Source organism: Priestia sp. TRM10 (assembly GCF_057808375.1).
Genome location: NZ_JBJZOT010000014.1, coordinates 1 through 46,632, shown reverse-complemented (window position 1 = coordinate 46,632; position 46,632 = coordinate 1). Strand labels below are relative to the sequence as shown.

The window sequence follows — 46,632 nt, the reverse complement described above, 5'->3', positions numbered from 1 at the left end:
CAAGCTTTTCAAATCTCCGCTCGACTTGCATGTATTAGGCACGCCGCCAGCGTTCGTCCTGAGCCAGGATCAAACTCTCCATAGAAAGTTTGGTTTCATCTTTCGATGTCCATAGCTTTTTGTTTCTAATAAGAAACGTTGTTTTAAAAATAAAATAGAATTAACGTTGACGTATTTTGTTCAGTTTTCAAAGGTCAATCTTTCTTGTGTCGTTGTTAGCGACTCTTACTATGTTATCACCATTAAAACTTGGTGTCAACAACTTTTTTTATTTCTTTTTTAAAGTTACTGTTTATTTTGCAGCAACGTTTAATAATATACCACGAGTAATTTTAATGGTCAATACCTTTTCTCATATTTTTCTACTATAAAATCATCCCCTTCCCTTTTCCTTGCATTCACAAAACTTTTAGATACAAAAAAGCCTTCTTTTAATAAAGAAGGCTCCCTCGACATGACTGTTCTATTCAAGAAAAATAAAGTATAGAAGGAAGATAACAAACAATCCGTACATCACTGGATGCACTTCTTTTCCTCTTCCTTTAAACAACATTGTAATAGGATAAAAGATAAAGCCAATCGCAATCCCTGTTGCAATACTATACGTTAACGGCATCATAATTAACGTAAAGAAGGCTGGTACAGCTGTTTCAAATTCATCCCACTTAATAAGACGAAGGCTTGCTACCATAAGAACTCCTACAACAATTAATGCAGGTGCTGTTACAGCTGAAGTAACAACAGTTAGTAAAGGTGAGAAAAATAATGCTACTAGGAAGAATAGCCCTGTTACTACTGAAGTAAATCCACTTCGTCCTCCTGCTGCAACTCCTGCTGTTGATTCGATGTAAGCTGTTGTTGTTGATGTTCCGAATAAAGCTCCAGCAGCTGCTGCTGTTGAATCTGCTAACAATGCTTTGCCTGCTCTTGGAAGCTTATTATCTTTCATAAGTCCCGCTTGCGTTGCTACTGCAACAAGTGTACCTGTTGTATCAAAGAAAGCAACGAATAAAAACGTTAAAATTACAACAAGCATATCTAAGTTAAAAACATCACCAAAGTGAGAAATTGCTACGCCAAATGTTGGCTCAATGCTTGGAATCGGAGCAATTATACTTGTTGGGGTATTAATCAATCCTGTAAGCATCCCAACAATAGCAGTAACGATCATCCCGATAAAAATTCCACCATTAACTCTCAATACTAATAGAATAATCGTAACAATTAGTCCAAATACAGCTAAAAGCGTTGATCCTTTTGATAAATCTCCTAGAGCAACAAATGTACTTTCACTTGCTACAATGATTTCCGAATTTTTCATCCCGATAAACGTAATATAGAGTCCAATTCCTGCTCCAACTGCATATTTTAGCTCAATTGGAATTGCATTAATTATCTTTTCTCGTATTCCACCAACAGTTAAGCAAATAAAGATAAGCCCTGAAGCAAAAACACCTGCAAGAGCTGTCTCCCATGGAACACCCATTCCAAGAACAACTGAATAAGCAAAGAATGCGTTAAGCCCCATCCCTGGTGCTAATGCAATTGGATATTTTGCTAAAATCCCCATCATAATCGAACCAAATGCAGCAGCTAAAGCTGTTGCTGTAAAGATTGCTCCCTGATCCATATGCATTGAATCCGGAAGTCCTTCTGTATCTGCTAATGATAAAATACTTGGGTTTACAAATAAAATATAAGCCATGGATAAGAACGTCGTAAAACCCGCCAATGTTTCTGTTCGAAACGTAGTTTGAAGCTTATCAAACTCAAAATACTTCTTCATTGTATATTTTCCTCCTAGATATAGCGTCTTAAAAAAACAAAAAAGCACTTCCTATACCGAAAGTACTTAAAGCTGACGCAAAGAACAACAAAGTTGACAGAGGTTATCCCCTTGTTTTGTTGTACCTCGTAGTCAAGCCATTTACGGTAGCTCGGTAGAAACTTTTGGGCCATATTCCCCAAATTATACGATGGAAAGAGAACTTTATTTTATTATCCTTAGTTAGTTTAGCAGGGTTTTAAATAAAGCGCAATAAAAAAACGAACATTCTTATGAAGAATGTTCGTTTTCGTTCGCCTTTACATTTTTTGATCTTATTCCCACTCAATTGTTGCAGGTGGCTTACTTGTAATATCGTACACAACGCGGTTAATGTGCGATACTTCATTAACAATACGCGTTGAGATTTTCTCAAGTACATCCCATGGAATACGAGCCCAGTCAGATGTCATACCATCAATAGATGTTACCGCACGAATACCAATTGTATAGTCATACGTACGTGCATCTCCCATAACTCCTACGCTACGGATATCAGGAAGAACTGTGAAGTATTGCCAGATATCACGTTCTAATCCAGCATTACTTACTTCTTCACGTAAGATTGCATCTGATTCACGAACAATTTCTAGTTTCTCTTCAGTAATTGCTCCAAGTACACGGATTCCTAGACCAGGACCTGGAAATGGTTGACGCCAAACGATGTCGTCTGGAATACCAAGCTCAGTACCAAGTGCACGTACTTCGTCTTTGAATAACGCGTTTAATGGTTCAATAAGCGTAAACTGCATGTCTTCTGGAAGACCACCTACGTTATGATGTGATTTAATTGTTTGAGCAGTTGCTGTACCACTCTCAATAATATCTGTATAAAGAGTTCCTTGAGCAAGGAAATCCATACCTTCTAGTTTAGCTGCTTCATCATCGAAAACATAAATGAACTCGTTACCGATAATTTTACGCTTTTTCTCTGGATCTGAAACGCCTTCTAGTTTGCTCATAAAGCGCTCTTTTGCATCAATCTTAATAACATTCATATTGAAACCTTCGCTGAATGTTTTCATAACGCCTTCTGCTTCACCTTTACGAAGAAGACCATGATCAACAAAGATACATGTAAGCTGATCACCAATTGCTTTATGAATAAGAACAGCAACAACAGAAGAATCTACGCCACCGCTAAGTGCACAAAGAACTTTGCGATCGCCGACTTGTTTACGAATTTTTTCGAGTTCAATCTCGATAAAATTCTCCATTGACCAGTTATCTTCACAGTGACAAATTTCAAACACGAAGTTCTTTAATAGTTCATTTCCGTATACAGAATGACGCACTTCTGGATGGAATTGTACTGCATAAAGATTTTTATTTTTGTTGCTAATAGAAGCAATTGGGCAAGCTGGGCTAATTGCATCAATATCAAATCCTGGAGGAGTTTCAACAACAAGGTCGCTGTGGCTCATCCAAACGATTTGCTCATCTGGTAAGTCTTTAAATAAAAGAGACTCATTTTGAGTTTGGATAGATGCTTTTCCATACTCACGATGTTTTGCTCCTTCTACTTTTCCACCATAATGATGAGTCATAAGTTGCATACCATAGCAAATACCTAGCACTGGAATGCCTAATTCAAAAATTTCTGGATCGCAGCGGAATGAGTTTTCTCCATACACACTGTTTGGTCCACCTGATAAAATGATTCCTTTTGGATTCATTTCTCTAATTTCCTCAGGAGTAATTGTATGAGGATGAAGCTCACTATACACACCAAACTCGCGAATTCGACGAGTAATTAGCTGATTGTATTGGCTCCCAAAGTCTAAAACAAGAATCATGCCTTCCACAACGTTCACCTCTTCAGTAAATTTGTCACACAGTTGTACCTAACATAAAAACAGAATAAAAATAAAAAGCTAGAACTCTTACCTTCATAAAAAATAAAGGCAGAATTCTAGCTTGAGAAAACCTCAATCTAAATCTTCTGCCTTCATAGTCAGAACGTTTAAGGTGTTCCGGTAGAGACTCTCGATCCATATTATCGAGTATATATGAAGGACAACCGTTCTTTTCAAACGATGCAACAGAGCAAAGCGGAACATGTTCGTCTATACGTTAAGCTTGTCTACTGTATCAATTGACATTATTCTATCAATGTGCGATAAGACGGTCAAGAACTTGCCTTTTTAATTAAATTTTCCCACAATTCAATTATTGCTGTTGAATCTTCTCTTTTATACTGTTCCCTATAAACCATTTCTTCATAATAAAACGTTAGTTTGCTCATCTCTTTTGTTCCAATTCTTTCATCAACTTCTGCAGCAAACTGACGAAGAGTTTGTCCTTTTTCTCTTGCTACCCCTTTACGCTGCCACTGTTTTAAAAGAGATTTGTACGCTTTATTGAAAGATGCTTTATCGGCTTTTGGACGGTACATTCTAATTAAAAATGTTGGCATCCATTTCTGTCTTGTTACATAAAGGAGAACTCCAATTAGAGCAATCAAGAAAAGAAGGATTACCCAAATTTTATCTATACTAACAGATGATAACAAGCTTTTCCCACTCTCTTTCGCTTCCTTTTCAGTACTTTTTTCTTCTTCTTGAACTGGTTGTGCAGCTGCTGGAGTTGCTCTTGTATCATCACTTTCTTCTACTGCTGCATTTTCATTTTCTTCTAGGTCATATGTGAAGTCATACGGATTACTAAAACTTTTTGTTGGCTCAAATGGAACCCAACCAAGCGTTGGAAAATAAACTTCAACCCATGAGTGAGCATTGTTCTCTGTCACCTCATAAATATCTTTGTCTCCCTTTGTCTCCACATAAGACCCTTGTGTATATCCTTTCACCCAACGAGCTGGAATATCAACAGAGCGAAGTAACACAACCATTGAGGTAGAGAAATTGTCACAGTATCCTCTTTTCGTTTCAAACAGAAACTGATCAACATAATCTTCATTTTCCCTCGGTACCGCAATATCTTCTGTATCATACACATACGGGTTTTCTGAAAAGTAGTATTCAATAGCTTTTGCTTTATCATAACGATTAGTTTGATCACCTGTAATCTCAACAGCTAAGTCTCGCACACGCTGTGGTACGTTTTCAGGCAACTGTGTATATGTTTGCTGAAATAAAGGATTATCTTCTTTTTCATCCTTCTCACTTCCAAGACCTCGTAATATTTCTACTTTATACTCAGGATAATCATACGTATATTGAAGAGAATTCACTTCTCCTTGTTCTGAAATAATACGCTCCTTTTCAACTGATTGAACTAAAAAGTCGCTCTCAGGATTACTGCTAATTGTATTAAAAGAAGCTGGATACATAATTAATGAAGAAGGATTAGCAAATGTAAGCTCTGCTTCTGCTTTTTCATTTGGCACCGTTTCTTTATTGTACTGAAAAATGCCTTTTAAATTATCAAGCTCATATTTATTCGTCTCATCTTCCCTAGCAACCCACCCTTTTCCTGTATAGGTGTTCTTTGTTTCGATTTTCCAGTAGTTATCTTGAGTTGTAGCTGCTGTAAAGACAAGCGTATCATCTCCTGAAAACCCTCCCCCTAATTCAGAATCATCTTCCCCAAATCCAACTTTCTTTTGGTCGCTCCCTGAGTCACCATTGTATACCCCTTCTGCATATCCTTGGAGATATGGTACAGGATCAGGCCACTGTGGAGAAGGTTTTGGTGCAATATATGCTACGGTCATAGAAATCATAATAATGATTAGTGATAACACCGTCATCTTTCGACTTATTCTTCTATTCTCTGTGATTTCTTTTAAGCGTTCAAAATGCAAAAAACTCAGTAAAAACAGACCAATAAATACGATGCGAATGATTGGCACAAATGCCTCATACGGTGAAAAAGTATCAAGAATTGTAACGTATATAAGCGTTAAGAGTAAGAAAAAGAAGATGTTTTTTTGTAAAATTACCCAATAGTAGATAACGTAACACATTACCCATAGTATGAGAAAAAACAGAACTGTTCTTGATAAGGTTGTTAAGCTATAAACATCCATCCATGAAGAACTCGCAAAATCTTTTGAAAGATTTTCAATCAAGATAGAAAGCAATGAAAAGTCAGCAATTTCTCCTTCTCCAAACATTTGATAAAGGCTCCAATACATATAAACAAGTTTGACTGTCCACTTAATAAGAAGAGACGGCACAAAGATCGCTAGCAGAAAGTTCAAGATAATGAAGGCTAAAAAGTAATGAATGCCTCCTGTATTTGTAACGGTTTCGAGTGGTTTTAACCATTCCCATAAGAGAAAAAACGAGCCCAAATATAAAAGAAGCTGTGTAAAAACATTCATTTTGTTACGCGCTGTTACCCCACTGTCGATTCACCTCAATTATTCCATTTTCAAAAGCATCCATATTTACTTCATGCAAAACAAACGAAGAGGACTTCAGGGCACTATGCTGCACTCCCTCGTTCGGAATAATCATATGGAGTTTTGCTGCTGGTGCTTTTTCCAACATTGCAGCTTCTCTTATTCCTTGTTCACTTGGAAAAACGAGTAATTCTCTCATTCGACTCCACCTCTGAAGTTCATGTGGAGCTCGCTCCCAAAATGGGTAGTCTTCTTCGCTTTTGACAGTTGCTAAATAATAGAGAACCTGCTTCATCTCAGCAAGACTTTCCACTTTGCCACTGTATCCCTTTCGTCCAATAAGGAGGATTTGAAATTTTTGATCATTTGTAGCCATCCAATACATAAAGGAAGCTGCAAGCGACATTCGCTGTTCAAAGTAGTTGTCATTTCGTAAATCTACTAAAAGCCCAATCCCTTCATCTTCCTCTATTCTTGGTTCAAATTCTTTTGAAACAAGCCCTTGAACACGAGCGGAGGCTTTCCAGTGGATTTGTGAAAACTTATCCCCTGCAATGTAATTTCGCACTCCTGAAACAATATTTGACTGATTTCCTTTGTGGAGACTTAGCTTTTCCCCTTCTTGTTCTTTATAGCTTTGAATAAACGGCTGAACATCTAGAACATTTGGCAACACAATAAAAGAATCTTCAGTTTTAATTCTTCCTTTTTTAAAAACAAGACCAAACAAATCACTTGCTTTAATCGTAAGCTCTGTTAACTTATGTTCCCCTCTTCTAGCACTCGGGATTTCATAGTGAAATGTGATATGACGCTTAAAAAATGGCGAATAGATCTTTCGTAGCTTATTTGTTTCTCCCTCTAATTCTTTTGGGCATTTCTCTTCAACAATGAGAAATGCGATTGGAAAGAATCTCTTGAGCTCAATTTCTATGGAGAACTTTACTGTTTCTCCGTAAAAATAGGAGGATTTTTCAAGACTTCTCTTCACTTTTACTCTCTTTACGGGATACAAAAGCAAAAGAAAGCTATAAAGCAGAATAGGAGAAAAGCTATAAAGTAAAAACCAACTTACAAACCCACCTTGAAACATAGCATACGAAAAAAGAAACCCTACCATAAAAACTACTGTGAAAAGCTGAGTTATATAATGTTCACGAATTGTTTTTAAAATCTTCAAAGCACACCTCTCCTATCCAATCACAGGTACAGATGTCTCATGCAGAAGTTCTTGAAGAACGTCTGCAGCATCTTTACGTTCAAAGCTTCCTTGTGCATTAACAGTAATTCGGTGAGACAAAATGGATGGAACAAGAAGTTGGACATCATCTGGAATGACATAATCCCTTCCTTGAAGCAGCGCAAATGCTTGAGCGGCTTTTAAAAGAGCAATAGAACCACGAGGACTTACACCTAATTGAATGAGCGGATGGTTTCTTGTTTTATTTACAATGCTGACAATATATCTTTTCACTAAATCACTTGCATGAACAAACTGAACTTCCTTTTGAAGTTTTTTTAGTTCATCCATTGTAATAACAGAAGGTAAATTAATGCTTGTATGGGATGTTAGCGATGTTTTTAAAATATTCATTTCTTGCTCTGGCGTTGGATACCCCATCTTAATTTTAAGTAGAAATCGATCAAGCTGAGCTTCAGGAAGACGATACGTTCCTTCAAAATCAACAGGGTTTTGGGTTGCCATTACAAAGAAAGGTTCTGGCAAAGGACGCGTTACTCCATCAACTGTAATAAACCCTTCTTCCATTGCTTCTAAAAGAGCCGATTGGGTTTTTGGAGATGTTCTATTGATCTCGTCAGCTAGCACAAACTGAGCCATAATCGGCCCTTGTCTATATTCAAATTCGTTCTCACGTTGATTGTAAATGGATGCACCTAAAACGTCTGATGGAAGAAGGTCTGGAGTAAATTGAATTCTTTTGAAATCTGCTCCAATTGACGCTGCTAATGCTTTCATCATTTTTGTTTTTCCAACCCCTGGAACATCTTCAAGAAGAACATGACCTTTAGAAAGAAGAGCAACCAAACTAAGCATTACAACATCTCTTTTTCCAACTAGAATCGTTTCAATACTATTTATAATTTCTTCCGCTTTTCTTTGAACAAACTGCGCTTGTATCATCACCTAACCTCCAAATATTTACCTATTTACTAGTCTATCATGTTCATTTCTTTCTTTTTTAATTTTTTGCTATTTTTTACATATAATTATCAATGCAATATTTTCATTTTTAAATTTTCTAAACTTACTTTATTTTCTATCATCTTATATTATTTACGCTTATTTTACTATTTAAACGTCCAACACCACTCTAGTTTTCCTACTTTTTATTAGAACCTTGTAATGAAAAAGACTCCTTCCATCATGAGAAAGAGTCTTTTAACGTTAACTATAATCTTGTTCTTCTGCTAATACTTCTTTTAAATGAGCCAAATCGTGTTCAAGGTGCTGTACCATTGAGGCAGAAGCCCCTTCCTTGTCCCGATTTTTCATTTTCTCAAAAATATCGTAGTGCTGACTTAAAATAATGCTTGTTCGTTTTTCTCCTCGAAAGTTTAAAATACGACAAAAGTGGACGAGAGAATTAAGCTCATCAATCTGTTTCTTTAAACGAGCATTTTTTGTATATTCAACAATCATATAATGAAAAGATTCATTAAGGTGAATCAGCTCATCTTGACAATTCTCTTTTACGGCTGCTTCTTCTGTCTCCTTTAAGATGTGTTCTAATTGAGAGATTTCTTCCTCACTTGCTTTTTCAGTTGCTAACTTTGTCGCAAATGATTCAAGAGCCATACGACAAAAATAAATCTCTTCTACATCCCGTACTGTTGGGTTGTAGACCATAACTCTCGATTTTTCATCAACATGCACAAGCCCTTCTTTTTCTAAAAGACGAATCGCTTCCCGAATCGGACTTTTACTTACATTAAACTCTTTTGCAAGCTGAGTTTCTATAATACGCTGTCCTGGTTTAAATTTCCCTGCAAAAATCATTTTTTTTATTTGATTATAAAATTGCTCATAATATGGTAATGGCTTTTGAATTTTAAAGTCACTCACTTTATCCCTCTTTTCTTTTTCTCTTCTTGTATAAATAAGATTCGTTTTGTAAAATGATTATTGGTCGACAAGATTCAGTCGACTATAAAAGTATAAGAGGAACGGTCAGGAATTATCAACTTTACTTTTTTCCTCCTCTGTTCTTTTAATTATTTCATTAGGAGGATATACAACATGCTTATTATTCTTACCATGCTCGTGCTTGGAGCTCTCCTTGGCTTCATTGGAGCTGGAGGTGCTGGGTTCGTAATTGCTCTTTTAACCGTTGTATTTAGTATTGATATTCATACAGCACTTGGTACTTCTCTTGCTGCAATGTCTTTTACTAGCCTATCAGGAGCTTATAGTCATTTTCAAGAGAAAAATATTCATTTGAAAATCGGGCTTATTGTTGGGATTTTTGCTGCAATCGGGTCCTTTATTGGAGCTAAGTTTGCTGCCCTCATCCCTGCAGAGTTTCTACACTACCTTACTGCTAGTATGCTTTTCTTATCTGCTATTCTCATTTTAGTAAAACTGTTTTTATTAAAAGATACAGCAAACCAAAAATTAATGGGAAATGCTGAACTTTGGATAAAGAGTATTATTCTTGGAATTATAACAGGCATTATGTCTGGAACCTTTGGAATTGGCTCAGCCCCATTTATTCAGCTTGGTCTTCTTATGTTATTAAATTTATCTGTTCGTCAATCAGTTGGAACAACAATGCTCGTCATTATTCCAATTTCACTTGGCGGCGGTCTTGGCTATATTACAGAAGGATATGTTGATTTTTTTCTCCTTCTAAAAGTGCTAATTGGTACAATGTCTGGTGCCTATATTGGAGCCAAATTCACAAATCTAGCTCCAAAATCTCTTTTAAAAACCGCAATTTTTGCTACACCTGCTGCTGCCGGTTTGATTCTTCTGTTCTAGAATAAAATAACTTTAAAACCATTTACTTATACAAAAATTAGCAGTAATATTAATAATCGTAGTTACGAAGAAGGTGATATTTACGCCTTCTTTTTTCTATACTGTAAGGAGAATAAAGGAGGATTCTTTTTGAAAAAACATTATTTGCTTTGTGTTGTTTTGATGCTTAGCTTTTTTGTAGCTTTAACTGGCTGCGGTACATCATCTGATTCGATGTCAACTCCTTCAACTACTACAGAAGAAAGCAGTTCAAACGATTCATCTTCATCAAGAGCTGATATAAATCCGGAAAAGAAAGATGAAAACACGGAAAAAGAATCGGAAACCGCTTCTTCTCGTCTTCAAGCAACTGTTACGCGCGTAGTTGATGGAGATACGTTAAGAGCAACCGTGAATGGAAAAGAAGAAAAAGTTCGCCTAATTCTTGTTGATACACCAGAAATAGTTCACCCTTCCAAACCAGTTCAACCTGTAGGACCTGAAGCATCCTCTTTTACAAAAAAGATGCTTTCAAATAAAAAAATTGAAATTGAACCTGGTGTTCAAGAACGTGACCAGTATGGTCGCCTTTTAGCGTATATCTATGTAGACGGAAAAATGTTCAATAAAACGCTTATTGAAAAAGGCTTAGCTCGTGTGGCCGTTTTCCCACCAAACACCCGCTATCTAGATGAGTTTAAAGCGCTTGAACAAAAAGCAAAAGCCGCTAAACTAGGCATCTGGCAATATGAAAACTATGTAACAGATAAGGGGTATAATGATACTGTTGTTGGAAGTACATATTCTTCTGATCAATCTTCATCTCAATCATCAGAAAAGACATCTGCCAACACTACCTCTTCAACGCAAAATACGCCAGAACTTGCAAAAGAAACAGGTTCTTGTACTATTAAAGGAAATATTTCAAGCTCTGGAGAAAAGATTTATCATATGCCAGGCGGTGCTTATTACGACCAAACAATTGCAGAAAAAATGTTTTGCTCAACAAGCGAAGCAAAGAATCATGGATATCGTGCTTCACAAAGATAATCAACTAAAAAAGCCCCATTCCTTTTTAAGGAACAGGGGTTTTTTTAGTTCGAACTATATTCCTTCTCTATGTTACTAATTTTATCAATTCGTACTTTATGTCTTCCACCTTCAAAAGGTGTTTCTAACCAGATTTTCACAATATCACGTGCAAGTCCTGGACCAATAACTCGTTCTCCCATTGCAAGCACGTTTGAATCATTATGCTCTCTTGTTGCTCTTGCACTAAATGTATCATGAACAAGAGCACAGCGGATTCCTTCTACTTTGTTGGCTGCAATACTCATTCCAATACCTGTCCCACAAATTAATATCCCTCTGTCTGCTTCTCCAGTTGACACCTTTTCTGCAACTGGAAGAGCATAATCTGGATAATCAACAGATGTATCACATGAGCATCCCATATCTTCATATTCTACGTTCATTTCTTCAAGCAAAGAAATGATTTCTTTGCGAATGTTTATTCCTCCGTGATCAGAGGCAATGATGATTTTCATGATTTTCACTCCTACTTGTACAGGGCTTTATCTGTTTTAATAATTTAATTATCCCTTTAACTTATACACTAATAATAAAGGTAACCCTTCTGATTTGTAAACCTTTTCAAAGAATAACAAACAACTAGTTATGATTTTCTTCACCCTGTTTTAAGATACGTTCTACACTCTCATACTGTATAAAGATAACGAGCTTTTTCGTTCTCTAGATGATCAATAACTGTATTACAAGTATGATAAATCAAAGTTACCATTTTCTCTCCTCCTCACTCATTCGTACACTTACTTACTATGTAAATAAATAACAAGCTTCATTTTCACACTAGCCAACTTCATATAAATATTAAGTATGAATCTCAGCAAATTTGTTACAGTAAAAGCAAGCTAATAGATTCTTAAAATAGAGAATTTTTTGCCCTTCAAAACAGAAAAGTATATAATAAAACTACGTTTTAGTAACGATGAATTTATAGTGAGAGAAGTGATTTTTATCAGTTTTAATCCTGTATCAAACAAGAAATTATACATTCAAATTTATGACCAAATTCTTTCACAAATTGAACTCGGTACATTCAAAATTGGAGATAAACTCCCTTCTGAACGAGAGCTGTGCGCGAACTTCGGTGTTAGTCGTGCACCTGTAAGACAAGCATTAAGTGCACTTGAAATGAACGGAATTATTTATTCAAGACAAGGTGAAGGAGTTTTCGTAAAAAACACAAAAATTACAACGGGAACTTCTCAGTCTTCTTCTCTTTTAGAAAATGTATCGCCTGAAGATATTGTGGAAGCAAGAATGACAATTGAACCTCTTATTGTTAAGCTTGCAGCAATGAGAGCTACTGCTGAAGATATCGCAGACTTAAGAAAAACTATTGATATGATGGAAGAAGAAACAAAACAGGGAATTTATGTGCCTGAAACAGATGAGAAACTACATAAAGGCATTGCAAAGGCTTCTCATAATGATTTATTTATTACTTTCATGGCGGATATTAGCAACGCAATGAAAAAACAAGAAATGTGGCAGTTTATTCGCGACCGTACAGTAACTCGTCCAGATTATCGAGAAGTGAATTTTAAAGAGCATAAAATGCTTATTGAGGCAATTGAAAATCATGATGAGAAGAAAGCAGTTGAAGTAATGACTTCTCATATGAAAAACCTTTTTGACCGATACTGGAAAGTGTAAACCGTTCCACGAAGAAATGATTGCAGATCTGTGCTTGTTCTTTGAGTTAACAAAAAGGATGCACCTTATGTGCATCCTTTTTGTATAAAAAGCATTACATCGTTTTATAAAATAAGCCAACAAAGATTCTTAATGATCATGTATTAATAGAGTTCTTTAACTCAGATTGTTCATTATCTTCCTCCACTTTATGACTAACTGCCTTACCTGATTGCTTTACTAAAAATAGAATAATCGCCGCTCCAATCACTAAACTAACTCCTAGAAAAATCATACTTGTATTAAAAGAACCTGTAACATCTTTAATATACCCAACGATATAAGGACCAAAGAAACCACCAAGATTTCCAACACTGTTAATGAGCGCAATTGCTCCTCCTGCAGCTGCCCCTGTTAGAAATGAAGGAGGAATAGCCCAAAATGGAGAGTATGCTCCAAATGCTCCACATAAAGCAATGGTTAAAAAGATAAATGATAAGACAATGCTTGTACTTGCTACATAGCTACTCGCAATCATAGCCACTGCACTAGTTGTTAAACAAACCGCCACATGCCAACGCCTTTCATTCTTTTTATCAGAGTGGTTACCAACCATAATCATTACGACCATGGCAATCGTATACATCAATCCTAGTACCCACCCCATACCTTGTGTGCTTAGTGATGTTTCTTCTGCCAGACCTTGAGAAATGGTAGGGAGAAACATATTAATACCGTAATAGCCAACCATCCAACAGAAGTATCCAATTGATAAGATCAATACATCCCGATCTTTTAAAGCTTGCGCAAAAGTATAATGCTTCACTTCTTCCTTTTCCTGTCTTTCTTTTGCAATTACACTCATTAGCCATTCCTTTTCACCACGATTTAACCAGTTTACATCTTCAAGCCTGTCATCAAGATAGAAGTAACAGATAATACCTAGAATGAGTGCTGGAATAGCCTCTAAAATAAATAGCCATTGCCACCCTGCTAAACCCAACCAGTCAATTCCTAATAGAAATGTAGAAAGAGGCGAACCTATAGCATTTGCTCCTGGAATAGCAAGCATAAATCCTGCAATAGCTTTAGCATGGTGTTTTGTTTGGAAGAAACCGCTCAAATAATAAACCATACAAGGATAGAAACTAGCTTCCGCCACTCCTAAAAGAAAACGAGCAATATAAAACTGTGTAGGAGTTTGGACAAATGCCATAAAGATGGCGATAATCGCCCATGTTACCATAATGCGGCTAATCCATTTTCTTGCCCCAATCTTTGTCATCATAGCGCTTCCCGGAACTTCTAGCAAAAAATAACCAATAAAGAAAATTCCTGCTCCTAATCCAAAGACAGCATTGGAGAACCCAAGATCTTCGTTCATTTGTAACGCCGCAAATCCGATATTTACTCTATCTAGTATTGCGATAATAAAACATAAGAATAGAAACGGAATTAGTCGAAGTGTTACTTTCCTTGTTGTAGAACGTTCTAGTTCAAGCTGATTCAAGATAAATCCCCCTTTTAGGCTTTTTTGGCCTTTTCTTTTAACCTTGCTTCCTTATCCCTCTGATATCAACCATCCTAAATTAAGCGCTTTCAATTAAACTAAACATTCTCTTCTCCCCTGCCTTTATTATTTAATTGTGTTTGTATTACTACAGCATTTCTTTTGTTGTTTTGATGCTATTATCGACTGTAATGCTGATAATAAACTTCCTTTCCAATCTACTCTGCCATTCGATGTAAATTAAATATTTTGTAAGTGCTTACAAAAGGAGTTTTACTTGTTGCAAGTCCTACTGCAATTTCAGCCTCTTTTTGTTCTGCAATTCTTATATTGAATATTTTTTTAAAAACTAACCTGTATACTTGTAATACAACTAACTTACAATACAAGTATACAGGCAATCATTTTTATTGTCTATATTTTTTTAAAAAGTCTGTTAATTACAGAACTCATATAAAAAGAAGGGTGTTTCTCTAACAGAGAAACACCCTTCTTTCATCTTTATCTCTTTATTTATAAACATAATTTACACTAATTACTTCTCTCGTTCAGCAGCCTCTGCTTCTTTTTTCGTTCGATGCACCGTACCAAACGGATGCTCAGGGGGTGCATAAATAGAGTAAATCTTCAATGGTCTATTCCCTATATTTGTGACATTATGCCATGTCCCCGCAGGTACCATAATGGCATCATCATCAGAAACTCTTTTCCGAAAGGATAAGTTATTTTTTGTTTTTCCCATTTGAACAAGTCCTTGCCCTTCTTCCACCCTTAAAAATTGATCTGTTTTCGGATGAATTTCAAGCCCAATGTCTTCTCCTTTTTTAATACTCATCAATGTAACCTGCAGATGATGTCCTGTCCATACGGCTGTACGGAATGTTTTATTTTGCTTAGTGGCTTCATTAATATTCACCACAAACGGCTGTCTTCCGTAATCTTTTAACTCAATTTTTTCTCTGCTGTACCAATAGGAATAAGCTTCATATGGATTAGACCTGTACACTGCTTGAAACGCTGGATACTGTACGTAATAAGGATAGGAATACATATAAGGAGAATAATACATTTCTCTTCATTCCTTTCACATGCTTATAAAATATCCTATACGCCATCTTAACAGCATATTCCGTTTTCCATTCTCCTTATGAAGTGCATCTTTAGTTCATCGTTAAGCCACTATCAACTACAATATTTTGTCCTGTAATTCCTTTAGCTCTGTCAGACCCTAAGAATACCACTGTGTCAGCTACATCTTTTGGGGTGGTAACACGATTTAAAGCAGAACTACTTGCAACAATGTTGAACACTTCCTCTGTTGTAAGGGCACTAGCATCTGTTGTTTGTAAAAGACCACCTGATACCATATTGACCGTAATACCATATTGTCCAAGCTCTTTTGCCATGTTTCTTGTAAATCCAACTAGAGCTGCTTTTCCTGTTGTATATTGATGATAAGGAACAATAGGATTCTGAAATAAATTTGTACCAATATTCACGACTCTCGCATTATCTGTTTCTTTCAAATATGGTAAAGCTGCTTGAATAGTATTCAATGCTCCATGAACAGATCCTTCAAACTGTTCTACATATTTCCCCCAGCTTAACTCATGGACAGGCTCTTGTGCATTTGGATCAAATTTAAAATTTATAAGAGCATTATTGATAATAATATTAATACATCCATAATGCTTAATCGTTTGGTTCACTAACTTTTCAACATCATGTTTATTTGTAATATCAGCATAAAGTGCGATTGCGTTTTCTTTCCCTAACTCATCTACTAATATTTCGGCGCTTTCCTTGTTTTGATAATAATTCACAACAACACCGTATCCACTTTCTACGAACGTTCTTGCAATCTCAGCTCCTAATCCTCTACTTGCTCCTGTTATTAATGCAATTCCTTTGAAGTTTTTCATCGAACAAATTCCTTTCAATTTCGTATTTACAATAAACTTGAAAGAGAGAGTGAATACAAAAAGCCCTTTCACTCGTCAAAAGTAAAAGGGCTGAACATTCTTCATGTACAAACTGTATACTTTTACTCCCTACGCGAGTATTAACGCTCAGGTTCAAAGGGTCGGGTTTTCACCTTCTCAACTCGTATGAGTTCCCCTGTAAAATATTTATTGTCAATATTATTATATTTTAGCTTCTAACGTTTGTACAATTTTAAAAGCATCACACTCCCCTAAAGGGTGCATGATGCTTTTTCATTATTCCTTCGTCATTAACTTCAATGGTGCTGCAATATTCTTTTCAACTTTCTTGCCTTTTAAAACATCACTTGCCGCTTTAACAGCTAGCTCACCAATTAATTCTGGTTGCTGTGCCACAGTTGCCGCTAACTTCCCTTCTTTTACAGCATTAATAGCATCTTCATTTCCGTCAAATCCAACAACAAGAACATCTCGACCTGAGCTGTTAATGGCTTGGATAGCTCCTAATGCCATTTCATCATTATGAGCGAATACTGCTTTAATATCTGAGTTTCCTTGCAGTAAGTTCTCCATTACATTCAAACCTTTTGTACGATCAAAATCTGCAGACTGTTTTGCCGCAACATCAAGTTTTTGGTCTGCTACATTATGAAATCCTTTGCCTCGTTCACGTGTTGCAGATGCTCCTGGAGTTCCTTCAAGTTCAGCTACTTTAGCTCCTTCACCTAACTTTTCAACAATGTAATCAGCTGCCATTTCGCCACCCTTTACATTGTCAGAAGCAACTAACGTTTCGACCTTTCCTTTATCTGCTGAACGATCTAATGTAACAACAGGAATGCCAATATTGTTAGCTGATTGAACAGCTGTTGAAATAGCTGCTGAATCTGTTGGGTTAATTAGTAAAACATCAACCCCTTGTTGTAGTAAATCTTCAACATCGTTAACTTGCTTAGCTGAATCGTTCTGTGCGTCAACAATCACAACGTCCATTCCTTGCTTTTTCGCTTCTTTTACAACTCCATTTTTTAATGAAACAAAGAACGGGTTATTTAACGTAGAAACCGATAAGCCAATTTTAATATCTTCTAAATTTCCTTTTTTCTTTGGTTTTGCCCATTCTGGAGGCTCTAATGAACAAGCCGCTAGAATAAGAAGTGAAAACGACATGAGTACAAGTAAGACCTTTTTCAATGAGAACCCCTCCTATGCTGATTTTTTTCGATCAATTAACACCGCAATCAAGATAACAACACCTTTTACAACCATCTGGAAGAATGATGATACACCTAATAAGTTCAAACCATTGTTTAACGTTCCAATAATTAAAGCACCAATCAATGTTCCAACAATTAAACCACGGCCACCAGATAAACTTGTTCCACCTAATACAACAGCTGCAATCGCATCTAACTCATAAGAAGTTCCTGCTGTTGGTTGCGCTGAGTTTAAACGAGATGTTAAAATCGCTCCTGCTAAAGCCGATAAAAGTCCTGCTAGCGCATAAATCATCACTTTTACTCGTGGTACTTTAATGCCTGAAATAAGAGCTGCTTTTTCATTTCCACCAATGGCATATGTTTTACGGCCAAATGATGTTTTGTGTAAAATCACCCACAGCACTGCAAATGCAATAATCATCGTAATTGCAGGAACTGGAATACCTAAGAAATAACCACGTCCAAATAGTTGGAAGGCATAGTTTTCACCAAGACCTGTAATCGGGTTTCCATCTGTATAGACAAGCGTTAAACCACGAAAAATTGTCATTGTTGCAAGTGTTGCGATAAATGGTGCCATTTTTCCTTTTGTAATAAGAAGACCGTTAATCGCTCCCATTACTGCACCTAAGATACATCCAATTAAAATAGCTAAAATCGGGTCAATACCTGATACAATCATTCCAGCAATTAGCGCGCTAGATAGAGCCAAAATTGACCCTACTGACAAATCAATCCCACCCGTCAAAATAACAAATGTCATTCCAAAGGCAATAAGCGCATTAATCGCAACTTGACGCAGTAAATTTAATAGATTCAGTGGTTCTAAAAAGCTTGGATTTAAAATTGATACGATAGCAACTAAAATAATAAATCCGAGTAATGGTCCAAGCTTTTGCAGTAAATTATCAACATGATTTACTTTGTTTATAGCTGGTTTCATGTTACTTCCCTCCTGTTGCAAATGTCATGATTTTTTCTTGTGTTGCTTCTTCTTTCATTAATTCCCCTGTAATTCTACCTTCATGAACAACGAGGATCCGATCGCTCATTCCAAGCACTTCAGGAAGCTCAGACGAGACCATAATAATGGCAACTCCTCTGTCTGTTAGTTCATTCATTAACTGGTAAATTTCACGTTTCGCCCCAACATCGACTCCTCGCGTTGGTTCATCTAGAATTAACACTTTTGGACCAATGCCAACCCATTTGGCAATAACTACTTTTTGCTGGTTTCCACCAGAAAGGTTTTTCGCACTTGTTTTTCCTGATTCTGTTTTGATTTGTAAGCGCTTAATTAATAGATCAACAAATTCACTCTCTGTCTTATCATCAATAAGCCCTTTTTTAGAAAAGCTTTTTAAGTTCGGCAACGCCATGTTATCACGAATCGAAAAATCTAAAATAAGTCCTTCTGTTTTACGGTCTTCGGTAATAAATCCAATGCCTAGTTTGACGGCTTCATATGGATTTTTAATCGATACTTTCTGACCATTCACCAATATCTCGCCATCGTCTAATTTATCTAATCCAAACAAGGCTCGCATAATCTCGGTTCGGCCTGCTCCCATTAATCCTGAAACTCCAACGATTTCGCCTGCTTTCACAGAGAAACTTACCTTTTGAAAAGCTCCATTTCTCGTAGCATTGCGAACTTCTAACACCTTTTCACCAAGTATTGGTGCTCGTTCTGGAAAACGATCGGTTAATTCGCGTCCAACCATCTTACGGACAACCTCATCAAAGTTCGTTTCCCGAATTGCCTTCGTATCAACGGTTTTACCATCTCGCATTACTGTAATGCGATCACAAATGGTGAAAATCTCTTCCATCCGGTGCGAAATATAGACAATGGACACGCCTTCTTTTCTAAGAGCATTGATTACTTCAAAAAGCTTCTGAATTTCACGTTCTGTTAATGCAGCAGTTGGCTCATCCATGATAATGACTTTTGCATTTGTCATCAGAGCTTTAGCAATTTCAATCATTTGCTGCTGACCAACTGAACAAAGCCCTGCTTCTTGCTCAAGTGGAATTGTAACCGAAAGTTTTTCAAACTGCTTTTTTGATAGCGATTTCATTTCTTTCGTCTTTAAAAAGCCAAGCGGTGTTTTCAGCTCTTTTCCAATAAACAAGTTATCGAGTACAGTCATATCCGGCCAAACGTTTAACTCTTGATGAATAAACGCAATACCATACTGCTCTGCTTCTTTTGGGCTCTTAAAATATGTTTCTTTTCCATCAATGAAAATGGTTCCTTGATCACGTTTATGAAGACCAGTTAAGATGTTCATCATCGTCGATTTTCCGGCTCCGTTCTCACCCATCAAAGCGTGAACTTCACCTTCTTTTAATTCGAAATCTACTCCTGACAACACTTGATTTGTTCCAAATGCTTTATGAATACCGTTCATTTTAATATGCATAACGCTCACCTCTTTCTAGAAGATTACACCTGCCTGTAAAATACAGTTAGCATATGGAGTAACTTCACCTGTTCGGATAACGGCTTTGACGTTGTTTGTTAAATGTTTGAACTCTTCATGAGAGACTTCTTGAATATCCGTGTTAGTGAATCTCTCTTGCATATACTGCATAACATCCCGGTTTTGAGTACTCATCTCACTTGCAATCGTCACTTTTTCAACGACCATATCATCCGTAATCGCATTCACCACATCTCTGTAGCTTGGAACACCTAATGTAAGAGCTAGATCAATACGCTGTACATGATTTGGGATAGGAAGACCTGCATCGGCAATAGCAATGAGGTCTGTATGTCCTAGATCCGCGAGCACTTTTGAGATATGGCTATTTAATATTCCTTTTCGTTTCATAGCGCTTCCTCCACTTCTTCTCGTGTTGGCATACCACCTTGTGCTCCAAACTTTGTAACAGATAAGGACGCAGCGCGGTTGGCAAATTGTAAACTTTCTTCAATGCTTTTTCCTTCTCCTAAGGCTACAGCTAGTGCTGCATTGAATGTATCTCCTGCTCCTGTCGTATCAACAGCTTCTACAGTATAGGATGGAACAAGGATTTCTTTCTCTCCGTCATAGTAACGAGCCCCTTGCTTTCCTTCTGTAATAAATAATTTGTTTGGATATTTTTTTAATGCTTCGTCTATACTTAAATTGTTAAATAACACTGCTGCTTCATGTTCATTTGGCGTAATATATGTGGCGCGGTTAATCACGTCTTGAGAAAGCGGGCGAGCTGGCGCTGGATTAAGGAGAAGCGGTATATTATACTCCTCACAAATTTCACTCACATATTCTACTGTTTCTTCTGGAATTTCTTGTTGAATGAGAACAATTTTAGCTTTCTTAATGTCATCAATCACGCTCTTCACATATTCAGGGGTAATATAATCATTAGCCCCCTTGACAAAAACAATGCTATTATCACCTTCTGCTAATACAATATGAGCCGTTCCACTTCTCACATCTGTAACCGGTTTCACATCGGTTACATTAACATGATTTTCTTTGAAGTTAGCTAGGATTTCTTCTCCGTAGTGGTCATCTCCTACACAGCCAATCATCTTTACTTTTGCTCCTAATCGAGCAGCCGCAACCGCTTGGTTTGCACCTTTTCCCCCTGGTACTGTTTTAAATGATTCTCCAAGAACAGTCTCTCCAGCCCCTGGCCGTATTGCAGATGTTACAACTAAGTCCATTGATGAACTTCCAATAACTACAATTTCACTCATTTCCCTCAACCTCTCTTGTCGTTTCTCGTTCTATAAATGTTACAGGCATTTCAACATGATTTTGCTCAACGTATTCTTTTCTCATTAACTTGATTAAGAGACGAGCAGCTTCTTTCCCCATTTCATAGGCAGGCTGTCTCATTGTTGATAGAGACGGAAAAAGCAGGCTGCTCTGCGGAATATCATCAAACCCAATGATTTGAACCTCTTTCGGAATAGACTTCCCAAGACGAAGGGCTTCATGTAAAACTGCTGTTGCCACAATATCATTACTTGCAAGGACTCCGTCTGTATCTGGATATGTTTCAAACAATTCTTTTGCCCATTTTTTAGCCTCTTCAAAAGCAAAAGATGTTGTTCCCATCACATAAAAATCAACATTTGATTCACTCAAGTATTCCAAAGCCCCTTGAAATCGATCTTGAGCAGGTTGGATATGAGCTGGGCCTTTTAGTAGCGTTATTCGTCTGCTCCCTCGTTTCACCATTTCCCTTGCTGCTGTTCTACCGCCTTCTCTTCCATCTCCATAAACTGAGGGATAGTCTTTCGACGTTTGATCTAGAAACACAACTGGAATCGATAAATCTTTATAATTTGTATCACTTCTATCATTGGTAGCTGAAATAATGCCAACTACGTTATTTTGAACAAATGTATGAATATAATCGAGTTCTTTTTCAGGCTGTTCATCACTATTTCCAAACAATAAGCGAAACCCTTCTTTTTGCATCTCATCTTCCACCCCTCGTGCTAGTTGGGGAAAAAATGGGTTTGTAATGTCTGGCAGCAATAAGCCAATCAGCTTTGACTTCTTTTTATAAAGGGAGCGGGCTACTTCATTTGGGCTATAATTGAGCTCTTCCATGGCAGCTGCTACTCGTTTTCTTGTATCTTCGTGAACGTAGCCATTCTCATTCAGAACACGAGATACGGTTGCAACTGATACGCCTGCTTCTTTCGCTACATCTCGAATTGTTGCCATTTGCTCCCCTCCTTTACGTTTATGTAACCGTTTACACAAGTAGGATACCACGAACTTATGAATTATACAAGAATAAAATTTATTTGTTTTATCAGGATAATAGAAAAAGGGTTCTCCAAAGCTCCTTGAACCTTGAAAAACCCTTCCTCATTCAGTTAAATTATACTTTTTCGTCCACTTAATTTACATCTAATAATGGACGATCAGCAAAGTCAACCCATACAGATCCGTTTTCTGCTGAGCGTACACAATTTTCAAGCCAGCGAATTCCGTCAATTCCAGCATCGATATCAGGATACACTAAATTTCTTAGTGTTTCTTCATCATTACGATTTTTCGCATCAATTGCGATTGCAAATTTCAAATATATATTTGCCCATGATTCGGATAATCCTTCTGTATGAAGAGCACCCAGACGCTCATCAGCATTGCACTGTTCATCAAGGTATGGCATAGCACGAATTAAAGTTTGAACTGGCTCTCCCTGTACTTCATAGCGCAATTCTCCTGGCTTACTATCCCACCATTCTAGACTAGCTTTTGAACCGACAATTCGAATCCGATGCCCATCCATGCACCCTGCATTAACTGAAGAGGTCCAAAGTCGACCAACCGCTCCATTTTCATAGTGCATTGAAACAAATGCATTGTCTTCTAATGGCTCTCTGCTATGAATAAAGCTTTGTCGATCACAAAGCAACTTTTTAACTTTCATATTCGGCATGATTAACTGAGACATATAATAAGTGTGTGTCGATAGGTCACCTAATACAAATGTTGGTCCTGCTATCTTAGGATCTACTCTCCACTTTTGGGCATCGCTAAATTTATCTGCATCTTCTGTTGAACTGAAACCGTGTGTATACTGAAGATCTACAATTCGGATATCACCGATTTTTCCTTGCTCAATCATAGCACGCATTTGAAGTAGCATTTGATTTCCAGAGAATCCATAAGTCACACCAACAATCTTCCCTTTTTGTTCAGCGAGACGTTTAATTTCTTCTCCTTCTTCTGATGTAAAGAATAATGGCTTCTCACAAATAACATGAAGGCCAGCTTCTAGTGCTGCTTTTGTAATCTCATAATGAGTGCCGTTTGGTGTAGCAATTGATACAACTTCTACACCATCTTCCAGTTTAGCTTCCTCAGCAAACATAGCTTGGTAGTTTGGATAACAGCGGGAATCTTCAACTCCAATATTTATCCCAAAATCTTTTCCACGTTCAGGATCAATATCAAAAGCTCCTGCCTTTAATGTAAAAGCGGTATTGTCACGCAAAGCCCCAAGACGATGTTTATATCCAACTTGCCCAAGTCTTCCTCCACCTACCATTCCCCAGCGTAAAGGTCTTGAAATCTTTCTTTCACCATTTAACATATTAAAAACTCCTCTCATTGTTGAGTTATTGAATGAAATAAGCAAAACTGTCTATGTGCAACTCTAATTATAAGAATAATCTGATATTTTTCTTTAGATTATGAAGTCCATTTTTTGTCTTTTAAGGTCATTTTTTAGACTCTCTCTTTTAACATAGCCCAATATCTAGACTTGATTTCTCCTTCTATATTCAGCAGGAGTGATGCTTGTCTCTTGTAAAAATACCCGGCAAAAATAATGGACAGAAGTAAATCCACACTCATCTGCAATAGATTGTATAGAGCGACTTGTTGAACGAATTTTCTTTGTTGCTTCTCTAATCCTTTCATGTCGTACATAGTAAGTGTAGGGAATCCCTAAGGTCTCACTAAATAAGCGTGACAAGTGGCGTGGAGAAACATGAAAGAAGCATGCTACATCATTTAGTGAAAGAGGCTGGTCCAAATTATCTTTGATAAATCTTTGAGCTTCTTCTACAATCTTTCTTCCTTTATCGTAAGAAGGCTTAGGGAGTTGATCATCTTCTGTTCCACAAAATAGAGATTGCAAAGACAATATAAGCGATACACCTAGAGTGTTTAAAATATCAGCCGAAGATGTTTGCTCAGCATGCTGCATTAACGACTTCCACAGCAAAACGGTTGCATTATCCTCGCTATTTGGAATATAGATACTATCTTCAATGGCTAATTTCTCAAAGAGAAGCTGCTGTTTTTCCGAGGTATTTTCCTTCTCTATTTCAAAGGCAACCCAAAAGAGAAATAAGTTATTTCCTTTATGAATTCTATGAAGTTGATGAGGACGTGAAAGAAAGAATGTTCCTTTCTCAAGAAGAAAATCCTCATTATTCTCAGAATAAAGCCCAGTGCCATCTACAACATAGCAGATCTCAAAGAATGAATGCTTATGGATTGGAGTACCGGGATGTTTCCTGTCAGCTCCCCAATAATGTACACGGATAGAAAGGTCCCGTCCGACACAACAACTGGCTCCACGTTGTAAGGTTCGAATAGTAGTTGCTAAACTCATTAAGCATCCTCCTTTAGTAAATCCATTTCTATTTTAAAGCACCTATGAAAATAGAATTAAAGAACTTCTTCAGACGCCTCTTTTTGACTATATTTGTCTCCATGAGAACGAAATTGAGACTCCAGCTCTTCTAGCGTTTTACCTTTTGTTTCGGGTAAGAAGCCTTTTACAAATACGATGGCTATTACTCCTAAAGCTGTGAAAACAAAAAAGGTTGTTGATAAGCCGATTTTCTCAAGAAGTAGCGGGAATGTTAAGCCTATAAAGAAATTAGCGATCCACAAGCAGAAAACACTAATTCCCATTCCTAACCCTCTTATACGCAAAGGAAAAATCTCAGCAAGCATAAGCCATGTTACCGGTGCAACAGCACCTTGCATAAAGGCAAGGAATGTTACTGTTAGTGATAGAACCACATAAGGAAGCATATCACTTCCAGCAAGTACATTAGAGAATATGCCAATAAGTAAAAGGGAAGTAGTAGTTCCAACAAGACCAACTAAAAGCATTGGTCTGCGTCGTACTTTGCCAAGCAACCAAATCCCGATACATACCGCAATAACAGAAATTAAACCATTTGCGATATTGGCAATTAAAGCCGCTTCTGTTTCGAAGCCTGAATCCCTTAAAATTTGAGTACCGTAATACATAATCGAGTTAACGCCTGTAATCTGCTGAACAACCGCAATCCCAATTCCTAAAAATACAATACGTCGTATCCAAGGGATAGATAGATCCTTTAAAGAAGCCTGCTTTAGCTTACTGTCTTTTAAAACCGTCCCTTTAACCTCATCAAGCTCAATCTGAGCTTGATCTCTTGTACGAATTTTCTGGAGCACGGTTAAAGCTTCTTCATTTTTTCCTTTTGAAATGAGCCAACGTGGACTTTCAGGCATTCTTAACATACCGATGAATAGAAATACAGCAGGTAAGGATGCGATGGCTAGCATATAGCGCCAAACGTTAACATCATCAGCCATCATGTTTCCTAATACAGCATTACAAGTGAAAGCTAATAGTTGTCCACCTACGATCATTAACTCATTTTGTGTAACCATTCTTCCCCTTCGCTCTACAGGCGATACTTCTGCTAGATAAGTAGGAACTGTAACAGATGCCCCTCCAACAGCAAGCCCTAATAGGAAACGAAAGATGACCATTACCGTTACATTAGGAGCAAATGTACATCCAAGCGTTCCAACAAAGAACAAAACAGCAAGATAGATAATGTTCTTTCGCCTTCCCATGTAATCAGATAGCCTACCCCCAACAATAGCTCCTATCGCAGCACCCAGAAGGAGCGAACTAGCGACAACTCCTTCTGTGAATGCATTAAGTCTAAGTGTTTCAGACATAAAAGGCAAAGCACCGTTAATAACTCCTGTATCATAACCAAAAAGAAGTCCTCCGAAGGTTGAAATAACAATAATAGTAGTTAAGAATGACTTTTGTTTCCTCTCTCCACCCATATTGATCTCTCCTCTTAAAGTCTCTTGCTTTCTATGCCGAGCTCTATCCACCTTAAATTGTTACGGAGACACTAGCTTTTGTTTCAAATTCTCTTGGTAACGTTTCTTTTAATATATCCATTGATTTTCTTACGCCTGTGATTGGTTTCATTGTTAAGTCTTCCATCTCTAAAACAATAGGTCCCTTATAGCCTGTCATTTTTACCACTGTGAAAAATTCTTTCCACCATGCACTATCATGGCCATATCCAAGTGCAACGTAATTCCAAGAACGAGATGCAAAGCTTTCCATTGGCTTTACATCAATTAATCCTTGCGCATCAACAATTCCTCGTTCTAACCGAACATCCTTCGCATGGATATGATAGATAGCATCGCCTAATGTTCGAACTGTTGTTATAGGATCCCCACCCATCCAGAACAAGTGGCTAGGATCAAAGTTCATACCTACCATATTTCCTACTTCATTACGAAGCTTAAACATTGTTTCTGCATTGTGTACGAGGTTATATCCTAAGTTTTCAATTGCAATTTTTTTAACTCCGTATCCCTCTGCCGATTTCACAGCTTTTTTCCAATACGGGAAAGCTACTTCGTTCCATTGCCATTCAAGCATGTCAAAGTGCTGCGGTAAAATTGGATGTGTAATCCAGTTTGGCGTTTTATCATCCGGACCTCCTCCAGGACAACCAGACATCATCACAACAGTCTCAACTCCTAAAAGTCCTGCAAGCTGAAACGTTTTTTCGACACCTACTTTATGCATTTCTCCTTCTTCTGATGGGTTCAACTGATTTCCTGAGCAGTTGAGTGCTGCAATCTCAATCCCTCTTTTCTTTAAGGAATCCATAAACTGCTCTCTTTTGATAGCGCTTTCTAATAATTCATCAACATTGATATGTGGAGCCTTTGACCAGTTTCCACACCCAAGCTCTAATGATTCTATTCCTAATTCTACACACTTATCTAGCATCTCTTCAAATGGCATATATCCTAAAATATCTGTTACTAATCCTGTTTTCATTCCCTATTCCCCCTTAAAAATTTAAAACATGAAATCGTTATCATTTGAGCGTAAGGATAAATGACTGTTTCTATAAATTATTATAAAACAACACGGCGGAAAAAGTATTTGTACAATAAAGCCTTTATATTGTACTTTAAGGACTTTTTTATTTAATGACGAGTCGTTTTAAATAGAATCTATATCGATAAAAACCTAAATTTAAAAGCAGAAAAAAGAGGCTTTCCAAAAGTTCAAGGAACTTATAGATAACCTCTCAATCTACATTCTCTTATTGCTGCTCTCTTTTATCACCTATTAATATTAAAAACGAAATATCTCAAATTCTAAGAATCATAGAGCTCAAATTATCTACCGAGCTCTTTCTTTTTTATCTATGCTCTATTACCAATTGATCTTTAGATAATATTCCATTAATCTTATCAATTAATAATGGAAGGTCTTTCATCGTTTCTATCGTAAAATCGGCTCCGTTATCAAGAAATGATTGTCTTGTTTGGTTAATAGCTAGCTCTTTATCATCAGGAGACAAAGCATTAAATTCATTTTGAGATAACCCCATTTCTGAGCTACCAACAATTACACCAACTGACCATACTCCTGCCTGGATTCCTTCTTTTATATCTGAAATTGTATCTCCAACTTTTATTACATGACGAACGGATGAAATTTTTAATTTTTCTATGTTTCTAAAAATCATATATGGATAAGGTCTTCCATAGGAGTTTGTTTCATCAGCTGTAATATAAAAATCAGGTTCATATCCTTTTTTTAAGGCATTAGGTACAACTACATCCATCATTTTGTTTGTATATCCAGTAGTTGAACCCAACTTTAGCCCTTTTTCTCTTAGCCCATTTACGACATTCACTACTTCTGGAATTGGATCTGTATATTGGGATAAGGATTGAAGTAATGCAGGCTCAAACTCCTCATATAAATTCTCTACGTCCATTTCATTAAAAGCTCTTCCATAAAGCTCCTCCCAAAGCTTAGAGATTCTCGGCATGGACAGCATAGTCCGTATATGATCAATCTTCAGCATTCCCATTGGCTTACGCGCTTCAGCTATTGTAACATCGATCCCAGCTTGCTTGAAAATATCTACAAATACATTTACTGGTGCAAAGCATCCAAAATCTACAGTCGTTCCTGCCCAATCAAAAATAACACCTTCTATTTTACTCATTACGCCTTCACTCCCATGAATTCATTTATAATATTACATAGCTTGTTTATATCCTCTTCATAAACTTCACCAATGTTACCAATTCTAAATGTATCTATGTCTGTTAACTTGCCCGGGTAAATGACAAATCCTCTTTCCTTCATGTATCTATAAAAAGGTTCAAAACTAAAGTGTTCGTTTGGATATAAGAATGAGGTAATAATAGGAGACTGCTTTTCTTCCCCAATGTACGATTCAAATCCCATCTCCTTCATTCTTTTACAAAGAAGCTTATTATTGTTGACATATCGATTATAACGTGCAGAAATGCCACCTTCTTCCCTGAGCTCATCTATGGCCTTAGAGAAGGCTGCCACAACATGAGTAGGGGAAGTAAATCTCCATTTTCCATCCTTATTCATTTCTCTCCATTGATCATATAAATCTAGCGATAAACTCCTAGAATTCCCCTCACAAACTTCTAAACTCTCAATCTTAGCTATCACAAATCCAAACCCCGGAACTCCCTGAATACATTTATTTGCACTACTGATCAAAAAGTCAATGCCTAATGCAGGAACATTAATATTCATACCTCCAAAGCTACTCATCGCATCAATAATAAGCTTTTTATTAAAATCTTTTGCCACACGTGAAATCATCTCAATTGGATTTAAAATGCCGGTTGTTGTTTCACAATGAACCATGACGATATGAGTGAAGCTCTTATCTTCTTCCAGTAGGTTTCTAATTTTCTGCTCATCTGGATGTTCGTCATATTTTGTTGCCAACTCCACGAAATTCAGCCCTAGGTATGTTGCCATTTTGACAATACGCTCCCCATACGCTCCATTCGTAACGATTAGTACCTTGTCCTGTTTCGTTAATGCCGTTGTCATAACGGATTCTACTGTGAAAGAGCCGCTCCCTTGCATTAATACAACCGTATAGTGTTCACTTGTTGCATGAGCTAACTCCAAAAGTTCTCTTCTAATTTTTTGAGTGATAATTTTGTAATCATCATCCCAAGTACAACGATCAAAAAGCATCTCTTTTTTCACGTTTTCTGTTGTTGTCAACGGTCCCGGAGTTAAAAGTTTATATTGTTTCATAATACTCGTCCCCTTTTATTTTGCAGAATTAAAAAATGCTTGATGTTTTTCAAGAAGCTCAACTGTCAATGGTTCTTTAAACACTTTATTATTAGCAGCTTTATTTTCTTCATCTACGGTCTCTCCTTCATACAAAGGAACAGGGTAATAATTAATAAGTTCAGCTCTTGCATCTTCTACAATAACCTTTGCCATATCCATTGCTAGTTCTGTCTTCTTATCTTTTTTATTGATTACTGCTAATGATTCTGTATTAGAGAAATTCCCTTCGACAGGGTCAATAAAGTCTATAGGTGCTCCTGACTGCTTCACTTCTACCGCCTGATGACGAAGACCAAATCCTACAGCAACTTCTCCAGCTTGTACCTTTTTAATTGAACCTGAACCAGAGCTTTCTAAATGGGGCCCTGCATTCTTTATAATTCCAGCCATTACTTTCTTTCCTTCTTCTTCCCCATATTCACTGATAATGGCTTGGATTAACATCCATCCTGTAGAGGAATCCATAATATTAGGAATAGAAACCAATCCCTTATATTCCGGACTTGCTAAATCTTTAATAGATTTTGGTATATCTACCCCTTTTTGTTTCATCATTTCTGTATTAAAAAATACAGCGCCTGTATTAGCTAAGATAGGAGTATAAAAAGCTGGATACTTATCAATTGTTTTCGTTTCAAACGCTAAATCTTTAAACATTGAATGCTGTTCTTCGGCACTTTCCAGAAAATAAGAACTCATGGTGACTAAGTCAGCCTCTATCTGCTCTCCTTCAGCCATTAGTTTTCCTCCTAATTCAGATGTACCAAGAGATTGGATGATATATTTCCCTTCATACCCAGCATCTTTTAACGATTTCTCCATCGCTGCTATTGCTTCTTCATCTCCATTGGAATAAATCACAACTTTGTCATCACCACTGTTTGCTGATTTTGCTCCACATCCTGCCATGATGACGACAAGTCCAATTAATATCATAAGTAGCCTTTTCTTCATCCTCATTTATTGTCCCTCACTTCATTAAGTTTTTTGAAATTGCCTCTTCTGGATAAAATCACAAATGAGTTTAACTACAATGTTTGTACAAAATATGAGTAAAGATAGTACGAAAATCTCGTTGAACTTAGCAAAGTGCTGGAGTTCCTTAATTTCACTTGATACAAGAGAGGTTTGTGCAGATACTAGAAAAATAATTCCACTTACAGTTACCATAGAATTAATAAAATAGTAGCTGAACATCTCGGTAACAGTGGAAGCCGAGTTCGGCAGAATAACACGATAAATCGTTTTAAACCAGCTATCACCAAGCAAACCACCTGTTGTCTCCCATGTAGGATTCATTTTAGACAGAGAGTTTTTTGCCATTAAATAAGGTGTCGTAAAATAGTGAACAATATTACAGAATATTACGATAATAAAAGTTCCTTTTAGGGTACTTTCATTGAATAATAAGAGATAAGAAAGACCAAGTACCATACCAGGTAGTGTATTTGTAACCATGGATACAAGATCAAAGGTCCCTCTTCCTTTTAAGCTTGTTCTCGTATTTAAAATAGCTGAGCAATAGGCAATTACAATTCCTATAACCGTTGTAAAAATGGCCACAATGACGGAATTTTTATAAACCATGCTTAAACCACTCGTTGTAAATACATTAACAAAATGCTGAAAGGTAAATGTTAAATTGTAAGGAAAGTTCGTTAAAAATGGTGCAATAAACATGACGAGAAAGATAGAAAACATCCCAACTACTCCCCCAATAGATATGATTCCTAGAACACAATCTCGAACTCGATTTTGAATAATATCAATAGAAGTAAATTTATCATAGTGAAAATTGAAACGCTCTAAGTACTTGAGCAAAATAATAGCGAATAATGCTGGTAAAAGCATAAATACAGCAATAACTGCCCCATCACTAAAGTTTGGTATCGTTCCTAACATAACTTGATATAAGTGAGTCGCTACAACAGAATATGTTCCTCCAAGGGAAGCTGGAATTCCGTAATCTGTAAAACTTAGAATAAAGGAAAGAACAAATGCGCCTCCTAGTGTACCAAGCATTGGTCTTAAAATCGTATTGTAAAAACTTCTTACTGAACTATCCATCATTAATGTACTAACAATCATAAACTTCTTATCGATATACGAAAATGAGTTATTAATTAAGAGATATGCTGAAGGCAATGTGTAAATAACGTATCCTAACAGCAAACCATTAAATCCATAGATATTAAATAATGGTTCTCCTAATATTTGTGTAATAAGACCTTGATTACCAAAAGAGTACATAATGGCGAACCCATATGTAATGGTTGGCAGCAACATTGGAATTAAAATTCCTATTTTTAAGGCACTTTTTAAAGGCTTAAAGATATTAGTAAAATGAAACGCGTACGCTATTAAGAAAGCAAGAATAGTTGTAATAGCTGCGGTAATACTAGAAATCTTGATACTGTTTGCAAAAGCTGTCATTAGTTCACTATTAGATAGAATGTTTATGTAATTATATATGTCAAACCCTTGACTGCCTTCGAAGGAACGTACAACAAGTATCCCAAGCGGTAATACCAAGAACAAGAAGAAAATCATTAAGATTATCCCATATATCACTCTCATTTCTGTACGTACATTAAGCATATTGCTCACCAAATAAATGAAAGATATTTTGTCTTTTAATCTGTAATTGTTTTAATATAAATCCTTTCACAAATTCATTCTTCGGTTGGTGAATAATTTCATGGGGTGTCCCAAATTGAGAGATATTCCCTTGATTAATAATAAGAATCTTATCAGACAAAGTTAATGCTTCTTCTGGATCGTGGGTTACAATAATAGTTGTAAGCTGAAATTCCTTTGCAATTGATTTAATTCTTTCTTTAATTGATTCCTTAATAACCCCATCAAGGGCACTTAATGGTTCATCAAGGAGAAGAAGTTTTGGCTTCATCACTAAAGTTCTAGCTAGTGCCACTCTCTGTTTTTGACCTCCAGATAATTCACTAATTTTTTTATTCAGATGAGGCTTTAGCTCAAGGAAATTGATATACTCTTTTAATTCTTCTTCAGTCACTAACCCTCGTTTATTCTTCAGCCCATATACAATGTTCTCATAGGCATTTAAATGGGGAAAAAGGGCATAATCTTGAAATACAATATTAAATCCTCGATCTTTCATCTTTACATTCGTTAAATCTTCATTGTCAAAAATGATTCTCCCTTTATCCATTTTTGTGAGACCTAAAATAATATTTAATAGCGTTGTTTTCCCGCTTCCACTTTGTCCAAGTAACGAAACAATTTCACCTTTATTAATTTCCAAACTAATGTTATCAAGCACTACCTTGTTATCATACTGTTTACTAATTTGCTCTAGCTTTAGCAAACAACTCACCTCCACCTTTAAAGTTAAACGCAAATATTTATAGATGCCTTAGGAGGTAATTGAGCTGAAGTGCTCTCAATCCTAGTCTCCTAATCAGCTTGAATCCACTTAGAATCATCTATTCCAAAATCCTTAACATGCGGTACATTCGTAATAATATAGTCCACTTCACTTAGATCTTGTATTTTGTAATTAGCAATATTACCAATCTTTGAGGAATCACTTAAGATATAAGTTTGCTTAGCATTAGCCATAAAGATATTAGAAAGCATACATTTGTCTAAATCATAACTTGTGATACCTGCATGATGATCAAGTCCATCAATAGAAATAAAGGCTTTATCTACAAAAAGCTCATTAGCCATTCTCTCTGCTAAAGAACCAGAAGTACGAAAATGATCACCTTTTACATGCCCCCCAAGGAAAATCATTTCTCCTTTAAACGGATGTTCATCCTCTTCATATTCCATTAACTTAGCTGCGAAAGGAAAAGAGTTTGTAATAACTGTCACATCTTTCTTTCGTTTGATAGAAGAAGCCATTTGTAACGTCGTACTTCCTTCATCAATAAAAATAACTTCTCCATCTTCCACAAAAGATGCAGCTTTTAGACCAATGATGATTTTTTGATCAATATGGAGGATTCTTCTCTTAAACATAGACAACTCATTAGAATCCTCTTCAATTCTTACTGCCCCGCCGTGAACTTTTTTAATTTTTTGTTCACTTTCTAATTCTTCTAAATGACGACGAATAGTTTCTGTTGATACGTTAAAAATCTTTGCAAGACCATTTACCTTCACTTGTCCTTCATTATTCACTATCTCTATAATTCTCTTCTTTCTTTCTTCAGCTAATAAAGACATCATTCATTCTCCTTTGCTTTCTACTCAAATTATAAAAAATGATTGTAAAGTGACTATTAATACATTGTTAATAGTTTGTTGATATTTTGTGGTTTTTTGTGATATTAGTTGGTTTTTATTATATAGGTTTGAGGTATTGCTTGTAAATTGAATATTTATAAATTTATTCCATCTTTTTATACTCTTGTTTAATAACTTAAATAAAGTGAGTAATATAGGAAGACTTTTTATTAGAACAATATTAGAAAGATCAATAAAAAAGCCTGTTCAAAAGTTAATTAAGCTTTTGAACAGACTTTTATTTGCTAGTAAGATGTGATTATTTCTTTCTATCTTACTACTACTAAACCTATATATACAGGGCATCGACTGCTATCAACATTTATTACCTATAACAGCTTTAATGTTAAAGAAGTCGGTCTTTTAAATTTTGAGCCTGAAGAATAACTTTCTAATATATATGTTTTGATATTATTAATACTTTCAAAATTAAATAAACCTGATTCCATTGCATTTTCTCCTAACGTTTTCAATGTATCGTCATTAATACTTTCCATTGCTTGAGGAACAATTTTTACGTTTTCATTTTGATATGCTTGATAAATTGTATAGGAAACTCCATCTAAAACGGCATACCATGCGTGTTGTTTTAATCTATCTTCTTCATCGTTGGCAAATTCAGTTATATCAATGTAATCCCCACTATCTATGTAGTTATAAAGATAATCTCCAGTTACATTTTCCCCTGCAAGCCATTTCCAACAGTCATCAAGAGCCTCTCTGCCTGTTTGATATCCAGGCTCCTTGGATTTTATTATGTAAAACAGTTTTTCAGCAATTATTAAACCTGTAGCAACTTTAGACTCTGCAGTGAGATCGTGTATAAAGTTCATGAGTAATCCCCCTTATTACTCTCAATTTATCACAATAAAAAAGCTGCTCAAAAGGTTAATTCTCCTTAGAGCAACTTTTTTATATCAACATCTTTCTTCTGTTATCATTAACAAACCTTTATCAAATCATAGTAGACCATATCTGTTTAAAAGCAAGTAAACGATTGAATTTGACGCAGGTCAATTCCGAAATAAACCCATCCAAATCCAGTCCAGCGATATCCTGCAACAGAAGTTCGACCAACAAATATTGGGTAGAACCAGAACTGTTCAGCTCCTCTTAACCATACATACGTATAGTTGAATAAACATCTTGCAATCCCACCTGGATCAACCGCAAATGTTTCTACTTGTTGTTGAGGAACAAAAGTTGGTGGTGGAGCAGTTGGTGGGCCAGAAGTTGGGCCTTGGCTAGGAGGTCCAGGTGGTCCCAGTGGCGGGGATGTAGGTGGTGGAGAAGGAAAAAACCCACTGAATTGTCTTGCATCAAAGCCTGTGTGGTCTAAATGAGAAGGTATTTGTTGATGATTTAAATAGCCATAATCAACGTTTTTATGATAAGGATACATAATATTAAACTCCTTTATTTTCAAATCTTATTGCATCATATTCTTTAGTTGTTTGCCTATCAACTTGTTCGCTAAGAAATGGGCCTTTACCTACATATCATAATTATTGTTGCAAATTTTGTGGATCAAATAGCCTTTTTAGCGTTTTATCCATCCCCACCATTTTCTTTATAAGTGTCATGTAGACATAAGTTTGCATATGGTACATCAGAAAATAACCGGTTCATTCGTGTAGTAATGGAGGAATAGAGATGACAAATTTTTATTTTTTTAATGGAGTCATTAAGATGATTACAGATTTGAATGTAGGAGAGAATGAGGGCAATGCAGGGTGTTACAAGTTAATTTCCGTAGAAAATGAATTAGGAGCAGTCGTAAATTTTGTAGCAGGACCTTCAACTTACTTTGTAGATCATGTTGCAGTATCAGTAGGAGATTATATAACGGGATATTATGACGGAGATGCCCCTGTTCCTCTTATTTATCCCCCACAATACCAGGCACTCGTTATTGTAAAAGAGAGTACAAGTCGAAATGTGAAAGTAGATTACTTTAATAGCCAGTTAGTGAGTAGTGATGGACAATTACAAATAAATATAGCACCCTATACTCAAATACTATTAACAAACGGACAATTTTTTTCAAGAATACCTGTAAACCGAGATCTAATTGTTATTTACGGAGCTTCAACTAAAAGCATTCCAGCTCAAACAACTCCCTATAGAATAATTGTTTTATGTTAGAAACCATCCTAAAAAAGAAAAGGCCTCCCACCAGTTTTGTAAACTGATGAGAGACCTTCTCTCACAGAGATAGCTTTTATAAGCTGTTCCTGTTAAGGAGTAGAGAGCATGAATTACATCATGCCGCCCATTCCACCCATACCGCTCATGTCAGGCATTCCGCCGCCAGCGTTTTCTTCTGGTTTGTCAGCTACAACAGCTTCAGTTGTTAAGAACATAGCTGCTACAGATGCTGCGTTTTGAAGAGCTGAACGAGTTACTTTTGTTGGGTCAACGATACCAGCTTCAACCATGTTTACCCACTCGCCAGTTGCTGCATTGTAACCAGTGCCAACGTCTTCTTTTTTAAGACGCTCAACGATGATTGATCCTTCAAGACCAGCGTTGTGTGCGATTTGACGTACTGGCTCTTCTAGCGCACGAAGAACGATGTTGATACCTGTTTGAACGTCGCCTTCTTCACTTAGAGCAGCTACTTTGTTATATACGTTAACTAGAGCTGTACCACCACCAGCAACAATTCCTTCTTCTACTGCTGCACGAGTAGAGTTTAGGGCATCTTCGATGCGAAGTTTGCGCTCTTTAAGTTCTGTTTCAGTTGCTGCACCAACTTTAACAACGGCAACGCCGCCAGCTAGTTTAGCAAGACGCTCTTGTAATTTTTCACGGTCAAATTCAGAAGTAGTTTCTTCTAATTGAGCACGGATTTGGCTTACGCGAGCTGCGATTTGTTGAGAATCTCCAGAACCTTCAACAACTGTTGTGTTGTCTTTTGTTACAACAACTTTAGACGCGCGGCCTAGTTGAGTAATGTTTGCAGATTTAAGATCTAAACCAAGATCTTCAGTGATAACTTCTGCGCCAGTTAAAGTAGCGATGTCTTCAAGCATTGCTTTACGACGGTCGCCAAATCCTGGTGCTTTAACAGCTACAGCGTTGAATGTACCGCGAAGTTTGTTCACTACTAGTGTTGCAAGAGCTTCCCCTTCAACATCTTCAGCGATTAATAGTAGTGGTTTACCTTGTTGTACTACTTGCTCTAGTACTGGAAGAATTTCTTGAATGTTTGTAATCTTTTTATCTGTGATTAAAAGATATGGATCTTCAAGAACTGCTTCCATTTTATCTTGGTCTGTTACCATATATGGAGAAGCATATCCACGGTCAAATTGCATACCTTCTACAACTTCAAGCTCTGTTGAGAATCCTTTAGACTCTTCAATTGTGATAACGCCGTCGTTACCAACACGCTCCATTGCTTCAGCAATTAGTTGACCAACTTCTTCGTCAGCTGCAGAGATTGCCGCTACTTGAGCGATAGACTCTTTGCCTTCAATTTGTTTAGAAATGCCTTTAAGTTCAGCAACAGCTGTTGCAACTGCTTTTTCGATCCCTTTACGTACGCCAACTGGATTAGCACCAGATGTTACGTTTTTAAGGCCTTCACGAATCATTGCTTGAGCTAAAACAGTTGCTGTAGTTGTTCCGTCCCCAGCAATGTCATTTGTTTTGCTTGCTACTTCAGCAACAAGTTTTGCACCCATGTTTTCGAATGCATCTTCAAGTTCGATTTCTTTTGCAATTGTTACACCGTCGTTTGTGATTAGTGGAGAACCAAATTTTTTCTCAAGAACAACGTTACGTCCTTTTGGTCCAAGCGTTACTTTTACTGCGTCTGCAAGAACATCCACACCACGTAGCATTGAGCGACGTGCGTCTTCGCTAAATTTAATATCTTTCGCCATGTTAAAAACCTCCTAGTATTTATTCATGTATTGTACGTTATGATATTTAAAAGTAAATTACGTGCTTAGCCGATAACAGCTAAAATGTCGCTTTCACGCAAGATTAAGTATTCTGTTCCTTCATATTTAACTTCAGTACCTGCATATTTTGAGAAGATGATACGATCGCTCTCAGAAACTTCAAGCGCTACACGCTCACCGCTCTCTAATACTCGGCCTGTACCAACAGCTACCACTTTACCTTCCTGTGGCTTTTCTTTTGCAGTATCTGGTAATACGATACCACTTGATGTTTTTTCCTCAGCTTCTACAAGTTCAACTATTACGCGATCACCTAATGGCTTTAACAAGTAAAACAACCTCCTCAATAATGTGTAAGTTTTATTTATTAGCACTCAACCTCTATGAGTGCTAACACAATTATTATATTAAATAAATTGGGTATCTTTTGCAAGTAAAAAGTATTAAAAATTTAAAACACTTTTGCTCAGTCCGAAAATTTTAGTAAGGGTTTTCTTTTTATAGAGGACTTCAAGCGCACATGACAAGATATTCTATGTATTTCTGTTCACTGTGGAGCGTAAAATAGATAAACCGCTGATTGCGTTTAGTATTAGCTCATTTCGATCATATGTTACAATAGCTAAGGTGAATTGTTTTGCAATGTACATAAGTTTTACCTTCAAATATATTATAAAGGGGTTTTCATTTCTTGACTAAACGTTACTGGTATGTCATTTTGACGTACGTATTAATGCAGCTTTCTGTATATCCAGTTTTGTATGCCCTAGTAAAGATGAATGTATTTTCTACAAGATCTGAGCTTGTCACGGCAAACATTTATTGGACAATCATTAGCTTTATCCTTGCTTTAATCATTACGCTTCTCTTATTAAGACCAGATATGAACATGCGTAAAAAATACAACTGGTCTAAAATTATATCTTGGGCAATTCTAGGCGTTTTTATGGCACTTTTAGCGCAAGGAATTGCATCTAATATCGAAACGAAAGTATTTGGCGTGAACCCTGAATCAGAAAATACCCAGAATATTATGAGCTTAGTAGAGGTTGTTCCGTTACTAATTGCTGTTGTCTCTATAATAGGTCCTATTTTAGAAGAAGTAGTATTTCGTAAAATCATTTTTGGTTCGCTTTACGAGCGATCTAACTTCTTTATCGCAGCAATTATTAGTTCCTTTATCTTTGCTCTTGTTCATCAAGATTTTTCACACCTTCTCGTTTATATGTCGATGGGACTAACATTTGCTTTTCTCTATGTTAAAACATCGTCTATTCTTGTTCCCATCTTCGCACATGTTTCAATGAATACATTCGTTGTGATGATGCAGTACGTTTTTAAAGACGATATTGAAAAATACATCGACCAACAGGAGAAACTTCAACAAATTTTCGGAGGCTTTCAGCTATGAGAACTACTCCCCTCAACTTGGGAATTATGTATGGATTTTTAGGACTTATCTTTACGTTTCTTGCGATTCGAAATGCGCATGAAACAGTCTTTAACTTTATGACGATTGTATTTACCATTTTTGCAACGCTAGAAATTGGGGTTGCCATTAGAGCGTTTATCCTTCATTTTCGTATCAAAAAGATGAAAAAGAAACAGTAGAAGATAAAGACAGCCTTTCACAAGCTTTAGCTATGAAAGGCTGTCTTTATTTTATATTCTATTGTACATGGGATTTTTCCTCTTCTTCTTGCACTTTCATACTCTTTTTGTAAGAAAAATAAGAGATTCCAATACTGATTTCATATAGAACTAGCAACGGTAACGTCACCATTAGATGAGACAAAAGCTCTGGAGGTGTAATAATCGCTGCGATGACGAGCAATACAAAATATGCATACTTGCGGATGCTCACTAATGTCATTGGTGTGATAATGCCTAAACGAGTGAGAAACATGACAACAACAGGCATTTGAAACAAAATCCCAAATGGTAATGTAAATTGAAAAAGAAATTCAAAGTACTCATTAATTCCAATCACTTGATTTACGTCTAAACGCTCTGTTAAGCTTGTCATAAACTTAACGACAAATGGAAAGAGAACAAAATAAGAAAATGATACCCCCGCTAAGAACAATAGCACCGAGAATGGTATATAGCTTAATGTTACTTTTCTTTCTTTTTCAAGTAATCCAGGACTTACAAATGCCCATACATGATAAAGAATCACAGGTGAAGAAAGAACACATCCAATAATAAAGGCAAACTGCATATAAATCTTCACTGGATCTGTCAGACGAAATGTATTCATCTCAAGGTCTTTCACTTCATCTGCACCTTGTAAATAGACAATAAGACTGTCGGCAAGAAAAAAGCCTGCTATTGTTGCACCTAAAAAAACGGCTGCAACAATTAAAACTCTTCTCCTAAGCTCTCCAATATGCTCATAAATCGACATGTTTTGTTCATTCATATCGCTTCACCCTTGCATTATTTAACATCAGTATGATCCGCTTTTGCTTTTTCTTTCCCTTCATCATCTGCAATTCCTTGTGCACCTTGCTTAAATTCACGCAGTGTTTTTCCAACTGCCTTTCCTAACTCAGGCAGTTTTTTAGGACCGAATATTAAGAGAGCTGCAAAGACAATGAGAATAATACTTCCCGTGCTAAGCATCTTCTCCCACCTCCTCTAAATGGAATGTGTTACACGTTCCCTCAGTTGACTAACTCTGTTGGATAGTTGCGTAAAAAATAAATGAGCGCTTGAAGCTCAACAGCTAAATCAATATGATGAATACGAATTGAATCTGGCACATTGATGCGCGCTGGTGTAAAATTTAATATCCCTTTTACACTAGTATGCTCTAATCTGTCTGTTATACCTTGAGCAGCTGTTGCAGGTACTGTTAAAATAACAACGCTTATATCGTTACCTAGCTTTTCTTCTAAATCATTAAGATGATAAATAGGCACATTACTAATTTTCTGGCCTACTCGACTTTCATCAACATCAAAAGCCATTTCAATTTTTGTATTATTATTTTTAATGAAATTATAGTTCAATAATGCTGTTCCAAGATTACCAACACCAATTAGCGCAATCTTTGTTAATTCATCTTGGTCTAGCGTTTTTCTAAAAAATGTAAGTAAATAGTTTACGTTATAACCATATCCCTTTTTTCCTAAAGCTCCAAAATAAGAGAAGTCACGACGAATTGTTGCTGAATCTACTTTGACCGCTTCGCTTAGCTCTGCTGACGATACTCGCTGTTTTCCTGAGGAATGTAAATTCTTAAGAAAACGATAGTATAAAGGCAAGCGTTTGGCTGTTGCCTGCGGTATTTTTAATTGTTCTGTACTCACACTATACCCCCCAATCTGTTAACCCTTGTTCCCTTGTAAAATCTCCACTTTTCCCACCTGTTTTTGTAAGCAAATACGTTGGACCAATAACCATTCCTTTATCGATGGCTTTGCACATATCGTAAGCGGTCAAAGCACATACGGACGCTGCCGTTAGCGCTTCCATTTCTACTCCTGTACTCCCCTTTGTCTTTACAGTAGCTTCAATAAGCAAGCGATATTTTCCTTCTTTTTCAGCCCAATTAAATTCAATATTTACTCCTTTTATAAATAAAGGATGGCACATTGGAATAAGATCAGACGTTTTTTTGGCCGCCATGATGCCTGCTATTTGAGAAACAGCTAATACATCACCTTTTCCAATTTCTTGTGATGTAATCTTATCGTATGTTTCTTTGTTTACTTCAATGCTTGAAGCAGCTGTTGCAACTCTTGTTGTTTCAGCTTTCTCTGAGATGTCGACCATATTAGCGCGACCTTGTTCGTTAAAATGAGTAAACCCCACTTTAGTTCCTCCTTATGTTTGACTATACACTATTTTTAGTCATCTGTCTTTGCACTTTCTACCTATACGAATGTTCCTTTTTAACTCTCCTTTATAGGTATGGTAGAATACCTATAGCAGCCTTTTTTCAACATAATGTGAATTATTTAACTAAGGAAAGCTCTAGAATAGCTGCCTGAGCTCTTCCCCCCTTTATTGTAAAGGATTAACTGAGGTGAAAAAATGATTTTATTACAACTAAATAATATCACGAAGTATTTTGGCGCTGATATTATTTTATCGAATATTAAAATGGAAGTACAATCAAACGACCGAATTGGCCTGGTTGGTCGAAATGGAGCTGGAAAATCCACTCTGCTTAAAATTATTTCAGGTGCAATCTCCTATGACGGTGGGGAAATTATAAAACCAAAAGATGTAGAACTTGGCTATATGGGCCAGGATACAATGCTTGAATCAGACTTGAGCATTTGGGATGAAATGATGACAGTATTCTCACCGCTAAAAGAAATGGAAAAGAAAATCCGTTCACTAGAAGAAAAAATGGGTGATCCTACCTTTTTAAACGATTCTACCAAATATGAAAAGCTCCTTCAAGAGTACGACATGCTTCAAGCAGCTTTTAAAGATAAAGGTGGATATCAGTATGAAGCAGAAACTCGTTCTATTTTACATGGATTTCGCTTTAAAGATCACTCTATACCTATCTCAACGCTTAGTGGAGGACAAAAAACACGCCTTTCACTTGCAAAATTATTGTTAACAAAACCAGATTTACTCATACTTGATGAACCAACAAACCATCTTGATATTGAAACACTTTCATGGCTTGAGCAATTTTTACAAGGATATGCAGGCGCCATTTTAATTGTTTCACACGACCGCTATTTTCTTGATAAAGTAGTCAATCGCGTTTACGAAATTTCACGTCGGCAAATTAAGCGCTATGTTGGAAACTATTCTTCCTATCTCATTCAAAAAAGAGAACAATATGATCAAGAGATAAAGCAATACGAGAAACAGCAGGACGAAATTGAAAAACTTCAAGACTTTGTTCAACGCAATATTGCTAGAGCTTCCACAACGAAAAGAGCGCAAAGCAGACAAAAGCAGCTGCAACGGATGGAAAAGATAGATAGACCATCAGGCGACGAAAAATCGGCTTCATTTTCTTTCTCTATTGATAAACAAAGTGGAAATGAAGTATTTCAGCTTAAAGATGGAGCAATTGGATATGAAAAAAGTTATCCACTTGTGGATAACTTAAATATTCGAATTACACGTGGCGAAAGTGTGGCTCTTGTTGGTCCAAACGGAATTGGAAAATCAACTCTTTTAAAAAGCATTGTCAATCGTCTCCCTCTTTTAAATGGAAATACAATGTTTGGTTCAAATGTCAGTGTTGGTTATTATGACCAAGAACAAGCAACATTAACTTCTTCCAAAACCGTTATTAATGAGCTCTGGGATGACTATCCATCAACACCTGAAAAAGAAATCCGCACGCTCCTTGGAAGTTTTCTATTTAGCGGGGATGACGTATTAAAGCCTGTTAACACGCTTAGTGGAGGCCAAAAAGCCCGTCTTGCTCTTGCAAAACTAATGATGAAAAAAGCCAATTTCCTTATTCTTGACGAGCCAACAAACCACCTTGATTTAGATAGTAAACAAGTTCTTGAAAATGCGCTTGTTGATTATCCAGGAACCATTTTATTTGTTTCCCATGACCGTTATTTTATTAATCGTATTGCTACAAAAGTGCTTGAACTTTCACGTGTTAATGTTCAAGAATTTTTAGGAGACTACGACTATTATTTAGAGAAGAAAGCTGAAGAACTAGAACTAAAAGAAATGGAAGCTTCAGAAAATCAAAAAAGTGTAGAAGCACCTATAAAAAATGATAGGTTAACATATGAACAAGAGAAAGAAGCTAAAAAGAAGCTTCGTCAATATAAACGCCGCATTGAAGAAATTGAAGCTTCCATCTCACAAGCAGAAGAGAAAATTGCTGAAAACGAAAATTTACTTCTTCAACCAAAAGTTTATGAAGATCATGAAAAAGCTTATGCTTTAACAGAAGAAAATAACAAGCTTAATGAAGAGCTCCTCTCTCTTATGGAAGAATGGGAAGAACTTCAACTTCAAATTGAAGACTAAAAAAAGCTCGTACAAATGTACGAGCTTTTTTGTTGTGGATAACCATTCTATCCACAGTTTTTATTCACAAACTCACAGGGAATGAAAAAAGGAACCTTACAATATTCACAAACTCTGGATAACACTGTGGATAGAATTATAGCATTAACCCAGGGTTTGCATTTAAGTCCATTGCAGCTCTTTTTCCACTTTTGTAAAGCTCGCTTGCGGCAGCACCAATCATTGCTGCATTGTCTGTACAAAGGGGAAGTGGTGGAATAATGAGTTCCAGCTGTTTATCAAAAGGCTCAAATGTTTTTTGGAGTTCTTCTCTAAGCCCTCTATTTGCAGCTACTCCTCCTGCTAACAATACTTGCTTTACGTTGTATTTTTCAGCTGCTTTAAGTGTCTTCCCTACAAGAACCTCAATAACACTCTCTTGGAAACTTGCAGCTAAGTCTTCCGGTTTAATCTCTTCTCCTCGCTGTTTTGCATTGTGAAGAGTGTTGATAACTGCCGACTTTAAGCCACTGAAGCTAAAATCAAATGAATCTTTTTCAAGCCACGCTCTCGGAAGATCTAATGTTGGCTCTCCTTCATGTGCTAGGCGATCAATATGAGGGCCACCTGGATATGGCAAACCTATTGTTCTCGCAACCTTATCATAAGCTTCTCCAACTGCATCATCTCTTGTTTCTCCAATTACTTCAAATGTAATATGGTCCTCCATATAAACAAGTTCGGTATGTCCTCCTGAAACAACAAGAGCAAGAAGAGGAAATTGCATTTCCTTCACAAGACGGTTTGCATAAATGTGTCCTGCAATATGATGGACACCAATCAATGGCTTATTATGAGCAAAAGCAAGTGCTTTGGCTGCATTAACTCCAATAAGGAGTGCACCGACAAGTCCAGGTCCTTCTGTCACTGCTACAGCATCGATATCGTCCATTGTCAGCTTTGCTTGTTGAAGAGCTTCTTCTATCACAATGGTCATTTGTTCTACATGATGACGTGAGGCTACCTCAGGGACCACTCCGCCAAATCTTTTATGACTCTCAATTTGAGATGCCACAACGTTAGCGATAATTTCTTTTCCATCTTGAATAATGGCTACAGCCGTCTCATCACAGCTTGTTTCAATTGCTAAAATCAATTCTTTTTTCATAGTTTCACCCACATTACTAATGCATCCTCTTGATTGTCTGCATAATAATTTTTTCGAACTCCACCAGGTTCAAAACCTAGCTTCTCATATAAGAAACGAGCAGGCTCGTTTGATAACCGAACTTCAAGGGTCATTGTCAATGCACCTGACTGACGCGCAAGTTGCATAACCGCCCGAAGAAGCTTTTCCCCTAGACCTTTTCCTCTATATTCCGGTAAAATTGCGATATTTGTTATGTGTGCTTCATCTACAATAATCCACACTCCACAATAGCCAACAATTTCTCCCTCGTATTCAATAATCGTATAATGAGCAAAGCTATTCTTAGATAATTCATTATAAAGAGCTTCTTCACTCCATGGAAGAGTGAAAGAATGTAGCTCAATCTCGTGAAGAGCTTTTACATCTTCTACAGAAGCTAAGCGAATATGTACGTCCATTTAACGTTCGCTCATTTTATTTTGGGAAGCTAACCAATTTGCTTCAGCCTCTGCTAAACGAATGTAGTTTGGCACAAGACTATGAGCTTCTTCAGGTTGTTTGTTCATTCCGATTAAAGCAAGTTCACTTGGACGAGGGTTATGGGTTACAATTTCACTAAAATAAGCCTTCTCTCCTAGGATATGTGTAAGAACCTCACGATGTAGAGGAACATCGTTTCCTATAAAAAGAACCTTTTGATCTAATTCTTTTAGTTGAGTTGCCCATGCTTCATTTAAAATGTTCACATCTGCTCTTGCTTCCACAAGTTTATCTTCATATTTGTATAACCCTGTGTAAACTTGTTGACGTCTTGCATCAAAAAGTGGGGAAATATAGCCATCAAAGAAACGACCATTTGCAGCAAGAACTTCAAGGCTCGAAACTCCAACAAGAGGAATATTCAAAGACCATGAAAGAGTTTTTGCAATTGTAACTCCTATTCTCACGCCTGTGTAAGAACCAGGTCCCTTTGCTACTACAATCCTTTCTAAATCTTTAGGTTTCATCCCACAATCTTTTAAAAGTGTTTCTACTGCTGGCATTGCTCGTACAGAATGATTTTTCTTTACATTTGTAATGATTTCACCAATCACTTTATCTTCATCAACAAGGGCTACTCCAAGCGTATCTGTTGACGTATCAATTGCTAATGTTTTCATCTTTTATAAACTCCTTACAGAGATCAATATATTGGGATCCTTTAGCTTTTAAACATATCTCTCGCTTATCTCCTTCTCTATGATACAATTCTATCTCTAGACGCGAAAGAGGAAGCTGATCTTCAATTAAATGAGCCCATTCTACAACAGTTACACCATTGCCGTCAAAATATTCATCAAATCCTAAGTCTTCCATACTTTCTCCTAGGCGATAAACATCCATATGATACAAAGGGAGCTTCTCTCCTTGATACTCTTTAATGATTGTAAACGTTGGGCTGTTCACGTTGCGAGTAACGCCAAGCCCTTTTGCTAGTCCCTTTGTGAAAGTCGTTTTTCCAGCCCCAAGATCTCCTTCAAGTAAAATTAAGTTTCCCTCTTGAAGATAATGAGCAAGATTCTCAGCAAGCTTCATTGTTTGCTCGGGTGTTTCAGTAGTGATATGGAAAACTTCTTCTCCAATATTATTCATCATTGATCCTCGCTTTAATAAAGTTTTAGATACCCTTATAGGATGCCCTAAGTTTCATTGTACAAAAAAAAGACCTTAGGATGCTATTCCTAAGGATAAATTTGTGCTCTATAAATAAAAAAACGAAACAACTCTGTCTGTTTCGAATCAATACTACATGTTATAAATGGCGGTCCCGACGGGAATCGAACCCGCGATCTCCTGCGTGACAGGCAGGCATGTTAACCGCTACACCACGGGACCTTTGGTTGCGGGGGCAGGATTTGAACCTACGACCTTCGGGTTATGAGCC

At 36.7% G+C, this 46,632-nt stretch carries 46 protein-coding genes, 1 tRNA gene, 1 rRNA gene and 3 riboswitches; of the genes, 7 read left to right on the top strand and 41 right to left on the bottom strand.

Annotation, left to right across the window (positions count from 1 at the left end; translation table 11 throughout):
* The 7 genes from ACK3CR_RS16855 to ACK3CR_RS16825 form a co-directional block, all read right to left on the bottom strand.
* A 16S ribosomal RNA gene (locus tag ACK3CR_RS16855) occupies positions 1-85 on the bottom strand; the annotation flags it as partial.
* A gap of 378 nt (positions 86-463) precedes the next feature.
* A complete protein-coding gene (locus ACK3CR_RS16850) occupies positions 464-1,786 on the bottom strand; it encodes an NCS2 family permease (RefSeq protein WP_243515538.1) in 1,323 nt (440 codons plus the stop codon).
* 109 nt (positions 1,787-1,895) lie between these two features.
* Positions 1,896-1,997, bottom strand: a riboswitch (purine riboswitch).
* A gap of 103 nt (positions 1,998-2,100) precedes the next feature.
* Positions 2,101-3,621, bottom strand: coding sequence for a glutamine-hydrolyzing GMP synthase (gene guaA / locus ACK3CR_RS16845; RefSeq protein ID WP_328123611.1), 1,521 nt, complete (start codon positions 3,619-3,621; stop codon positions 2,101-2,103).
* 135 nt (positions 3,622-3,756) lie between these two features.
* A riboswitch (purine riboswitch) is annotated at positions 3,757-3,858 on the bottom strand.
* Between the two features lie 95 nt (positions 3,859-3,953).
* On the bottom strand, positions 3,954-6,113 hold the full coding sequence (locus ACK3CR_RS16840) for a transglutaminase TgpA family protein (protein ID WP_488975807.1): 2,160 nt from the start codon (positions 6,111-6,113) through the stop codon (positions 3,954-3,956).
* A gap of 4 nt (positions 6,114-6,117) precedes the next feature.
* Positions 6,118-7,314, bottom strand: a complete 1,197-nt coding sequence (locus tag ACK3CR_RS16835; protein ID WP_243515543.1) for a DUF58 domain-containing protein — start codon at positions 7,312-7,314, stop codon at positions 6,118-6,120.
* A gap of 12 nt (positions 7,315-7,326) precedes the next feature.
* Entirely contained in the window at positions 7,327-8,277 is a 951-nt protein-coding gene (locus ACK3CR_RS16830; RefSeq protein ID WP_488975806.1) for an AAA family ATPase, read from the bottom strand.
* 264 nt (positions 8,278-8,541) lie between these two features.
* Positions 8,542-9,219 carry a GntR family transcriptional regulator gene (locus ACK3CR_RS16825; RefSeq protein WP_243515550.1) on the bottom strand — a complete coding sequence of 226 codons (678 nt, stop codon included), beginning with the start codon at positions 9,217-9,219 and terminating at the stop codon, positions 8,542-8,544.
* A gap of 174 nt (positions 9,220-9,393) precedes the next feature.
* Between ACK3CR_RS16825 and ACK3CR_RS16820 the strand changes: the two genes are divergently transcribed.
* Positions 9,394-10,134 carry a sulfite exporter TauE/SafE family protein gene (locus tag ACK3CR_RS16820; protein WP_488975805.1) on the top strand — a complete coding sequence of 247 codons (741 nt, stop codon included), beginning with the start codon at positions 9,394-9,396 and terminating at the stop codon, positions 10,132-10,134.
* Positions 10,135-10,263: 129 nt separating this feature from the next.
* A complete protein-coding gene (locus ACK3CR_RS16815) occupies positions 10,264-11,163 on the top strand; it encodes a thermonuclease family protein (protein WP_488975804.1) in 900 nt (299 codons plus the stop codon).
* Between the two features lie 44 nt (positions 11,164-11,207).
* On the opposite strand, the gene rpiB is transcribed toward ACK3CR_RS16815, so the two are convergent.
* Both rpiB and ACK3CR_RS16805 read right to left on the bottom strand, forming a co-directional pair.
* A complete protein-coding gene (gene rpiB, locus ACK3CR_RS16810; protein WP_243515558.1) occupies positions 11,208-11,660 on the bottom strand; it encodes a ribose 5-phosphate isomerase B in 453 nt (150 codons plus the stop codon).
* A gap of 170 nt (positions 11,661-11,830) precedes the next feature.
* Positions 11,831-11,914 carry a GapA-binding peptide SR1P gene (locus ACK3CR_RS16805; protein ID WP_410914774.1) on the bottom strand — a complete coding sequence of 28 codons (84 nt, stop codon included), beginning with the start codon at positions 11,912-11,914 and terminating at the stop codon, positions 11,831-11,833.
* 218 nt (positions 11,915-12,132) lie between these two features.
* Between ACK3CR_RS16805 and ACK3CR_RS16800 the strand changes: the two genes are divergently transcribed.
* Positions 12,133-12,852 (top strand): FadR/GntR family transcriptional regulator, encoded by a 720-nt coding sequence (locus ACK3CR_RS16800; protein ID WP_375755448.1) that lies wholly within the window; start codon positions 12,133-12,135, stop codon positions 12,850-12,852.
* Between the two features lie 136 nt (positions 12,853-12,988).
* On the opposite strand, the gene ACK3CR_RS16795 is transcribed toward ACK3CR_RS16800, so the two are convergent.
* The 21 genes from ACK3CR_RS16795 to ACK3CR_RS16695 all read right to left on the bottom strand — a co-directional run bounded on the left by ACK3CR_RS16795 (position 12,989) and on the right by ACK3CR_RS16695 (position 35,094).
* On the bottom strand, positions 12,989-14,341 hold the full coding sequence (locus ACK3CR_RS16795; RefSeq protein WP_328123606.1) for an MFS transporter: 1,353 nt from the start codon (positions 14,339-14,341) through the stop codon (positions 12,989-12,991).
* A 535-nt stretch (positions 14,342-14,876) separates the two neighbouring features.
* Positions 14,877-15,410 (bottom strand): cupin domain-containing protein, encoded by a 534-nt coding sequence (locus ACK3CR_RS16790; RefSeq protein WP_488975803.1) that lies wholly within the window; start codon positions 15,408-15,410, stop codon positions 14,877-14,879.
* Positions 15,411-15,501: 91 nt separating this feature from the next.
* Positions 15,502-16,263 carry a 3-oxoacyl-ACP reductase gene (locus ACK3CR_RS16785; RefSeq protein ID WP_243515576.1) on the bottom strand — a complete coding sequence of 254 codons (762 nt, stop codon included), beginning with the start codon at positions 16,261-16,263 and terminating at the stop codon, positions 15,502-15,504.
* Positions 16,264-16,372: 109 nt separating this feature from the next.
* Positions 16,373-16,471: riboswitch (TPP riboswitch) on the bottom strand.
* An 89-nt stretch (positions 16,472-16,560) separates the two neighbouring features.
* On the bottom strand, positions 16,561-17,454 hold the full coding sequence (rbsB, locus tag ACK3CR_RS16780) for a ribose ABC transporter substrate-binding protein RbsB (protein WP_410914510.1): 894 nt from the start codon (positions 17,452-17,454) through the stop codon (positions 16,561-16,563).
* Positions 17,455-17,490: 36 nt separating this feature from the next.
* On the bottom strand, positions 17,491-18,447 hold the full coding sequence (gene rbsC, locus ACK3CR_RS16775; protein WP_488975802.1) for a ribose ABC transporter permease RbsC: 957 nt from the start codon (positions 18,445-18,447) through the stop codon (positions 17,491-17,493).
* Position 18,448: 1 nt separating this feature from the next.
* Positions 18,449-19,930, bottom strand: a complete 1,482-nt coding sequence (locus tag ACK3CR_RS16770) for a sugar ABC transporter ATP-binding protein (protein ID WP_328123604.1) — start codon at positions 19,928-19,930, stop codon at positions 18,449-18,451.
* Positions 19,931-19,945: 15 nt separating this feature from the next.
* Positions 19,946-20,341, bottom strand: a complete 396-nt coding sequence (gene rbsD / locus ACK3CR_RS16765; RefSeq protein ID WP_328123603.1) for a D-ribose pyranase — start codon at positions 20,339-20,341, stop codon at positions 19,946-19,948.
* On the bottom strand, positions 20,338-21,216 hold the full coding sequence (gene rbsK / locus ACK3CR_RS16760) for a ribokinase (protein WP_328123602.1): 879 nt from the start codon (positions 21,214-21,216) through the stop codon (positions 20,338-20,340). The genes rbsD and rbsK overlap by 4 nt, the downstream gene beginning before the upstream one ends.
* Positions 21,209-22,198, bottom strand: coding sequence for a LacI family DNA-binding transcriptional regulator (locus ACK3CR_RS16755; protein WP_243515587.1), 990 nt, complete (start codon positions 22,196-22,198; stop codon positions 21,209-21,211). The genes rbsK and ACK3CR_RS16755 overlap by 8 nt, the downstream gene beginning before the upstream one ends.
* A 178-nt stretch (positions 22,199-22,376) precedes the next feature.
* A complete protein-coding gene (locus ACK3CR_RS16750; RefSeq protein WP_243515589.1) occupies positions 22,377-23,579 on the bottom strand; it encodes a Gfo/Idh/MocA family protein in 1,203 nt (400 codons plus the stop codon).
* 165 nt (positions 23,580-23,744) lie between these two features.
* Positions 23,745-24,608: an AraC family transcriptional regulator gene (locus ACK3CR_RS16745; RefSeq protein ID WP_243515592.1), complete on the bottom strand. Its 864-nt coding sequence runs from the start codon at positions 24,606-24,608 to the stop codon at positions 23,745-23,747.
* 56 nt (positions 24,609-24,664) lie between these two features.
* Positions 24,665-26,077: a sugar porter family MFS transporter gene (locus ACK3CR_RS16740; RefSeq protein WP_488975801.1), complete on the bottom strand. Its 1,413-nt coding sequence runs from the start codon at positions 26,075-26,077 to the stop codon at positions 24,665-24,667.
* A 52-nt stretch (positions 26,078-26,129) separates the two neighbouring features.
* Positions 26,130-27,101 (bottom strand): sugar phosphate isomerase/epimerase family protein, encoded by a 972-nt coding sequence (locus ACK3CR_RS16735; protein ID WP_243515597.1) that lies wholly within the window; start codon positions 27,099-27,101, stop codon positions 26,130-26,132.
* Positions 27,102-27,471: 370 nt separating this feature from the next.
* Positions 27,472-28,290 (bottom strand): phosphonoacetaldehyde hydrolase, encoded by an 819-nt coding sequence (phnX, locus tag ACK3CR_RS16730; RefSeq protein ID WP_243515600.1) that lies wholly within the window; start codon positions 28,288-28,290, stop codon positions 27,472-27,474.
* Positions 28,290-29,381: a 2-aminoethylphosphonate--pyruvate transaminase gene (gene phnW, locus ACK3CR_RS16725; protein ID WP_243515603.1), complete on the bottom strand. Its 1,092-nt coding sequence runs from the start codon at positions 29,379-29,381 to the stop codon at positions 28,290-28,292. The genes phnX and phnW overlap by 1 nt, the downstream gene beginning before the upstream one ends.
* A 15-nt stretch (positions 29,382-29,396) precedes the next feature.
* Positions 29,397-30,377 (bottom strand): extracellular solute-binding protein, encoded by a 981-nt coding sequence (locus ACK3CR_RS16720; RefSeq protein WP_410914503.1) that lies wholly within the window; start codon positions 30,375-30,377, stop codon positions 29,397-29,399.
* Positions 30,378-30,401: 24 nt separating this feature from the next.
* On the bottom strand, positions 30,402-32,021 hold the full coding sequence (locus ACK3CR_RS16715) for an ABC transporter permease subunit (protein WP_488975800.1): 1,620 nt from the start codon (positions 32,019-32,021) through the stop codon (positions 30,402-30,404).
* Positions 32,014-32,766, bottom strand: coding sequence for an ABC transporter ATP-binding protein (locus tag ACK3CR_RS16710; RefSeq protein WP_243515621.1), 753 nt, complete (start codon positions 32,764-32,766; stop codon positions 32,014-32,016). Before ACK3CR_RS16710 ends, ACK3CR_RS16715 begins: the two co-directional genes overlap by 8 nt.
* A gap of 89 nt (positions 32,767-32,855) precedes the next feature.
* Complete coding sequence (locus tag ACK3CR_RS16705; RefSeq protein WP_488975799.1) at positions 32,856-33,635, bottom strand: DeoR/GlpR family DNA-binding transcription regulator; 780 nt, start codon at positions 33,633-33,635, stop codon at positions 32,856-32,858.
* Between the two features lie 386 nt (positions 33,636-34,021).
* Entirely contained in the window at positions 34,022-34,525 is a 504-nt protein-coding gene (locus tag ACK3CR_RS16700) for an Imm6 family immunity protein (protein ID WP_243515625.1), read from the bottom strand.
* Between the two features lie 146 nt (positions 34,526-34,671).
* On the bottom strand, positions 34,672-35,094 hold the full coding sequence (locus ACK3CR_RS16695; RefSeq protein ID WP_243515627.1) for a hypothetical protein: 423 nt from the start codon (positions 35,092-35,094) through the stop codon (positions 34,672-34,674).
* Between the two features lie 251 nt (positions 35,095-35,345).
* Between ACK3CR_RS16695 and ACK3CR_RS16690 the strand changes: the two genes are divergently transcribed.
* On the top strand, positions 35,346-35,837 hold the full coding sequence (locus ACK3CR_RS16690) for a hypothetical protein (protein ID WP_243515629.1): 492 nt from the start codon (positions 35,346-35,348) through the stop codon (positions 35,835-35,837).
* 113 nt (positions 35,838-35,950) lie between these two features.
* Here ACK3CR_RS16690 and groL read toward each other — a convergent pair whose 3' ends face one another.
* Both groL and groES read right to left on the bottom strand, forming a co-directional pair.
* Entirely contained in the window at positions 35,951-37,582 is a 1,632-nt protein-coding gene (gene groL / locus ACK3CR_RS16685; protein ID WP_019390668.1) for a chaperonin GroEL, read from the bottom strand.
* A gap of 65 nt (positions 37,583-37,647) precedes the next feature.
* A complete protein-coding gene (gene groES / locus ACK3CR_RS16680; RefSeq protein ID WP_019390669.1) occupies positions 37,648-37,932 on the bottom strand; it encodes a co-chaperone GroES in 285 nt (94 codons plus the stop codon).
* 362 nt (positions 37,933-38,294) lie between these two features.
* Between groES and ACK3CR_RS16675 the strand changes: the two genes are divergently transcribed.
* Positions 38,295-39,014 (top strand): CPBP family intramembrane glutamic endopeptidase, encoded by a 720-nt coding sequence (locus tag ACK3CR_RS16675; protein WP_243515632.1) that lies wholly within the window; start codon positions 38,295-38,297, stop codon positions 39,012-39,014.
* A complete protein-coding gene (locus ACK3CR_RS16670) occupies positions 39,011-39,214 on the top strand; it encodes a YdiK family protein (protein WP_243515635.1) in 204 nt (67 codons plus the stop codon). The genes ACK3CR_RS16675 and ACK3CR_RS16670 overlap by 4 nt, the downstream gene beginning before the upstream one ends.
* A gap of 58 nt (positions 39,215-39,272) precedes the next feature.
* Here the strand turns inward: ACK3CR_RS16670 and tatC are convergent, their stop codons facing one another.
* From tatC to moaC, 4 genes are read right to left on the bottom strand one after another with little or no spacing between them, the layout of a single operon-like run.
* A complete protein-coding gene (gene tatC, locus ACK3CR_RS16665) occupies positions 39,273-40,025 on the bottom strand; it encodes a twin-arginine translocase subunit TatC (protein WP_430240018.1) in 753 nt (250 codons plus the stop codon).
* Between the two features lie 17 nt (positions 40,026-40,042).
* Positions 40,043-40,228 carry a twin-arginine translocase TatA/TatE family subunit gene (locus ACK3CR_RS16660; RefSeq protein WP_061803972.1) on the bottom strand — a complete coding sequence of 62 codons (186 nt, stop codon included), beginning with the start codon at positions 40,226-40,228 and terminating at the stop codon, positions 40,043-40,045.
* Between the two features lie 41 nt (positions 40,229-40,269).
* Positions 40,270-40,917 (bottom strand): redox-sensing transcriptional repressor Rex, encoded by a 648-nt coding sequence (locus ACK3CR_RS16655; RefSeq protein ID WP_243515638.1) that lies wholly within the window; start codon positions 40,915-40,917, stop codon positions 40,270-40,272.
* Between the two features lies 1 nt (position 40,918).
* On the bottom strand, positions 40,919-41,422 hold the full coding sequence (gene moaC, locus ACK3CR_RS16650) for a cyclic pyranopterin monophosphate synthase MoaC (protein WP_019390676.1): 504 nt from the start codon (positions 41,420-41,422) through the stop codon (positions 40,919-40,921).
* A 222-nt stretch (positions 41,423-41,644) separates the two neighbouring features.
* On the opposite strand from moaC, the gene ACK3CR_RS16645 reads away from it, so the two are divergent.
* Positions 41,645-43,579 (top strand): ABC-F family ATP-binding cassette domain-containing protein, encoded by a 1,935-nt coding sequence (locus ACK3CR_RS16645; RefSeq protein WP_430240020.1) that lies wholly within the window; start codon positions 41,645-41,647, stop codon positions 43,577-43,579.
* A gap of 136 nt (positions 43,580-43,715) precedes the next feature.
* Here ACK3CR_RS16645 and tsaD read toward each other — a convergent pair whose 3' ends face one another.
* The 5 genes from tsaD to ACK3CR_RS16620 all read right to left on the bottom strand — a co-directional run bounded on the left by tsaD (position 43,716) and on the right by ACK3CR_RS16620 (position 46,583).
* Positions 43,716-44,726, bottom strand: coding sequence for a tRNA (adenosine(37)-N6)-threonylcarbamoyltransferase complex transferase subunit TsaD (gene tsaD / locus ACK3CR_RS16640; protein WP_328123596.1), 1,011 nt, complete (start codon positions 44,724-44,726; stop codon positions 43,716-43,718).
* The gene (gene rimI / locus ACK3CR_RS16635) at positions 44,723-45,166 is read right to left on the bottom strand and encodes a ribosomal protein S18-alanine N-acetyltransferase (protein ID WP_243515665.1); all 444 of its coding nucleotides are present in this window, start codon (positions 45,164-45,166) and stop codon (positions 44,723-44,725) included. Before rimI ends, tsaD begins: the two co-directional genes overlap by 4 nt.
* Entirely contained in the window at positions 45,167-45,868 is a 702-nt protein-coding gene (gene tsaB / locus ACK3CR_RS16630; protein ID WP_243515667.1) for a tRNA (adenosine(37)-N6)-threonylcarbamoyltransferase complex dimerization subunit type 1 TsaB, read from the bottom strand.
* Complete coding sequence (tsaE, locus tag ACK3CR_RS16625) at positions 45,849-46,340, bottom strand: tRNA (adenosine(37)-N6)-threonylcarbamoyltransferase complex ATPase subunit type 1 TsaE (protein ID WP_328123609.1); 492 nt, start codon at positions 46,338-46,340, stop codon at positions 45,849-45,851. The genes tsaB and tsaE overlap by 20 nt, the downstream gene beginning before the upstream one ends.
* A 167-nt stretch (positions 46,341-46,507) precedes the next feature.
* Positions 46,508-46,583 (bottom strand) — tRNA-Asp (locus ACK3CR_RS16620).
* Positions 46,584-46,632 lie beyond the last annotated feature (49 nt).

Coding starts and splice junctions, on each gene's coding strand:
- ACK3CR_RS16850 (WP_243515538.1), bottom strand. CDS start 1,786: ATGAAGAAGTATTTTGAGTTTGATAAGCTTCAAACTACGTTTCGAACA.
- guaA (WP_328123611.1), bottom strand. CDS start 3,621: ATGATTCTTGTTTTAGACTTTGGGAGCCAATACAATCAGCTAATTACT.
- ACK3CR_RS16840 (WP_488975807.1), bottom strand. CDS start 6,113: ATGAATGTTTTTACACAGCTTCTTTTATATTTGGGCTCGTTTTTTCTC.
- ACK3CR_RS16830 (WP_488975806.1), bottom strand. CDS start 8,277: ATGATACAAGCGCAGTTTGTTCAAAGAAAAGCGGAAGAAATTATAAAT.
- ACK3CR_RS16820 (WP_488975805.1), top strand. CDS start 9,394: ATGCTTATTATTCTTACCATGCTCGTGCTTGGAGCTCTCCTTGGCTTC.
- rpiB (WP_243515558.1), bottom strand. CDS start 11,660: ATGAAAATCATCATTGCCTCTGATCACGGAGGAATAAACATTCGCAAA.
- ACK3CR_RS16805 (WP_410914774.1), bottom strand. CDS start 11,914: ATGGTAACTTTGATTTATCATACTTGTAATACAGTTATTGATCATCTA.
- ACK3CR_RS16790 (WP_488975803.1), bottom strand. CDS start 15,410: ATGTATTATTCTCCTTATATGTATTCCTATCCTTATTACGTACAGTAT.
- ACK3CR_RS16785 (WP_243515576.1), bottom strand. CDS start 16,263: ATGAAAAACTTCAAAGGAATTGCATTAATAACAGGAGCAAGTAGAGGA.
- rbsB (WP_410914510.1), bottom strand. CDS start 17,454: ATGTCGTTTTCACTTCTTATTCTAGCGGCTTGTTCATTAGAGCCTCCA.
- rbsC (WP_488975802.1), bottom strand. CDS start 18,447: ATGAAACCAGCTATAAACAAAGTAAATCATGTTGATAATTTACTGCAA.
- ACK3CR_RS16770 (WP_328123604.1), bottom strand. CDS start 19,930: ATGCATATTAAAATGAACGGTATTCATAAAGCATTTGGAACAAATCAA.
- rbsD (WP_328123603.1), bottom strand. CDS start 20,341: ATGAAACGAAAAGGAATATTAAATAGCCATATCTCAAAAGTGCTCGCG.
- rbsK (WP_328123602.1), bottom strand. CDS start 21,216: ATGAGTGAAATTGTAGTTATTGGAAGTTCATCAATGGACTTAGTTGTA.
- ACK3CR_RS16755 (WP_243515587.1), bottom strand. CDS start 22,198: ATGGCAACAATTCGAGATGTAGCGAAAGAAGCAGGCGTATCAGTTGCA.
- ACK3CR_RS16750 (WP_243515589.1), bottom strand. CDS start 23,579: ATGTTAAATGGTGAAAGAAAGATTTCAAGACCTTTACGCTGGGGAATG.
- ACK3CR_RS16745 (WP_243515592.1), bottom strand. CDS start 24,608: ATGAGTTTAGCAACTACTATTCGAACCTTACAACGTGGAGCCAGTTGT.
- ACK3CR_RS16740 (WP_488975801.1), bottom strand. CDS start 26,077: ATGGGTGGAGAGAGGAAACAAAAGTCATTCTTAACTACTATTATTGTT.
- ACK3CR_RS16735 (WP_243515597.1), bottom strand. CDS start 27,101: ATGAAAACAGGATTAGTAACAGATATTTTAGGATATATGCCATTTGAA.
- phnX (WP_243515600.1), bottom strand. CDS start 28,290: ATGAGTAAAATAGAAGGTGTTATTTTTGATTGGGCAGGAACGACTGTA.
- phnW (WP_243515603.1), bottom strand. CDS start 29,381: ATGAAACAATATAAACTTTTAACTCCGGGACCGTTGACAACAACAGAA.
- ACK3CR_RS16720 (WP_410914503.1), bottom strand. CDS start 30,377: ATGAAGAAAAGGCTACTTATGATATTAATTGGACTTGTCGTCATCATG.
- ACK3CR_RS16715 (WP_488975800.1), bottom strand. CDS start 32,021: ATGCTTAATGTACGTACAGAAATGAGAGTGATATATGGGATAATCTTA.
- ACK3CR_RS16705 (WP_488975799.1), bottom strand. CDS start 33,635: ATGATGTCTTTATTAGCTGAAGAAAGAAAGAAGAGAATTATAGAGATA.
- ACK3CR_RS16700 (WP_243515625.1), bottom strand. CDS start 34,525: ATGAACTTTATACACGATCTCACTGCAGAGTCTAAAGTTGCTACAGGT.
- ACK3CR_RS16695 (WP_243515627.1), bottom strand. CDS start 35,094: ATGTATCCTTATCATAAAAACGTTGATTATGGCTATTTAAATCATCAA.
- ACK3CR_RS16690 (WP_243515629.1), top strand. CDS start 35,346: ATGACAAATTTTTATTTTTTTAATGGAGTCATTAAGATGATTACAGAT.
- groL (WP_019390668.1), bottom strand. CDS start 37,582: ATGGCGAAAGATATTAAATTTAGCGAAGACGCACGTCGCTCAATGCTA.
- ACK3CR_RS16670 (WP_243515635.1), top strand. CDS start 39,011: ATGAGAACTACTCCCCTCAACTTGGGAATTATGTATGGATTTTTAGGA.
- tatC (WP_430240018.1), bottom strand. CDS start 40,025: ATGAATGAACAAAACATGTCGATTTATGAGCATATTGGAGAGCTTAGG.
- ACK3CR_RS16660 (WP_061803972.1), bottom strand. CDS start 40,228: ATGCTTAGCACGGGAAGTATTATTCTCATTGTCTTTGCAGCTCTCTTA.
- ACK3CR_RS16645 (WP_430240020.1), top strand. CDS start 41,645: ATGATTTTATTACAACTAAATAATATCACGAAGTATTTTGGCGCTGAT.
- tsaD (WP_328123596.1), bottom strand. CDS start 44,726: ATGAAAAAAGAATTGATTTTAGCAATTGAAACAAGCTGTGATGAGACG.
- rimI (WP_243515665.1), bottom strand. CDS start 45,166: ATGGACGTACATATTCGCTTAGCTTCTGTAGAAGATGTAAAAGCTCTT.
- tsaB (WP_243515667.1), bottom strand. CDS start 45,868: ATGAAAACATTAGCAATTGATACGTCAACAGATACGCTTGGAGTAGCC.
- tsaE (WP_328123609.1), bottom strand. CDS start 46,340: ATGAATAATATTGGAGAAGAAGTTTTCCATATCACTACTGAAACACCC.